Consider the following 57333-nt stretch of genomic DNA (forward strand, 5'->3'; position numbering starts at 1 on the left):
CAGGTTTACGTGGAAACCACGCGGATGCCCAGGCATCAGTCCCATAACGCTGTAGGTCTTTAGGTGCCGACTGGTTAACATCTGGGAAACATCCGTAAGGCGGAACACTCCAGTGGCGGAGGGCGGACATGGCCCGTGGAGAGCATTCCCCAGCTTGCGCGCGGCGCTGGAGGGAGCAGGCCGTGGCCCGGCAGTGGAGCCCATGGCAGACGGCTCAGGCCATCAACAGCTGCTGCGGTGTGAGCCTTCTCAAGGCCCACCGCCTCGCACGCGGGTGGTCGGCGCGCCAGGCGATCGAGGAGCTGGAGCGGCTGTGCGAGACGCACTCCCTCGGGCTGCCCCGCGCCAGCATCGACCTGCTGAACGCCTGGGAGAACAACCGGGCGCGTCCCCGGCCGCAGACGATCGACCAGATCGCCCGGCTCTACTCCGCCAACGCCGTGCGCCTTGGCCTGGCGGCCGACTACTGCGACGACGGTGACAGCCCGAACGTCGTGGTCGTCACCCCGGCCCACGCCGTCCCCGCCGAGGACGCCGCCCCGCACTCCCGCGTCCCCACGCTGGACGCCGACGACGAGGCCGAGCGCCGCGCGCTGTTCCACCACGCCCTGCTGAGCTCGGGCCTCCCCCTCAACGGCCGCCTGCTGGCCGAGGTCGAGCGCACCCGCCAGGACATGGACCGCACGCTGGCCACCGGCACGATCAGCGAGGACCAGCTCGACCGGCTCGACGAGCAGGTACTGCGCTACCGCCGCGAGTACATCAAGAGCGCCCCGCTGCCGATGCTCTACCGGCTGATGCTGGAGATCGCCGACGTGCGCAGGCTCGTGTCGTCCCGGCAGCCCGCCGTCACCCAGCGCCGCCTGCTGAACGCCACGACCATGCTCGCCCTGCTCTCGGCCGACGCGCTGATGAAGCTCGGCGACACCCGCCAGGCCCACGCCTGGTACGGCACCGCGCGGGCGGCCTCCGACGACATGGGAGAGGTCCGGCTGCGCGCCCTCGTACGGGCGCAGGAGGCCATGCTGCCGTACTACTACGGCGACCTCACCGAGACCGTACGGCTGGCGCGCGAGGCCCGGATGCTGGCCGGGAGCGCTCCAAGTTCGCCCGCGGCGCTCGGCGCGGCGGCCGAGGCGCGGGCCCTGGCGCGCATGGGCGAGCACCAGGCCGCCCGCGTCGCGCTGGCCGAGGCCGAGCGCATCTTCTCCCGCATGCCCCGCGAGGGTGCCGACCACCTGGCCTTCCGCTTCTCCGAGAGGCGGCTGCAGTTCTACCGCATGGGCACGCTCATCGAGCTGGGTGAGGCCGAGCAGGTGCAGGAGTGGATCTCCAGGCCCTCCAGCCCCTACACGATCGACCCGGCGCTCGTCCTGCTCGACCAGGCGGCGCACGTCGCCAGGGACGGCGGGTACGAGGAGGCCTGCCGGCTGGCCGAGCAGGCCCTCACGCAGGTGCCGCCGGAGCACCGCACCTCGATCGTGGTCACCCGTGCCCGTGCCCTGCTGTCCATCGTGCCGCGCGGGGAGCGGCGCACGCCCGCCGCGCGACATTTACACGACCTGCTGGCGGAGGCGGGCCCGCAGCTCGCGCTGGAACGTCCATGAGCATGCTGGCGGACGAGGCCGCCGCGATCCTCGTGGAGGTGTGCGAGAGCGTCGGCCTCGACGCCCGGGAGGCGCAGTTGCTCCGCGTGCGGAGCAACGCGGTCTTCAAGCTCCGCGACGAGATCGTGGTCCGCATCGCCACCGCGCCGGACGCCCTCACGCGCCTGCCCGTCGTGCTGGCCGTGGCCCGGTGGCTCGCCGACCAGGGCTTCCCGACGGTCCGCCCGGCCGACGAGCTGTGCGACCAGCCCTTGGTGTACGAGGGGCGGGTGGTGACCTTCTGGCACTACGTTCCCGCGAGCGGGAGGCCGACGACCACGCAGCTCGGCGACATCCTGCGCAGCCTCCACCGGCTGCCGGTGCCGCCGTTCCCGTTGAAGCGGCTCTCTGACCCGCTGGCGGAGGTGCGCGACTCGGTGGAGCACCGCAAGGAGGTGCTGACGCCGTGCCAGCGGGCCTGGCTGCGCGACCGCGTGGCCGAGCTGACCACCCGGTGGGCGGAGCTGGACACGGCCGAGCCTCCGGTGCTGCTGCACGGGGACGCGTGGATCGACAACCTGCTGCGCTGCCAGGACGGCCACGCCGTGCTCTGCGACTGGGACGGCGTCGCCGTGGGCCCCCGTGAGTGGGATCTCGTGCACACCTACCACGGGCAGCGGCGGTTCGGGCTGACAGCGGCGGACGTCGACGACTTCGCCGGGGCCTACGGTTCCGACCTGCGCGCGTGGCACGGCTACCCGACGCTCATGGAGATCAGGGACATGTACGCCGTCGGCATCCACATCCGCAACGCGACCCGGGATCCGTTCTCCCGCAAGGAGCTGCCGCGCCGGCTCGACTCGCTCACGCGCGGTGACGGACAGGCCCGCTGGTACCTCGCGGAACCCGCCTGATCGTAGCCAGGCAAAATAGGTGGTGTCGCCCGTCGACGCCGGTTCCGATCAGGCAGAGAAGGCCTGAGGCGTATCGCGCGAGCGTGTGAGCACGAGGAGTGATCGGTCGGTCGCGGACGAGGGGAGGCGGCGTGGAACTGCGCTACGAGGTGACCGGGCCCGACGACGGCCCGCTGCTGGTGCTCGGGCCTTCGCTCGGCACCACGAGGCACCTGTGGGAGGCCCAGGTGGCCGAGCTGAGCCGTTCGTGGCGGGTGCTCCGCTACGACCTGCCGGGACACGGCGCCTCTCCCGCCGCCAAGGGCGAGTTCTCCATCGAGGACCTGGCGAGGGACGTCCTCGCGCTCGCGGACACCGAGCGGTTCGCGGTGGGCGGGGTGTCCATCGGCGGGGCGGTCGCGATGACGGTCGCGGCGCTGGCCCCCGAGCGGATCTCCGACCTCGTGCTCTGCTGCACCTCGGCGCGGTTCGGGGACCCGGGGCCGTGGCACGAGCGGGCGGCACGCGTACGCGCCGAGGGCATGGCGTGGCTGGCGGGCCTGGTGACCGCCCGGTGGTTCACGCTCGGGGTCGACCCGGAGCTGGCCGAGCCGGTGCAGACGACGCTGCTCGGCGCCGACCCGGAGTCCTACGCGCTCGCCTGCGAGGCGATCGCCGCCTTCGACCTGCGCGACCGGCTGCCGCGGATCACGGCGCGGACCCTGGTGATCGCGGGCGACCAGGACCCGACGACCCCCGTGGAGCACGCCGAGATCCTGGTCGAGGGCATTCCCAGCGCGCGCCTGGTCGTGGTCGCCGAGGCGGCCCACCTGGCCAACCTGGAGCACGCGGACGTCGTGTCCGGGCTGATGTCGCGGTTCCTCGGCCACGGCAGGGGCATCAAGGTGCGGCGCGAGGTGCTCGGCGACGTCCACGTCGAGGGGACCCTGGCCGCCGCCACCGACTTCACGGCCGACTTCCAGGACTTCGTCACCCGGTACGCGTGGGGGGAGATCTGGACGCGGCCCGGCCTCGACCGCAGGACGCGGAGCTGCGTCACGCTCACGGCGCTGGTCGCCCACGGTCACCTGGACGAGCTGGCCATGCACGTGCGGGCGGCGCTGCGCAACGGGCTGACGCCAGACGAGATCAAGGAAGTGCTGCTCCAGACGGCCATCTACTGCGGGGTGCCCGCGGCGAACGCGGCCTTCGCCGTCGCCCAGCGGGTGCTCCGGGAGGACGCCTGAGCACGCCCGGACGCCTCGCGGTTCGATCCCCTCCACGTCACTCTATGTAGTGAAATATCGGTATTTTCTGTGGTCTCCCAGGTGCATATGTGCGAGCGGCGCGCGACACGCGTGATTCGTTTGTGATTCGGCGGGACAGCCGGTAGGGTCGACCGTGTTGCAGTCGTAGTTTCCTCGAACGTCTTTTCCTTAAAAGCGCCCGCGGGAAGTTTCCTGACAGCGGTCGTTCTGCTTCTTCAGCGGTTTCGTGGATGCAGGGTATGGTCCGCTACGCAGCCCCGTTCCGCCGACCTGGCGTTACGGTGAAGGCTCCTAACAAGGAGAAGCAGAGTTGTCTGAAGGCACCGTCAAGTGGTTCAACGCCGAAAAGGGCTTTGGCTTCATCGCTCCGGACGACGGTACTGCCGATGTGTTCGTGCACTACTCGGCGATCACCTCCGGTGGCTACCGCAGCCTGGATGAGAACCAGCGAGTCACCTACGTGACCGTGCAGGGGGCCAAGGGCCCGCAGGCCGAGCAGGTTACCGTCATCTGACGACAGCCTTTCTCATCTGGGCCCGTACCGCATCACCGGTACGGGCCCTAAGCTTTTACCTGACCTCTCGCCCCCGGCTCGGCCGTGGCAGATAGTTTGCCGTCCCTTGGGGTAGAGGCGGGCGGGTGAGACTCACCCATACCTCAGACCTGTGGTGGAAGAACGCCGTCGTCTACTGCCTCGACGTCGAGACCTACGCCGACGGCGACGGCGACGGCATCGGCGACTTCCGCGGCGCCACCGAGCACATCGACCACCTCGAACGGCTCGGAGTGACGTGCGTCTGGCTGATGCCGTTCTTCCCGAGCCCCGACCGTGACGACGGATACGACATCACGGACTTCTACAGCGTGGACCCCCGGCTGGGCACGCTCGGGGAGTTCGTCGAGTTCATGCGCACGGCGCGTGACCGAGGGATCCGCGTCATCGCCGACCTGGTCGTCAACCACACCTCCGACGAGCACCCGTGGTTCAAGGACGCGAGGTCGAGCCGCGACTCGCGCTACCGCGACTGGTACATCTGGTCCGACACCCCCGAGCCGGACGACCCCAAGGGCGTGGTCTTCCCCGACAAGGAGAAGAGCCTCTGGGAGTACGACAAAGGCAGTGAGCAGTACTACTACCACCGCTTCTACCGCTTCCAGCCCGACCTCAACGTCGCCAATCCCGAGGTGCGCGACGAGATCGCGAGGATCCTCGGGTTCTGGATGGAGCTCGGGCTCTCCGGGTTCCGCGTCGACGCCGTCCCGTTCCTGGTGGAGGACGTCTCCAAGAAGGAGGACGCCGCCAAGGGGCGATCGGCGAAGAAGAAGGACGCCGGGAAGGCGGCGAGCCAGGGGCAGGACGGCAAGCTTCCCGACGTACACGAATTCCTGCGTGACATGCGGGCGTTCATGAACCGCAGGGACGGCAGCGCCGTGCTCCTCGGCGAGGTCAACCTCGAATACCCCGACCTGCTGAAGTACTTCGGCAACGATCTCGGCGACGAGGTCACGATGTGCTTCGACTTCATCGGCATGCAGCGCATGTACCTCGCGCTCGCCCGAGGCGAGGCGGGCCCGCTCGCCGACTCCCTCAGGGAACGCCCGGCGCCCCCGAGGGACAGCCACTGGGCCACGTTCGTCCGCAACCACGACGAGCTAACGCTGGACAAGCTGACCGAGGCGGAACGCCAGGAGGTCTTCGCGGCCTTCGGACCCGACAATGACATGCAGCTGTACGGCAGAGGGCTGCGACGCCGGCTCCCGCCCATGCTCGGCGGCGACCAGCGCAGGATCAAGATGGTCTACAGCCTGCTCTTCTCCCTGCCGGGCACGCCCGTGCTCTTCTACGGCGAGGAGATCGGCATGGGGGAGAACCTGAAGGTCGCGGGCCGTGAGGCCGTACGGACGCCGATGCAGTGGACGCCCCACAGGAACGGCGGCTTCTCCACCGCCGACCCGAAGTCGTTCCGCAATCCCCTGGTCGAGGGCAAGTACGGCCCCGAGCGCGTCAACGTCAGCGCCCAGCGCCGTGATCCTGACTCCCTGCTCATGTGGATCACCAAGCTGGTCGAGCAGTACCGGGGGTGCCCGGAGCTGGCCTGGGGGGACTACACGGTGCTGGACACGGGGGAGCCGTCCGTGCTGGCCCATCGCGCGGACCTCGACGGGGAGACCGTGGTCGCCCTGCACAACTTCGCCGGCCAGGAGGTGTCCTTCGAGCTCACCCTCGACGGCCTCGACGACGGCCGGGTGCTGACCGACCTGCTCGTCGACGGGACCGAGAAGATCTCCGCGGACGGCCGGGTGAAGATCGACCTGGACCCGTACGCCTGCCGCTGGCTGCGCGCCTCCGAGCCCGAGCTGGCCCCCGCCGACTCCGCGGACGTGGCCGGGAGCCGGTGAGCGCCGACCGGGTCCGCTCCGGGGTCGTCTCCCCTGGTGAGATGCGCTCGACCCTGATCTGAGGCCGCTTCCGGGCAGGCCGGCGTCGGGGTCGGCTCGGGGGCGCTCCAGGGCTCGATCCGGCCGATCTCCGATGCCTGTGTGTCATGCCGGCCGACAAAGTCACGTGTATGACGAATCGTTTGACGGCCGGCGGGTTCGCAGCCCTCGCGGGGGGCGCCGCTTCCATGGTCGCCCTCCATGTGAGCTCCGACCTGGACCCGCTCCGAGGCATGATCAGCGAGTACGCCTTCCATCCCCACGGGTGGCTGCTGGCGGCCTCGCTGACGCTGTTCGCCGTGGGCTCCGCGCTGTTCGCCATCGAGATGTCGCGGCAGGGGGCCGAGCGCGCCACCGTGGCGCTGGTGGGTGCGTGGGGCTGTTGCATGTTGATGATCGCGGCGTTTCCCACGGACCGGCCGGGGATGTCGCTGTCGATGTCGGGGGGCATCCACAGGTACGCCGCCTTCGCCGCCTTCGTGGCCATGCCCGCCGCGGGGCTGGTGGTGGCCTCCCGCGAGGGCGGGCGGGCCCGCCTGCTGCGATGGCTGAGCCTGGCCGCCACGTGCTTCCTGGTCCTGGTGCTGCTGCCCTATGCCGTGCGGATGTTCGGGGCCGACCCCGGCGCCGTCCCCGCCGGGCTGACGCAGCGGCTGGTGGTGGTCACCGAGGTCGTGATCCTCGCCCTGATCGGGCTGTCGGCCGCCGCGGGCCGCGATGGCGGACGCGGTGCCGCCCCGGGATCGGAGCGGATCCCGGGGCACGGCTCCGATGGCCTCGGCCGTCAGATCAGCCCGAGCTGCCTGACCGCGTCGCGCTCCTCGCCCAGCTCGCCCACCGAGGCGTCGACGCGCTCGCGCGAGAACTGGTTGAGAGAGACGCCCTGGACGATCTCCCAGCGGCCCCCGCGGGAGACGGCGGGGAACGACGAGATCAGGCCCTCGGGCACGCCGTACGAGCCGTCGGACGGGAGCGCCACGGAGGTCCAGTCACCCTCGGGGGTGCCGTTCACCCAGTCGTGGACGTGGTCGATGGCCGCGTTCGCCGCCGAGGCCGCCGAGGACGCGCCGCGCGCCTCGATGATCGCGGCGCCGCGCTTGGCGACCGTGGGGATGAACGTGTCGCGCAGCCATCCCTCGTCGACCTGCTCGGCCGCGATCTTGCCGTTGACCTCGGCGTTGTAGAGGTCGGGGTACTGCGTGGCGGAGTGGTTGCCCCAGATGGTCATCTTGGTGATGGCCGTCACGGGGACGTCCAGCTTGGCGGCGAGCTGCGAGAGCGCGCGGTTGTGGTCGAGCCGGGTCATCGCGGTGAACCGCTCGGCGGGGACGTCGGGCGCGTGCTGCTGCGCGATCAGCGCGTTGGTGTTGGCGGGGTTGCCCACGACCAGGACGCGCACGTCGTCGGCCGCGTGGTCGTTGATCGCCTTGCCCTGCGGCCCGAAGATGCCGCCGTTGGCCTGGAGCAGGTCGCCGCGCTCCATGCCGGCGGTGCGCGGGCGGGCGCCCACCAGGAGCGCGACGTTGGCGCCCTCGAAGGCCGCGTTGGCGTCGTCGCTGATGTCGATGCCCTGGAGCAGCGGGAACGCGCAGTCGTCGAGCTCCATGGCCGTGCCCTCGGCGGCCTTGACGGCCTGCGGGATCTCCAGAAGGCTCAGCCGCACCGGCACGTCCGGGCCGAGCAGGTGGCCTGAGGCGATGCGGAAGAGCAGCGCGTAGCCGATCTGGCCGGCGGCGCCGGTGACGGTGACCTTGACGGGAGCCTGCGTCATGACGTTCCCCTACGTGGGCGGTTGACGGTTTACGAACAGCCGAAGGGTATCCGTTCGATTCATCGCCTTCCGAACGCAGGTCCTCCCTGCGGCCTCGGAGACCGTGCCGGGCGCGGCTCGCAGGCGCCCGGCACGGTCGCTGATCGGGTTACTTGAGGCCCTTGTCGAGGCCGGCCTTGCGGAGGGCCTCCGCGAGCGCGCCGCCGCCGCTCGAACCGCCCCGGTCCTGCCGGGGCTGGCCTCCGCCGCCGCGCTGGCCCGGCCCCGGCTTCTTGCCGCCCCTGCGGTCGGCGTCCCCCGCCTGGGCGTTCCGGCCTCCGGCACGGCCCGCGGGCTGCCCGCCGCCCCGGCCCCCGGCCTGGTCGCCCGTACGGCCCGCGGCCTGGTCGCCCGTACGGCCCGTGGCCTCGTCGTCGAGGCGGAGGGTGAGGGAGATGCGCTTGCGGGGGATGTCGACGTCGAGCACCTTCACCCGCACGATGTCGCCCGGCTTCACGACCTCACGCGGGTCCTTCACGAAGGTCCTGGACATGGCGGACACGTGGACGAGGCCGTCCTGGTGCACGCCGACGTCGACGAAGGCGCCGAAGGCGGCGACGTTGGTGACGACGCCCTCCAGCAGCATGCCGGGCGAAAGGTCGGAGATCTTGTCCACGCCCTCCTTGAAGGTCGCGGCCTTGAAGGCGGGTCGCGGGTCGCGGCCCGGCTTCTCCAGCTCCTTGAGGATGTCGGTGACGGTCGGCAGGCCGAAGGTGTCGTCGGCGAAGTCGGCGGGCCGGAGCGAGCGCAGCACGGCGCCGTTGCCGATCAGGGTCTTCAGGTCGCCGCCGGCCGCGCTGATGATGCGCCGCACCACCGGGTACGCCTCGGGGTGCACGCTGGAGGAGTCGAGGGGGTCGTCCCCGCCGGGGATGCGCAGGAAGCCGGCGCACTGCTCGAACGCCTTCGGGCCGAGCCGGGGCACGTCCTTGAGCGCGCGGCGCGACCGGAAGGGCCCGTTGGCGTCGCGGTGCAGCACGATGTTCTCGGCGAGCCCGGAGCCGATGCCCGAGACGCGGGTCAGCAGCGGCGCGGAGGCGGTGTTGACGTCGACGCCGACGGCGTTCACGCAGTCTTCCACGACGGCGTCGAGCGAGCGTGAGAGCTTGGTCTCCGACAGGTCGTGCTGGTACTGCCCGACGCCGATCGACTTGGGATCGATCTTGACCAGCTCGGCCAGGGGATCCTGGAGCCTGCGGGCGATGGACACCGCGCCGCGCAGCGACACGTCGAGGCCGGGTAGCTCCTGCGAGGCGTAGGCGGAGGCCGAGTAGACCGAGGCCCCGGCCTCCGAGACGACGATCTTGGTGAGCTTGAGGTCGGGCTGCTGCTTGATGAGGTCGCCGGCGAGCTTGTCGGTCTCGCGCGAGGCGGTGCCGTTGCCGATCGCGATCAGCTCGACGTGGTGCTCGCGGGCCAGGCGAGCGAGGACGGCGATCGACTCGTCCCAGCGGCGTCTCGGCTCGTGCGGGTAGATCGTCTCGGTGGCGACGACCTTGCCGGTCGTGTCCACGACGGCGACCTTCACGCCCGTACGGAGGCCGGGGTCGAGGCCCATTGTCGGGCGGGTGCCCGCGGGCGCGGCGAGCAGCAGGTCGCGCAGGTTGGTGGCGAACACGCGCACCGCCTCCTCCTCGGCGGCCTGCCACAGGCGCATGCGCAGGTCGATGCCGAGGTGGACGAGGACGCGGGTGCGCCAGGCCCAGCGCACGGTGTCGAGCAGCCAGCGGTCGGCGGGCCTGCCCCGGTCGGCGACGTCGAAGCGCCGCGCGATGCGCTGCTCGTAGGTGCTCGGGCCGTCCTCGGCGGGCGCCTCCTCGGGCTCCAGCGTGAGGGTGAGGACCTCCTCCTTCTCGCCACGGAACATCGCGAGGATGCGGTGGGAGGGCAGCTTGGTGAAGGGCTCCGCGAAGTCGAAGTAGTCGGAGAACTTGGCGCCCGCCTCCTGCTTGTCGTCCCTGACCCGGGCCACCAGGCGGCCACGCGACCACATCTGCTCGCGCAGGCCGCCGATGAGGTCGGCGTCCTCGGCGAAGCGCTCGATCAGGATGGCCCGCGCGCCCTCCAGCGCGGCGGCGGCGTCCGCGACGCCCTTCTCCGCGTCGACGAAGGCGGCGGCTGCCGCCTGCGGGTCGACCGAGGGGTCGGCGAGCAGCCCGTCGGCCAGCGGCTCCAGCCCCGCCTCACGGGCGATCTGCGCCTTGGTGCGGCGCTTGGGCTTGTAAGGGAGGTAGATGTCCTCCAGGCGCGCCTTGGAGTCGGCGGCCATGATCTGCGCTTCGAGCGCCTCGTCGAGCTTGCCCTGGGAGCGGATCGACTCCAGGATCGCCGTGCGCCGCTCCTCCAGCTCACGCAGGTAGCGCAACCGGTCTTCGAGCGTGCGCAGCTGCGCGTCGTCGAGCATCTCGGTCGCTTCCTTGCGGTAGCGGGCGATGAACGGCACGGTGGCGCCGCCGTCGAGCAGCTCGACGGCGGCCTTCACCTGGCGCTCACGCACGCCGAGCTCCTCGGCGATCTGCTGATGAATGGAGATCGTCACGATCCTGATCCGCCTTCGCTTGAGGTTCGGGGACGATTGTGCATGCTCCGCACACCGATTGTCGCGCGGAGAGGCCCCGGCTAAGGTCGGCGAAGCTGCGAGAATGGGAGCGCGCGAGGGCCCCGAGATCGCAGGGAATGGGAGGTTGGCGTGAAAACCCTGCTGCTGCTCTTCGGGCTGATCATCATCGTCTCCTGCGTGCTCGTGCTGGTGCGCACCTGGACCTGGACCCCGCAGAGGCGTACGGCGGAGCCGCCCGCCGCCGACAATCCCAAGGAGATCCTCAAGCGGCGCTACGCCGCCGGGGAGATCGACGAGGACGAGTACCTCCGGCGCATGTCCGGCATCTCCCAAGACTGGTAGCTAGGCGCGCGTGATCTCCTCGCGCTCGTCCGGCGGCAGGAACGACAGCCGCGAGACCCGCTCGGCGGGATCCGCCACGACCGACCTCAGCACCCTCTCGTAGCGGCGGGCCAGGCGGGCGATGGCCGGGGCGTCGAACAGGTCGGTGTTGTAGGTGAACGCGGCGAACAGGCCCTCGGCGTCACGGGTGACGTCCACCGACAGGTCCATCTTGCTGTACCGGAAGCCCGGGTCGAAGGGCTCCACCTCAAGGCCGCCGAGCGCCAGCCGCCCGTGCCCGGTGTCGGCCTGGTTCTGCTGGATGAACATCGTCTGGAACAGCGGGGTGCGGCTGAGGTCCCGGGGGATCCGCAGCTCCGGCAGCAGCCGCTCGAACGGCACCGCCTGGTGGCCGTAGGCGCCCAGCGCGTCCTTGCGCACCCTGCGCAGGAGGTCGGCGAACGAAGGGTCCCCGTCGAGGTCGGCGCGGAGCACCAGCGTGCTGGAGAAGAACCCGATCACGGGCTCCAGGTCCGGATCGGCGCGGCCGGCGATCGAGGTCCCGACGGCGAAGCCGGCCTGGCCGGTGTGGCGGCAGAGCAGCACCTCGTAGGCGGCGAGCAGGGTCATGAACGGCGTGCAGCGATGCGCGCGTGCGACCCGCTCGACGCCTTCGGCCACCTCAAGGGGTACCCGCAGGACGTGGACGTCGCCACGCGAGGTCCTCACCGCCGGCCGGGGCCGGTCGGCCGGCAGGTCGAGCGTGGGCAGCCCCGCGAGCCGTTCCTTCCAGTACGCCAGACCGGCCGCCTCGTCGTCGCGAGGAGCGCGCACGTGGTCGGCGTACTGGAGGGGGAGTTCCGGCAGCGGCGACGGCAGGCCCTCGCGGAAGGCCTCGTACAGCGTGGCCAGCTCGCGGTAGAGCACGGTGAGCGACCATCCGTCGGCCACGATGTGATGGACGACCAGGCAGAGCACGTGTTCCCGGGCGGACAGGCGGATCAGGGAGACCCGCAGCAGCGGCGCCCGGCCGAGGTCGAAGGGCCGGTTCGTCCGCTCGGCCACCAGTTCCCGCGCCCGCCTCTCGCGGTCGGCGGCGGGGAGGGCCGAGAGGTCGAGGTGCTCGACGGGGAGCGGCGTCGCGGGCATCACCTGCTGCACGGGACGCCCCTCGCCGCGAAAGCGGGTGCGAAGCGTGCCGTGCCGGGCGACGATCGCGTCCAGCGCGCGACCGAGGGCGCCGGTGTCCAGCGGGCCGCGCAGGCGCTCGGTGACGAAGATGTTGAAGGACGCGTCGGAGGGGTCGAACCGCTGGAGGAACCACACCCGTTCCTGGCCCGCCGACAGCGGGAACTCGTCGATCGGCGGCGCGGCGTCCTCCGGGCCCGGGGCGTCCTGCAGGGCCGGCGCGCCCTCCGCGAGGGGCGGCCGGTAGGCGAGCCGTCGTGCGAGCAGGGCCCGGCGGCTGGACGACAGTGAGACGCCGTCCCCGGGGCCCTCGGGCGTCGATGGTGCGGGCATGGTGAACCCGTCTTTCACACGGTCCGGTTCCTCGTCGGTGGAGGCGGCTCGGGGGTCGGCGGATATGCGGCTATATCGCCTCGGCGGCTGCGCGAGGAAACGCGCATATAGCGGTCTGATCAATGGACCGTACGCTATGAACGGGAAATAGGAATTGTCAACCGCCGACGCTTATCCGCGAAGTGTCCGGCCGCGGGACGTCCGGTGCGAGAACCCCGTGCCCACAGGGGTTTCCGCCGAAGCGGCCTTGACAGGGCGGCGGCGGGGGAAGCAATATGGCAGCGCTCCCAGCCAGGTTTCTCCGTGACCCGAAAAGACCGCGTGACGCGGTGCGAGCCTCGGGGTCCCACTGGCCGGGCGCTTCGGGGAGCCAAACGTTTTATCCAGGGGAAACAGTCGTCCTTTGACGCAAGGCGCGTCGGCCCGGGCGCCGCCGTCGTTTCGCACGCGCCCATTCCTCGGAGGTGCACAGTGCGTGCCGCACAACCGGGCTCGGCTCGCGGCCGGTCCGCCACGCTGACGGTTCCGGGCCTGCTGTCCGCTCGCGCCACGGCCGACCCCGGCGCGGTCGCGCTGACCGTCCACGGCGTCGGCTCGCTGACGTTCGGAGAATGGGACCGCCGCTCGGACGCCGCGGCACGGGGACTGCTCGAACGGGGGCTGCGGGCGGGTGACCGGGTCGGCCTGGTCTTCGGCGAGAACGAGTGGATCGACTACGCGATCGCCTACTGCGCCGCGCAGAGGGCCGGCGGCGTCGCCGTGCCGCTGTCCGCCGGCCTGCCTCCCGCCGAGCTCCACCGGCTCCTGTCGCACAGCTCCGCCGTGTGCGCCGTCCACGGCTCCGGCAGGAGCGTGCCGCCCTCGGGGCTCTGGACGGTGACCCTCCCAGACCTGGCCGGGCCGGACGGACCGGTCACGCCCCCGGGTGCCGGCGTGCCCGTCCAGCCGGGCGATCCCGCCCAGATCCTCTACACCTCGGGCACGACCGGGGAGCCGAAGGGCGTGGTGGCGAGCCACGCGAACCTCACCTTCGGCTGCTCGCGCGACGCCCGCCGCCGCCCGCTGGCCCACTCGCGCCACTTCCTCCACGCCTTCCCTATCGGCACCAACGCGGCGCAGACCATGCTGATCAACACGCTGGACGCCCGTCCGGGCGCGCTGACCCTGCCGCGCTTCACGGCCGCCCGCTTCGCCCGCCTCATCGAGTCCTACCGGGCCGGCACCGTGTTCCTCGTGCCGTCCATGGCGATCGAGCTGCTCAACGCGAAGGTCGCCGAGAAGTACGACCTGTCGAGCGTGCTGCTGCTTGGATCGACGGCGGCGGCGCTGGCCCCGTCCGTCGCCGTCGCGCTGACGGAGGCGTTCCCTCGGGCGACGATCGTGAACTACTACACCTCGACCGAGGCCGCCCCCGCCCAGACGACCATGGTCTTCGATCCCGAGCGCCCTCACTCGGTGGGCCGCCCGGCGTCCGGCGGTTCGCTCATGATCTCGGGCGGTGAGGGCCCCGTCCCGCCGGGGACGGCCGGGGAGGTCTGGCTGCGCTCACCGGCCGCGCCGCGTGGCTACCACCGGGACCGCGACGCCCCCGGCGCGGTGTTCCGCGACGGATGGGTGCGCATGGGCGACATCGGCTACCTGGACGACGACGGGTACCTCTATCTGCTCGACAGGGAGAGCGACATCGTCAAGTCCGGCGCGTTCAAGATCTCGACCCTGCGCGTCGAGGCCGCGCTGCACGAGCACCCGGCGGTGGTCGAGGCCGCCGTGTTCGGGGTGCCGCATCCGGTGATGGGTTCGGCCGTCGCGGCGGCCCTCGTCTGCCGCCACGACACCACACCCGTCGAGCTGCGCGCCTTCCTCACGGGCCGGCTCGCCAACCACGAACTGCCGACCCGATGGACGGTTCTCCCGTCCCTGCCCAAGAACACCGCGGGGAAGGTACTCAAGCGCGAGCTGCGTACCCTCCTCGCCACCCCGGAAGGCGACGATGCAGCGGACTCCCCTTGACACCCATCTCCCCGCCTCGCCCGCCCAGCACGGGATCTGGATCACCGAGCGGACGGGCGCGGCCGGCTCCGCGTACCGCATGCCCCTGGTCATGACGTTCGAGGGCGGCCTCGACGTGGCGGCGATGCGCGACGCGTGTGAGGCCGTCCTGGCCCGCCACCCCCTGCTCGGCACCGTGCCGGCCGAGGTGGACGGGGACCTTCGCCTCGTCCCCGCCGAGGTCCCCCCGTCCGTCGTGCTCGCCGGCCAGTCCGGTGAGGCCGTACGTGCGCACGTCGAGCGGCCCTTCGACCTCACGCGGGGGCCCCTGGCGGGCTTCGCGATCATCACGCTGAGCCCGGTGCGTCACCAGGTCGTCTTCACCGCCCACCACCTGGTCTTCGACGGCATGTCCAAGGACGTCCTGGTACGCGACCTCGCCGCCTGCTACCGGGAGCGCGTCACCGGAACGCCCGCCGGGCTGCCCGAGCTCGCGCACTCCTACGGCGAGCACGTCGAGAGCGAGCGCGAGGAGGTCGCCGCGCTCCGCGACGAGGCCGCCGCCTTCTGGCGGCAGCGCTGGACGGACCCGCCGCAGCCGATCCTGCCCGGCCCCGCGCGCGCCGTACGGGCGGCGGAGCCGGGGCAGGTGATCGAGGTCGTCCTGGACGACATCGCCCCCGCCGCCACCTCCCTCGGGGTGACCGGCTTCGAGTTCCTGCTCGCCTGCCTGCACGCGCTGCTGCGCCGGTACGGCAACGAGCAGGTCGTCGTCGCGGTCGACGTGTCCACCCGGACCCCGCAGGCCCGCGACCAGGCGGGCCTGTTCGTGAACGAGCTCCCGGTCGTGACCCGGCCCGCGCTCGACATGTCGTTCGCCGAGTTCGCCCGGTCCGTCCGCGATGAGCTGCGGCAGTTGTACCGGTTCCGCCGGGTGCCCCTCACCCAGGCCGTCGGCGGCCTCTCGCCGCGCGCCGCGCTCGCCCCCGTCTCGCTCAGCTACCGCGAACGCGACCCCGACCCTGTCTTCCCCGGCCTGGACGTCACCATCGACTGGACGGTGTTCAGCGGCGCCGCCCGCAACACGCTGCACCTCCAGGCGGTCGACTCCTCCGGCGGGCTCGCCCTGGGCTTCCAGTTCAGCCCGGACGCCGTCGCCCCCGGCACCGTGGAGGCGCTCGCGGGCCACCTCCGCACCCTCGTCGACGGCGTCACCGCCGACGCCGGCCTGCGCCTGGCCGACCTGCCGATCCTCACCCCGGACGAGTGGCGGGCGCTTCCCGGGTGGAACGCCACGGACCGGCCCGTACCGGACGTCACCGTGACCCGGCTGTTCGAGGAGCGCGCCAAGGCGACCCCGGACGCCGTCGCCGTCGTCTGCGGCGAGCGCGAGGTGACCTACGCCGAGCTGGACGCGGCGGCCGACCGGCTGGCCGGGCTGCTGCGCGAGCGCGGGACGGGTCCCGGCACGCTGGTCGCGATCCACCTGGAACGCTCGCCGGAGATGGTCGCCGCCGTGCTCGCCGTGCTCAAGGCGGGCGGCGCCTACCTCCCGCTCGACCCGGGGTACCCCGAGGAGCGGCTCGCCTTCGTCCTGCGGGACGCGGGGGCCGCGCTGGTCCTCGGGCGCGAGCGGCTCACCGACCCGCCCTGCGTCACCGGGATCCCGGACCTCCCCTGGGGGACGGTCCCGGTGCTGGAGCTCGGCGATCTGGCGTCGTGGCCCGTCGCGGCCGTACGGCCCGAGCCCCCTGCGCCCGGCGACCTCGCGTACGTCATCTACACCTCCGGGTCCACCGGCCGCCCCAAGGGCGTCGAGGTGGAGCACCGCTCGCTGACCAACCTGCTGCTGGCGATGCGCGACGAGCTCGGGGCGGGCGACGGCGACGTGTGGCTCGGGCTGACCACCCTGGCGTTCGACATCTCGGCGCTGGAGCTCCTGCTGCCGCTCATCACGGGCGGGCGGGTCGTCGTCGTGCCGGAGGCGAGCACGAGGGACGGCGCCGCGCTGCGCCGTCTGATCAGGGACCGTTCCGTCTCCCACGTCCAGGCGACCCCGTCGAGCTGGCGGCTCCTGCTGGACGCGGGCCTGGACGAGCCGGGCCTCGTTGCCCTCAGCGGAGGCGAACCCCTGCCGCTGCCGCTGGCACGCGAGCTTCGCGGACGGGTGGGCCGCCTGGTGAACGTGTACGGCCCGACCGAGACCACGGTGTGGTCGGCGATCGCCGAGATCCCCGAGGAGCCGGACGAGGTCACGATCGGCGTCCCGCTCGCCAACACCCGCGTCCACCTCCTCGGCGAGCGGCTGGCGCCCGTACCGGCGGGGGTGCCGGGCGAGATCTGCGTCGGGGGAGCGGGGGTGGCACGCGGGTACCTGGACCGCCCGGCGCTGACGGCCGAGCGTTTCGTCGCCGACCCGTACGGGCCGCCGGGCTCGCGCCTCTACCGCACGGGGGACCTCGGCAGGAGGCGGCCGGACGGGCTCATCGAGTTCCTCGGCAGGGCGGACGGCCAGGTCAAGATCCGCGGGCACCGCGTGGAGTTGGGCGAGATCGAGGCCAGGCTGCTCGCGCATCCGCTCGTCGCCGAGGCCGCCGTGGTCCTGCGCCCCGGCGACCAGCGCCTGGTCGCCTACGTCGTGCCGAAGACCGGGCCGGACGCGGGCGTCCCGCCGGAGACGGCGGCCCTGCGGGAGCATCTGGCGCGGGTCCTTCCGGGCGTCATGGTGCCGGGAGTCTTCGTCCACCTCGACCGCCTGCCGCTGACACCGGCGCGGAAGCTCGACCGCGCGGCCCTCCCCGATCCGCCCTCGCGAACCGAGGAGGCGTCCCCGCCACCGGCCGAGGCCGATCCCCTGGTCGCCGACGTCACCCGCATCTGGGAGGAGGTGCTGAGGATCGACGGCATCCGCCCGGACGAGGACCTGTTCGACCTCGGCGGCCACTCGCTGACCGTGACGCAGATCGCCGGCCGCATCCGCAAGCACCTCGGCGTGGACGTCGATCTGGACGTCTTCTTCGACAGCCCCACCATCGACGGCGTGGTCGAGGCGATCAGGCTTCTCCGAGCGGAGGCGACATGACGGACGTGACGCGGAACGACCCCGGTGGCGACATGACGGGCGTGACGCGGGACGACCCCGGAGGCGACGCGATGAGGCGGCGCGTCGCCGGCATGGTGGCGGCCGCCTCCGACGGGGAGATCACCTCGGAGGAGGTCCTCCGGTCGGGCGGATCGTTCACGGCGCTCGGCGTGACCTCGCTGACGACCCTGCGGCTGCTCGACGCGATCGAGGAGGAGCTCGGCGTGGAGATCGACCTCGGTGGCGACGTGGACTTCCTCGACTCCCTGGATTCCCTGGTGGGCCACATCCTCGGCGTCCTGTCCGCGCGGCCGGTGAGCGGATGAGGATGGAGTTCGCGTTCGAGGGCGAGCGTTCGGGGACCGCCCCGCTCACCTGGGGCCAGCGGTCGATCTGGCTCGCCATGTGCCGCACGATGCCGAGCGACCACTACTTCAACTTCGGCCGGGTCGTCGCGATCTCACCGCGCCCGCCACAGGACGTGCTGGACGCGCTGGCGAAGCTCGTCGCCCGCCACGAGTCCCTGCGTACGAGGCTCCGCGACGTCGGCGGCGAAGTGTGGCAGGACGTGGCGGGCTCCGGGGTCCTCGAAGCCGAGGTCGTGGAGTCCTCCGCGCCGGACCTCAAGCGGGCCGCCGACGACCTGCGCGACCGGCTCGCCGGGCCGACCTTCGACTACCGCGCCGAATGGCCGCTGCGGATCGGGCTTGTGACCTGCGAGGGTGACGTCCGCGCCGTGGTGCTCGTCTTCTGCCACCTGGCCGCCGACGGCCACGGCGCCGACGTCGTCGTACGGGACCTGCGGCTGCTCCTGCGCCGGGGAGCCGTTCCCGGACCGCCGCCGCGCCAGCCGCTCGACCTCGCCCGCGAGCAGCACTCGCCCGCCGGCGCGCGCGTCTCCTCCTCGGCGCTGGCCTTCTGGGACCGGGAGTACCGCCGGATCCCGCCCTCCATGTTCGGCACCCCCGCCGGGCCGCCCCTCGCGCCGAGGTTCTGGCGGGTGGCGATGACGTCCAGCGCCATGGACGCCGCCGTACGGGTCATCTCCGGCCGGCACCGCGTGAGCGGGACGACCGCGCTGCTCGCGGGGGCCGCCGCGATGGTGGGCCAGGTGACCGGGCACGAAACGTGCGCCATGCTGCCCGTCGTCGGCAACCGCTTCCACGTGCGCGACCGGGACGTGGTGACGCCGCTCGCGCAGGACGGCCTGTTCGTCCTCGGCCTCGGCGAGGAGACCTTCGAGGGCCTCCTGCGCTCGGCGTGGGCGTCGTCCCTGCGCGCGTACAAGCACACCAGGTTCGACCCGTTGGAGCTGCGGAAGGTCGTCGAGTCCGCGAGCGGCGACCGGGGGACCACGATCCATCCGTACTGCTGCTTCAACGACCAGCGGTTCGCGGAGCAGCCGCGCATCGTGGCCGTCGAGCACGAGGAGGCCGCGACGCGGGCACTGCTGGACGAGACCACCGTGACCTGGCCCGTCAAGCTCGACCAGCTGAACTGCCGGTTCTGCCTGCACGTGACCGACGAGCCCGCCGGGCTCGGGATCTCCCTCACGGCGGACACGGCCTTCCTCCGGCCCGAGGCCATGGAACGTTACCTGCGCGGCCTTGAGCTCCTGCTCGTGGAGGCGGCCTGCCGGGAGGTCCGGCTCGCGGAGCTGCCCGCCCTGATCGGCAAGGTCTCCATCTGACTCCTCGGACGCCGAAGGCCGGGGAGGCGGGCCCGTGCCCGCGCTCCCCGGCCCCCCGCCGCGCCTAGCCCAGCCCGTTCCTCATCGCGGTGATCAGCTCACCGCCGGTGGTGTCCCCGGTGAGCTCCCAGAAGAAGGAGCCGCCGAGGCCCTGGTTCTTGGCGTAGCTCATCTTCCCCGCGATGGTGCTCGGGGTGTCGTAGCTCCACCACTGGTTGCCGCAGTAGGCGTAGGCCGTGCCCGCCACGGTGCCCGTCGCGGGGCACCTGGTCTTCAGGACCTTGTAGTCCTCGATGCCCGCCTCGTAGGTGCCCGGCGCGGCGCCGGTGGCCGTGCCGCCCGGAGCGCTCTGCGTGACGCCGGTCCACCCTCGGCCGTAGAAGCCGATGCCGAGGAGCAGCTTGCTGGAGGGGACGCCCTTGCTCTTGAGCTTCTGGATGGCCGCGTCGGAGTAGAAGCCCGGGGTCGGGATGCCGGTGTAGGAGTTCAGCGGCGAGTGCGGCGCGGTCGGCCCGGCCGCCGCCCATGCCCCGAAGTAGTCGTACGTCATGACGTTGTACCAGTCGACGTACTGCGAGGCGCCTCCGTAGTCGGCGGCGTCGATCTTCCCGCCCGAGGTGCCGTCGGCCGTGATGGCCGCGGTGACCAGGTTGTTCGACCCGAAGCGCGTGCGCAGCGCCGACATCAGGTTCTTGAACGAGGCCGCCCCGCTGGTGTCGCAGCTCAGGCCGCAGGCGTTGGGGTACTCCCAGTCGATGTCGATGCCGTCGAACACGTCGGCCCAGCGCGGGTCCTCGACCAGGTTGTAGCAGGAGTTGGCGAAGGCCGTCGGGTTGGCCGCGGCCTGGCCGAAGCCGCCGGACCAGGTCCAGCCGCCGAAGGACCAGATCACCTTGAGGCCGGGGTGCTTGGCCTTGAGCTTGCGCAACTGGTTGAAGCTGCCGCGCAGCGCGCCGGCGTCCCACGTGTCGGCGACGCCGTCCACACTCTCGGCGGCGCTGTAGGCACGGTCGTAGTCGGCGTAGCTGTCGCCGATCGCGCACTGGCCGTTGGTCACGTTGCCGAAGGCGTAGTTGATGTAGCCGAGCTTGGAGGCCGAGCCGCTCGTCTCGATGTTCTTGACGTGGTAGTTGCGCCCGTAGATGCCCCACTCGACGAAGTAGCCGAGCAGCTTGTTCCCGCCGCCACCGCCTCCGCCGCTCTGGGTGGTGGCGCTGATCTGGTTGCTGTTGGCCGACAGGTTCCCGGCCGCGTCGCGCGCGCGGACGGTGTAGGTGTAGGCGGTGCTCGCCGCCAGGCCGCCGTCTTCGTAGGTGGTGCCGGTGACGGTGGTCACCAGGGTGCCGCCCCGGTAGACGTTGTAGCCGGTGACGCCCACGTTGTCGGTGGAGGCGTTCCACGCCAGCGAGACGCTGGAGGACGTGGTGCCGGTGGACCGCAGGTTGCCGGGCGTGCTGGGCGCCGTCGTGTCGCCGCCTCCGCTGCCCGGGGTGGTGACGCTGAGCGTGTTGCTGGCCGCCGAGAGGTTGCCCGCGGCGTCGCGCGCCTTCACCGTGTACGAGTACGCCGTGTTCGCCGTGAGGCCGCCGTCGGTGTAGGTGGTGCCGGTGACGGTGGTGACCAGGGTGGTGCCCCGGTAGACGTTGTAGCCGGTGACGCCCACGTTGTCGGTGGAGGCGTTCCACGCCAGCGAGACGCTGGTGGAGGTGGTCGCCGTGGACCGCAGGTTGCCGGGCGCGCTCGGAGCGGTGGTGTCACCGCCGCCGGTCACCGGCGTCCAGAGCGCCGGCACGTTCGGCGGCTCCCAGCCGACCAGGGAGGTGTGGCTCTGGACGCACCGGTAGTCCACGCCGTTGTAGGAGACCAGGGTGCCCACGGTGTAGGCCGTGTTCGGAGCCCACGCCGGGGCCGCGAGGGCGACGCGGCTCGTGGTGGTGACCGTGGCCGAGGCGCTGGGGCCGAACGCCACCGCTGTGCTGAGCGGGAGTAGCAGTGCGCCCGCTGCTATCAAGACTTTGGCGAACCTGTGTTTCATGTGTGTGTGCTCCACGTCCATCGGGCGGATGCGAAAGGGGGGTCGATCTGGACGTATCTACTGAGCCGGCGTGCCTCGCGGAAGCGAGGGGCGGCGGTGCCGGCCGATCGCCGGGAGTTTCCTGCCGGGGCGGTCACGAGGGGGGTGGTGGGGATCGCGACACGTCGGCGACCTTCCTACCTCGAAGTTGCGACGTTACTTTTAGGAAGCTTTCCTTTTAATTAGCTAGGAACCTACCCGCAGGTGCTTGCCCCGTCAATGACTTCTGACCAACCGAGTCGAGTCCCGCACGCCCGCCGCCGGCGGCCCCCCGGGACCCGCCGCGCGGACTCTCGGCCGGCGCGGACGCCGCCGCGCCCTCCGGGCGGTCACGGCCCGCCGCACTCCCTCCGGCACGGCCCCGGCAGGAGAAAAGGTCGCGGGGAATCGCGACCGGCCAGTGCCGCGACGGCCACTGTGTACGTAAAGTGAGATCCCACTTTCTGGGGTGCAAAAACGAATCTTGGGTAGTAATGTCAAAAATATCAGTCGATCTGGACGCCTCATGATCGACTGTTTCGGCACGCACGTGGAGCCCTCACCTCTGCGTCGTACGCCTGCGGCGTGACAGCCTCATCGCATGCAAAGGTGTTTCCACGATTCGAAGCTCGCTCGCGGATATTTCCCGGCCCCGAAGCAGAACGGTAAAGGCATGAGGATCTCTGGAGACAGCACCCCAATACTTCCCTCGAAGATCAAGGATCTACAAGATATCCCTCTGGCCGAGGTGGCCGGACTCGAAGCGGTCACGTTGAGGGTCCTGGCAGCGTCGACGGACCTGCGGCGGGTCTCTGTCGCGGCTTTCAACTCCTCTGTCTGATCGGCCGGCCGAGGGATTCTAGGGAGCCCGTCGTGCCGTTCCGGCAGTTCGTGCTCAAGGTTTCGAGCAGGTGTGACCTCGCGTGTGATCATTGCTATGTATATGAACACGCGGACCAGAGCTGGCGCCGCCGCCCCAAAATCATCTCTCGGGAGACCCTGGCGGCGGCGACCGCTCGCATCGCGGAGCACGCGCGGGCACACGCGTTACCCGCCGTCCACGTGGTCCTGCACGGTGGAGAGCCCCTTCTGGCGGGCCACGCTTTTCTCGAAGAAGCGATCATCGGCATTCGCCGTGCGATGCGCGGAATTTGTGAAGTCGATCTGCGCGTCCACACGAACGGCGTGACACTCGACGAGGAGTTCTGCGAGATCTTCGCCGCGAACGACGTCCGTGTGGGCGTCTCCCTGGACGGTGATCGCCCGGCCAACGACCTGCACCGTCGTTACGCCGACGGCCGTGGAAGCTACGACCGGGTGGTGCGCGCGGTCAACCTGCTGCGCGGAAAGTACCGGGGCATCTACGCGGGACTGCTCTGCACGATCGACGTCAGGAACGACCCGGTGGCGGTCTACGAGGCGCTCGTCGCCCTCCAGCCGCCGATGGTCGACTTCCTGCTGCCGCAGGCGACCTGGGACCACCCTCCGATGCGCCCGGATGGGGACGCCACCTCCTACGCCGACTGGCTGATCGGCATCTTCGATCGGTGGGTCAAGGACGGTCAACCGGTTCGTATGCGCATCTTCGAGTCCATCGTCCGTACGAGCCAGGGGGGGAACAGCCTCACGGAGGCCCTGGGGGTGGACGAGTGCGATCTCGTCGTCATCGAGACCGACGGGGAGTACGAGCAGGCCGACTCGCTCAAGACCGCCTTCGACGGGGCTCCGTCCACCGGACGCGACGTCTTCGGCCACAGTCTCGACGAGGCGGCCCGCTCTCCCAGGATGTCGGGCCACCTGGGAGGGCTGGAAGGGCTCTGTGACACCTGCCGGGCGTGCCCCGTGGTCGAGAGCTGCGGCGGCGGCCTGTACGCCCACCGCTACCGGACCGGCAGCGGGTTCCTCAATCCGAGCGTGTACTGCGCGGACCTCATGAAGCTCATCACGCACGTCCGTTCCCGCACCCGGGTGCGGGACGAAGCGGGCGGCGCTCCCGCGACGCACGCGATCCCGCTCGCCGACCTGGACGCCCTGGCGTCGGGCTACGGCGGTGGCGACGCGCTCGCGGTCCTCGCCGAATCGCAGAAGAGCCTCCGCCGCGCGCTGGTCGCGTCGGTGAACGAGATGGCCGGTCCCGCCGTGTCGGAGGCGTGGAAGCTGCTCACCGTGCTCGACCGCGAGCACCCCGGTACGGTCCAGGAGGTGCTGGACCACCCCTATGTACGCGTCTGGTCCGTCGGATGCCTCGAACAGGGCCGCCGGGCGACGGCCGAAACGGGATATCTGGCCAACATCGCCGCGGCCGCCGCCGTCCGGGCGGGTGTGACCACGCGGCTGACGGTCTCGGTACCCGGCGACGCGCTTTACCTGCCGACGCTGGGCTCCGTGGCGACCGGCCAGGTGGGAGAGGCGATCGTCGAGACCCGGCCCGGCGCGTTCACCGTCACGTCCGGCGACCGGCACTGGGACATCCGTCCCGGCGAGCCCGTCGCGACGTACGGGTGGCATCCGCATCGCCTGCTGACCGCCGGCGGGATGGCCGTGGTGCTGGACGACGTCGACCCCTTCAGGGACTGCTACGACCTGCGGGTCTCGTCACGCCTTTCCGCAGGGCGCCTGGCCGGGTGGCGGGAGATGTTCGCCGGCGCCTGGGAGCTGATCCAGCGGGACCACCCCGCCTATCTGCCCGCGCTGACCGCGGGACTGCGGGTGCTGACCCCGCTGGAGGCCTCGCGCGACGGCAGCCAGGTCAGCGCGACCGCGAGGCAGGCTTTCGGCGCGATCGGCGTCGCGCTGCCCGCCGGTCCCGAGCAACTCGCCCTGCTGATGATCCACGAATTCCAGCACGTCAAGCTCGGGGCGATTTTCGATCTTCTTGATCTGTACGACGAGAACGACGTCACGCTCTATCGAGCGGCCTGGCGAAAGGATCCACGGCCGCTCGACGGTCTCTTGCAGGGGGCCTACGCGCATATGGCCGTCACCGATTTCTGGAGGGTGCGCAGACATGCCCTGACCGGGGCTTCCGCCGAGTCGGCGACGGCGCGATTCCTGCACTGGCGCGAGGCCACGGCGGACGCCATCCAAACGCTCGCCACGTCGGGATCTTTGACCGCCCTGGGCGAGCGATTCGTCGGGGGAATGCGAGCTACGGTGCAATTGTGGGCTGGTGACTGATTCAGATGATCACCCAGGCCCGTGTGATTCCCGGCTCATGCTGCGCGGCCACGCTGAACTGTTTATCGTGGCCTACACATGAGCACTTCCGCGCCCGGCTTCCTATGATGTGGGGTGGACCGCCGCGAGGGTCTGGAGAGCCCTATGTCAGACGGATCGTTGTCCGGTGACGGAGCCGACGGGCCGTACTTCTTCCTGAGCTACCGTCATATCGGCCACATCGGGATGGAGACGCCCGATCGCTACGTCGTCGAGTTCTACCATGATCTATGCAGCCACATCATGCAGTTGACAGATCATCCCGATGGGGTGGCGGTCGGCTTCATGGACCGTGAAATACGGGGTGGCAACCGCTGGAACGACGACATCATGCGAGCACTCGCCACCTGTCGCGTCTTCGTACCGCTCTACCAGCCGAAATATTTCAAGAGTGACTTCTGCGGCAAGGAATGGGATGCGTTCTCCCGCCGCGAGGAGCTTCACCGGTCGAGAAGTTACAGCCCGTTCACCGCCATCCTGCCCGTGCTCTGGGCTCCCGTGGATCTGCAGCGGATCCCCAAAGTCGCCAGCGAGCTTCAGGTGCGACACCCTCCTCCGAGCAAGGACGCCATGAAGGACTGCCTCTACTGGCTGGCCGTCATGAAGGACTTCCACAACGGTTACATCAGCGCCACTCTGGAAATAGCGGCAGCCATCGTCGACATCGCGACCAGCACGCGATTGGAGCCCTGCGAACCGACCGTTTTCGTCGATCTTAGGAACGTCTTCGATGAGTGATCTTGGGCAGCGCGAGAGCGGGCGGGAATCGGCGCCGGGAGCCGACGGCCGGAACCCGTATTTCTTCCTCAGCTATGAGCCCACACCGAAGTACGGCCCCGACGACATGGGCGACCCGGACATGTGGGTGGTGTCGTTCTTCGAGAAGCTCTGCGCGGTGGTGAGCGAGTCGGTCGGTCTTCCGCTCGCCGCAGTCGGTCACCTCGACAGGGAGCGTCCGCGCACCGGCTGGTCGGCCCGCACGGCCACGGCCCTTGAGACCTGCAAGGTCTTCGTCCCGCTCTACACCCCGCGCTATTTCGCCAGCGAGCGGTGCGGCCGGGAGTGGTCGGTGTTCGCACGGAGGATCGAGCGGTCGGTCGGCGAGTTCGAGCCGATGAACGCGATCGTTCCCGTCTTGTGGGTCCCGACCCCGCTGCCGAAGCTGCCCACCGCCACGGAGCCGGTGAAGTTCGAGTCCTCGGCGCTCGGAGAGACCTACCAGAGGCTCGGCCTCTACGGGATCATGCGGACCGGTCTGCGCGACGAGTACGAGATCTCCCTCCGCAGGCTGGCGCAGCGCATCGTCGAGGTGGCGGAATCGGCGCGGGTCCTGCCCGGGAGCGAGGCGAACTACCACTTGGCGCAGAACGCGTTCACGGGATACCCCCGCCGTAAGCTCCAGATCATCCTGGCGCCCGCACCGGCCTCGTCGCCCGATGACCGGAGCGACGCGTATTACGGCGGTGGGGACAGCGAATGGAATCCGTATTATCCCCACACCAGTACCTCGCTTGCGGAGTACGCGACCGATCTGGTCCGGAACCTTGAGTACGCGCCCGAAGTCCTCACATTTCGCGAAAGCTCTGACCAGGTGCTCGGCACGGTCGTTCCCACGGCTCCGGCGGTGCTGATTGTCGATCCCTGGGCGGCGGGGGATCCCGAACTGCTCGACCAGCTCCGGCAGCTCGATGACCTGGAAAAACCGTGGATCGACGTCATCGTCCCCTGGAATCGCGACGATGAGCGAACAAATGATGCGGAAGCGGAGCTGGTGGGAAAACTGGAGAATGTTCTGCGCCGCAGGCTTCTCGAAGGGCGGATGAGCTCTAGGATCTCCGCACGGGACACCTCCACGATCGAGGAGTTCGGGCGAACCCTGCGTGCCGTGGTGCATCGCGTCGGCAATCAGTATCTGAAGCATGCGACCGCCCATCCCCCCGCTGGTCTCCATGCCAAGCGTCTGAGGTTGAGGGGTCCCGATGGAGCGGACGATCTGATAAATGGTGAGGATTGAGATGAGTGGCGTCCAAGAGGGACAAATCATCACCTTCTACTCTTACAAGGGTGGAACCGGACGCACTATGGCGCTGGCGAACACCGCCTGGATCCTCGCGAGCACCGGACGGAAAGTCCTGACCATCGACTGGGACCTGGAGTCTCCGGGTCTGCACAAGTTCTTCCACCCCTTCCTGACCGCCGGCATCAGCGACATGCCGGGGGTCATCGAGATGATCCAGGAATACGCCTGGGCCGCCGTGCTGGACGAGCCGCGATCCGACGACTGGCACAAGGAATACGCCCAGGTCTCGCCTTACGTCACCACGCTCAAATGGAGCGAGTTCCCCGGTGAGGGCCGGCTTGATTTCATGTCGGCCGGGCGCCAGAACCGTGACTACTCATCCCTGATCGGCTCGTTCGACTGGGACCACTTCTGGGAGCAGCTCGGCGGGGGCCTGTTCTTCAACGCCCTCCGCGCCGACGTGAAACAGAATTACGACTACGTCCTCATCGACAGCCGCACCGGCCTCAGCGACATCGCCGAGATCTGCACGATGCACCTGCCCGACGCGCTGGTCGACTGTTTCACGCTGAGCGACCAGAGCATCGAGGGAGCCGCCAACGTCGCCCGTGACGTGAGCAGGGCGGACACCAGGAACATCGAGATCTTCCCTGTGCCCATGCGGATCGAGGAGGGGGAGAAGGAGAAACTCGACGCGGGGCGGGCGTACGCATGGAGCAAGTTCGACAAGTTCCTCTCCGGCGCCGGCAAGCCGATCCTGATCGCTACTGGGCGGCCGTGGAGATCCCCTACAAGCAGTTCTACGCCTTCGAGGAGACCCTCGCCGCCTTCGGCGACCTTCCCGGATCGCCGCGGTCGATGCTCAAGGCCTACGAGAGCCTCACGGAAGTCGTCACCAAGAGCAAGATCAGTGCTTCGCCGATCGACGAGAAGCTCCGATCGCGCTACAGAGGTCTGTTCACCCGGGTCAGGCCGGTCGCCCCCGGTGACGTCGTCCTGAGCTACGTGCCCGAAGACCGCTTGTGGGCCGACTGGTTGCACTCGCTGCTCACCCGGGCGGAGTTCCGGGTCCACATGCGGCCGGAGACGGCCGTGGAGCCGTCCGGCTCCGGTCCGGACCCGAGACCGTCGACCACTTCGTCGCGGTCGTCTCACCCGCCTACGTACGCGCGCCGCACATCCGCGAGCTGTGGAGAAGCCTGTCGAGCGGGCACAACCCCGGTCCGCATCCCATCATCGTGCCGGTGCGGGTCGCGGACATCCCGCACCTGGCGTCTCCCTTCAGCGACCCGCCCTCTGTCGACCTCGTGCGCGCCGACGAGGACCAGGCGACCATGGCGCTCATGCGGATCCTCGGCCAGTCGCGGCGGGACGTCCAGAGCCTCACCGCGACCTCGGCCGCAGGGCCGCGCTTCCCGAGGACCAAGCCGGTGACGACCAACCTGCCGGCCCGCAATCCCCTGTTCACGGGACGGGGGTCGCTGCTGGAGAAGCTGCGTGACCAGCTGATCGGAGGGAGCACCACCGCGGTTCTGCCTCAGGCGCTCCACGGGCTGGGAGGCATCGGCAAGAGCCAGGTCGCGCTTGAGTACGCTCACCGTTTCCTGGCCGACTACGACGTGGTGTGGTACGTCCCGTCCGCCCAGCCGGCTCTGGCCATTCCCGCCCTGGTCGAGCTGGCCAAGGAGCTCCACATTCCGGTGGGAGAGAACCTCGACGACGTGCTGCAGGCGCTACGCCGCCAGCTGCGGCGGAGCGAGACCCAGCTGCGCTGGCTCCTGATCTTCGACAACGCCCACGAGCCGGCGGACATCGAGAACCTCATCCCCGGCGGCTCGGGGCACGTCATCGTCACGTCCAGGAGCCAGGTGTGGTCACAGGTCGCCACGCCCCTGGAGGTGGACATCTTCACCCGCGAGGAAAGCGTGCAGCATCTCATCCAGCGGGTGCGCAAGCTGAGTCGTGAGGACGCGGACACGGTGGCCGAGTCCCTGGGCGATCTTCCGCTCGCGATCGAGCAGGCGGCCGCCTGGCTGCAGGAGACGGGGATGTCCCCTGCCGAGTACGTCGCGCAGCTCAAGACCAAGATGTCGCAGGTGCTGTCGCTCAACAAGCCGGCCAACTACCCCACGCCCGTCGCGGCGGCCTGGGAGGTGTCCTTCGAGGAGCTGCGGCAACGCTCCCGGGCGGGGACCAGGCTCCTGCAGCTGTGCGCGTTCTTCGCGCCGGAGGCCATCTCCATCGACATGCTGTACAGCGACGAGACGGTGCGCGCGCTGGTGCCCTACGACCCGGCGCTTCGCGAGAAGCTCGTCATGGGCCGGGTCATCCAGGAGGTCAGCCGGTTCGGGCTGGCCCGGCTCGACCAGGCCACCAAGTCCGTGGTGGTCCACCGGCTCGTCCAGGGCATGGTCCGCCACCGGATGACCGACCTGGAGAAGATCGAGGCGTCCCGGGAGATCCACAACATCCTCGTGGGCGCGCGCCCCCGGCCCGCGGAGGTCGACGACCCCGAGAAGTGGCACCAGTACGACGCGATCTGGCCCCACCTCGACCCTTCGGGGGCGATCGAGTGGGGAGAGGAGGCGACCCGCAACCTGCTGATCGAGCGCGTCCGCTACCTCTGGCTCCGTGGCCAGTTCGAAGCGGCCATCGAGCTGGGCATGAAGCTCGAATCGGTGTGGACCGAGCGGTTCCCGGCTCTGCGGGACCGATTGAACGGCAGGGCCACCTCGTCCGACGACCTCGAGTTGGAGACGGTGGAGCGGCAGATTCTCCACCTGCGCTTCCAGATGGCGAACGTCCTGCGGTCCCAGGGAAGCTACCTTGAGGCGCGGCGAATCGACACCGAGGTCCTGGCGCGGCAGCGGGCCGTGCTCGGGGAGAACCACCCCCACACGCTGATGACCGCGGGCGGGCTTGGCGCCGACCTTCGCGCCCTCGGGGAGTATCCCGCCGCGCTGGAGATGGCGAGGGACACCTTCGACCGCCTGAAGGAGTGGTTCGGGGAGGACCACCCGCGCACCCTGTCGGCGGCCAACAACATGGCCGTGTCGTTGCGGCTGGTGGGCCGGTTCGCCGACGCGAGCGACATGGACGACGACACCTACGAGCGCCGTGTCACCGTCCTAGGGCAGAAGCATCCGAACACGCTGTTCTCCGGAGCGAACCTCGGCGGTGACCTGCGCGACGCCGGCCAGTTCGCCAAGTCGGTAGAAATGCTGAAAGAGATGTACGAGCAGCACCGTACGGTTCTCGGCGAGGACTATCCGTACACGCTCCGCGCCGCCAAGAGCCTCGGCGTCTCGCTGCGGAAGGCCGGGATGTACCAGGAAGCCTTCCAGGTCACGCAGCAGACCAGCAAGCTGTTCGAGAAGGTGTACGGGCCGGACAGCCCGGACACCCTGGTGTGCCTTGTCAATCTGGCGTCCGACGTGGCCGCGCTCGGCGACAAGGCCAGGGCCCGGGAGATCGTCAAGAACGTGTGGCAGGAGTTCCGGCAACTGCTCGGAGTCGACCACCCTTACACGCTGGTCGCCGCGAACAACCTGTCGATCTACGTCCGGGAGGCCGACTCACCGGCGGAGGCCGCGGAACTGGCCTCGGCCACGTTCCGTCGCATGAGCGTCAAGCTGGGCGAGACCCATCCCTACACCCTGTGCTGCGCGATCAACCAGGCGAACTGCATGGCGGACCTTGAGGACTGGCAGGGAGCGCTCGACCTGGAGCGCTCGACGCTCGACAAGCTGCGCGAGACCCTGGGTGAATCGCATCCGGACACCCTCGCCTGCTCGGCGAACCTCGCGGCGACGTTGTTCTCGATCGGGCTGGGGAAGGAAGCTCAGCAGGTACGCGCGGACACGCTGAAAGCCTTCCGTGAGGTTCTCGGCGAAAGCCATCCGCTCCTGGGCTTCCTTGAGAGCGGCCGGAGGATGACCCTGGACCTGGAGGCTCTGCCCGTCTGATTCAGCGGCCGTCAGATTCAGTCGCCCTATGATTCAGCGGCCGTCAGATTCAGAGGAAAGAGGCCCTGTCCGCGGTCAACCAGGCGAGAATGCTCGGCAACGCATAGAGAGCCGAGAAATGTCCCACGGCGGGTTGGATGAGGGCCTCTGCCTTGGGTATCCGCTTGGCCAGCCACTCCGTATGCCGCACGGGAGAGAAGACGTCTTCTTCCCCGTGCCAGAGCCGGACGGGGATCGAGATGTCCGCAGGGTCGAATCCCCACGCCGACCGGAATGCGACTCCGTCGTCGATCCACCCACCTGCCGAGATCTTCAGTGCCTCCACGTAGCCCTCGGACAGCGATTTGCGGACCACCGAGTTCGCGACGATGCGCCGATCGGACTGCGGCAGCTCATGGAAGAAGCCGCGGATCAGGCGGGTGGGTAGCTGCTCAAGCTCCTCGGTGACCGGTTCGAGATAGTCGGCCAGGTGTGACGCCCCCAACTCGGCGGCTTTGTACTCCTGGATATTGGACTCCGCCATATCGCCGAACCAGTCGAGGTCTTCAGCGTCCGGCGGGGCCAGCGTCACCAGGGCGGCGGCCCTCGTGACCCGATCTGGCAGCAGCGCGGCACACGCCAGCGCGTGCGGCCCCCCGCCCGACCTGCCCACGACGGCGAAACGCTTGAGCCCCAGTTCGTCGGCGACCGCCTTGACCTGGAACGCGCCATCACTCACGCGGCGGTCCTCGGCGCGGCTGGAGTCGCCGTACCCCGGCCTGTCGAAGCAGATCAAGCGGATCCGCTGGCGGAACAGTGACGCCGTCTTGGGCAATGGGCCGATGCGGCATCCGGGAGTGCCGTGGAGAAAGAAGACGGGTGTGCCTGACGGATCGCCCAGCTGCGTCACCGCCAGCTTGCCACCACGCGAGTCGTCGATGAGAGTCGTTGGCACACCGTGCCGCGTCGGCACACTGCCCATCGTGGGCATCTTGTGCGTGGTCGGCACGTCTCTCCCTAACTGAAAGCGTTGTCACGCCGAGAGAACCGCACACGGTCGGTGAGAACTCACCGAGGCGCTTCCCGGCATGTAACCGCACAACGCACGTGGTCTGATGCAGGCGTGGCACGACAATAGAACGTGCCACATGGGCCTGTTCGGCACCGTGAGGACGTTCTGGTGACGACCCCGCTGAACTACAAAGCAAAGGTCCCCTCGACCTTACGCGGCCTGGGTAACGGTTACGATACCGCCCGCGCGGTCAAGGGGACCCCTATTCAAGTTCCCACTTCTCCTCATGGTCGCTTTGGGGGACAGTGCGTGAGGATTTTCCGTTCAGGCGTTCCCATAGCGGAGTGGATCCGATTCCGTCTCCGCCACCTCTCCACTGTTTCACGTGACCGCTGAAGTGTCCGTATCTGGAGTGCCAGGCTCTGGTGACCCGGGCATTCCCGTTCGGTATCGCGGGCGCGGGCGATCAGGCGGCGTCGTCATCGTCACCGGAGGGCAGGCGGGCGGTCTACGCTCGCGGGTATGAGCGTGGAGATCGAAGGTCGCTGGTCGCACGAAGACCACTGCTCGGCGTTTGAGGCCGAGCTCGGCCGGTTCGCCGGTGTCGTGGAGAACGCCGACCCGGCGGCGAAGGTGCCCACCTGTCCGGGCTGGACCATCGCCAAACTCCTCAAGCATGTCGGGATCACGCACCGATGGGCCGAGCACCTCGTGCGTCATCCTGTCCACGAGCCGTTGCCGACCCGGGACGTGCCGGTCACCCTGCCGGACGACGACACGGGCTATCCGGGCTGGCTGGCGGCGGGGGGCGCGTCCCTGGTGCGCACGCTGCGGGAGGCCGATGGCGACACCCCGGTCTGGGCGTGGGGAATCGACCAGCACGTCCGCTTCTGGTCCAGGCGGATGCTGCACGAGGGCACCGTCCACAGGGCCGACGTCGAGATCGCCCTCGGGCGCGAGCCTGCGATCGATTCCAGGGTCGCCACGGACGGCGTGGACGAGCTCCTCGGTAACCTGTCTGTGGCCACGTGGGTGGCCGCCAGCCTGAAGGAACTGGGGGGAGACGGCGAGGTCCTGCACTTCCACGCCACGGACACCGCTGACGGGGAGTGGATGGTCACGCTGGGACCCGAGGGCTTCTCCGCCCGGCACGGTCACGGCAAGGGCGACGTCGCCGTGCGCGGAACCGCGAGTGACCTGCTGCTTCTCCTCTACGGCCGCCTCGCGCCCGAAGGCGGCCGCTTCGAGGTGTTCGGCGACCGGGAGCTGCTCGGCCGCTGGCTGGAGAAGACGGCCCTCTGATCGTGCAGCTCGTGATCTACGCGCCGGGGCGGGCCGTGGGCGGCTGTGCGCGGGACGGTTGACCATGGCTCCCGGACCCTTCCCCGCGGCGGCCGGGGAGCCGCCCGAGTCCTTCCTCGCCGTGGCCGGGGAACTGCTCGCCGTGCCCTCGACCGCCGACCGTCCCGACGAGCTGCGCCGCGCGCTCGACCTCGTGATCGACTTCGTCGGACCGGGTTTCACGGTGGAGCGGTTCGAGTCCAATGGCAAGCCCAGCGCGCTGCTGTACCCGGGCACGGCACGACAGCGCTTCAGGGTCATCCTCAACGCCCACCTCGACGTCGTGCCCGCTCCGCCGCACCAGTTCCTGCCCCGCCGCGAGGGCACCCGCCTTTACGCCAGGGGCGCCCAGGACATGAAGGTGTCGGCGCTGGTGGAGGCACAGGTCTTCCGCGACCTCGCCGGCGGCCTGCCGTACCCGATCGCGTTGCAACTGGTCACCGACGAGGAGGTCGGCGGGCGCGACGGCACGCGGTACCAGCTGGAACAGGGCGTCACCGGCGACTTCGTGGTCATCGGTGAGGGCAGCGGACTGCGCATCGTCACCGACTCGAAAGGGATGCTGGCCGTGAACCTCACGGCCGTCGGCCTGAACGCCCACGGCGCCTACCCCTGGCTCGGCGACAACGCCCTGATCAAGCTGCACCGGAGCCTGGACAACCTGCTGACCCGGTATCCCGTCGCGACCGAGGAGATCTGGCGTACGACCGTCAACGTCGCCGCGATCGAGACGCCGGGCGCGGTCCGCAACCAGGTGCCGGCCCTGGCGGAGGCGTGCCTGGACATCCGCTTCCCTCCGGAGGACGCCGACCTGAACGGCAGGAGCGTCCAGGAGATCACCGCGTACCTGGCGACCTTCTGCGAGCCCGGCGTCACACCCGTCGTCGACCACGTCGACGTGCCCCACCACGCCGATCGTGACCGCCCGGAGGTGCGCATGCTCCAGCGGGCCACGCTGGAGCAGGACCACCAAGCCGAGCTTCTCCGCAAGCACGGCGCCGCCGACGGCCGCTTCTACTACCAGCGGGGCATCGACGCGGTCATCTTCGGCGCGGGCGGCGACGGCCAGCACGGCCCGGAGGAGTACGCCGACCTCACCACGATCACGCCGTACTACCGGGCGCTGGTGCGATTCCTCCGGGGTTTAGAGGGCATCGGGTGAAGCGATGATGCGCTTCCAGCCGGGCCCGAGGGCGCCGGCGTACGCCGCGCGCTCGTGGGCGAGCTCGGCCCAGCTCTCCGGTCTCTCGGCGACCGCCAGGCAGTCGCTGCCATGCAGGCCCCACACCTCCGCCTCCACCCAGCACAGCCGTCTGTACTTGCGCGGGGACACGACCTGTGAGCCGAAGTCCCATCCAACGGCCGAGACCGGCCTTCCGGAGAACTGCCTCGCGGCCCGGTCGACGTACGCCTGCCGGGTTACCGTCTCCGGATGCAGGAACGAGAGGTCGAACCCGTTGAGACCGAGGCCGAAGGCGGCCAGGCCGTAGAGGAAGGTCGAGCGTATGCCCCTTTTCGCGCAGAAGGCGGCGATCCTCTCCGCTCCTCCCATGGTCCCGGCGTACGACAGGACGTACAGCCGTTTCAGCGTGTGGGACTCCAGGTAGCGGCCGACCGCCGCGACGACCGTCGCCCCGGAGGCGACGGTGTCTCCGATCAGCAGCGTCTGCGCGGGCGCCTCGATCTGGGCGTAGGAGACCTCGACCCGTGCGGACTCCGCGGACACGGCCACGCGCGAGGTGGCGACCAGGTTCAGCGGCAGGTTGTGACCGCACTGCTGGGCCACGGCGTCGCCGAGCTGGTAGACCAGCCCCTTGCTCAGGATCATCAGCTCGGCCGTGTCGTCAGGGTGATACTCGTCGGCCAGATGGCGGACGAATTGGCGGCTCGACTCCAGGCACGCCCGCCGGAAGTCCGTTCCGACGAGGTTCCGGTCGAAGAGCATGCGTTCCAGAGCGCTGTTGCGCACCACGTACAACCGGGACGCGTCCGTTCCCGCCTTGATGAGCTCCGCGGTGCTGTCCTCAGCATCGAGGATCACCTGGTCCTCCTTATCCGGTCATCCAGGGATTCGGTCGAGCTGTCGCAACGCCTCCAGCATGGGGATGTCGGCTCCGAGGACGTTGTCGCGATATTCGTCGATCGCCCTTCCGAGCCAGCCGGGCACGTGCGCCAGCCGGGGGAGGGCGTTGGCGTCCACGATGCGCGCCAGCTCCTCGCCGGCGGCGAGGAAGTCGTCGGCGATGGCCGCGGAGAGGGCGGCGACATGCGGATGGACGTAGTCGTGAACCGTGACCCCGCGGTATTCGAGCGTGTCGGCCCGGTATTTGGAGTTCGGCGGCGCCACGACGATGACGGGCGTGCCGAAGGTGCCGGCCGCCGCCATCTCGACGCCGATGCCGAGGCCGCGCCTCTCGCGCGCGTCCACGATGACCGCCGTCGCGACCATGACCTGGTACATGTCTCGACCAAACTGCCCAAGGGTGTTGTTCGGGTCGGTGATGGGGTCGTCGGGATTCAGGAAGACGACCTCGTGGGGTGCGGCTCCTTTGGCGACCTCCGTCCTCTCCGTGTCGGACCAGGTGAGCTTCCTGCTGTCGGAAGCCCCCTTCGCGATGGACCCGGAGCAGTACACCGAAAGCTTCATTGGTGTTCCCTCGCCGTTCGTTCCGCCCGCGACGGACCTCGCGCGGGGTGAGCGGAACGGTCAGCCGGGCATTCGGGCCAGCTGGTCGGCCACGACCGCCACGTTGGACAGTGCGTCCCCACAGGTGACGGCCGGACCGAAGTGTCGAGACCTACTGGCGCCGATGATCGCGAGCCTGAATGCGTTCGCCGAGCCGCTCCCATACAGCAACGACGTAATCATGCCGAACTCGGCGCTGGATCTCAGAAGAACGAGCTCCTTCCAGCTTGCCCCACGGTGAACGAAGTGATCGACGCGCAGCCAGTGCAGCGCGAGGTCGAGGCGGCGGGACGACAGGACCCGCCCCTTCATGTCCTCCATCGAGTCGTCCAGCTCACACGAGAGCCGCCCGATCGGCAGGTCGGTGAGGATCGCGGTGTCCAGGTCGCGTACGTAGGAGCGCAGGTAGGCGGCCGACAGGAACAGGCCGAGGAGGCTGTCGGCGTCGTCCGGCACCGGTCCGGGCAGCGTCCGCTCGACGAAGCGCTTGACGAACGCCTGCCCTTCCAGCCGCTCGGGTGACTTGGCCATGATGCGTGCCACGCGCCCGTACGGGCGGTGCCACGCGCGCGCGACCGCGTGGACGACACCCGACAGACCGCCCTCCGGGGCCAGCGCCGCGCTCCACTGGTCGGCGATGCCCGCGGACGTCGGTTTCCCGAAGTGCGGGTACCACGCCAGATCGGGCTCGATGTGGACCCGGTGCGACGTCGAATAGGGATTCCTCTCGTCCCGGCGATACTCCCGGACTTTTGTGTCCTGGTACGCCGTCAGTTCCGGGGTGCGGGATGTATGGCGTATCAGGCCCTCGTGGATCAGCGGTTCTATACCGGCGAGGAAAACGTCGAACCACGGCAGCTCGAACATGTACGACGAGGGGAAAATGAGATAGGCGTCCGTCAGGAGCACCGCCAGCCGGGTGGCCCTCAGCGCCTGTGTCAGAATTTGGCCGACGTCGCCTCTGGTCACGTCCTTTCCGTAACAGGCGAGGATCTCGGGGTTGACGTACTGGATGAACAGCGACCGCTCCCGCCGGTAGGAGCCCTCGTCGGCCGTGGCCGGCCTGTCCATCAGGATGTTCACCGACAGGTCGCGCGCCGCGGTGAAGGCGTCGCGCCGTGCCAGGACGCGCTGGACCACCTGTCCGGGGGGCTCCCGCTCAACCTTCATCGTCGTCGTCCACCTCCGGGAAGACGACGTGCTGGTCGCGGCCGGCGGTGTAGGAGTCGCGGCCCGCGGTGATGTGCTGCACCACGTTGAAGGAGTCCCGTGCGGTGAGTTGCCGCACGTCACGGACGAACTCATGCAGTTCGGGGGCGGCTTCTCCGTGCTGGGAGAGGAAGGCGGCCAGGAGCGTCGCCCAGCGCCGGCGCTCCTCGTCGACGGCCGGCTCCAGCGGGCCGGAGGACGATCGCAGGCGCTGCGCCGTCTCGTCGAGCTCGCGTGCCAGCTCCGCCTGGTCGACTTCACCGTGGCGGCTGAAGATCATTGAGAAGCGCGCCTTGACCGCTTCCCAGGTGTCCTTGGTCATGGCCTGGACCAGTGCTGTGCCCGCGGCGGCGGCGAGGCTGACCAGGGCGGGGTCCATCGCGGATACTCCTTCGTTGCGATGCGTTCCCCACCGGACGGCTTGATTGTCAGGCTAGTATGCCGCGCTCCGTGACGCTTTTCCAGGCCTTTGTAAACCGCGTTTGTCAGCGCCACGGCAACGACGCCCGCACCAACGACCTCCCAGCATGAGGCATCGCAGAAGATCTTCCAGGAGCGCAAGGAACTGATCCCTCGCGTCTTCCAGAAGGTGCTGCACGTCACCCGGTACCCGGCAGTCAGTGGTCCGGGTGGGTGGTGCGGGTGAGGAGGAGGGCCACGTCGTCGTACTGCTTGGGGAGGGCGGCGATGATGGCGTCACAGGTGGACTCCAGCGTGTCGCGGGGGGAGCTTAGCGCCTCCTTCAGGGCCGCGATGCCGCTGTCGATGTCCTGCTCGCGGCTCTCCACGAGCCCGTCGGTGTAGAGAGCGAGCGTGCTCCCGACGGGGATCCGCACCTCCGTCGTGGTGAAGGCCCGGGAGAACGTGGGGTCGCCGAGGCCGAGGGCCAGCCCCGACGGCAGGGCGAGCACGGAGGCGGTGCCGTCGGGATGGACCAGGATCGGCGGCGGATGGCCGGCGCGCGAGAGGGCGCAGGTGCGGGTGGCGAGGTCGACGGTGGCGTAGAGGCAGGTGGCGCACTGGATGGAGTCCATGTCCTCGGCCATGCGGTCGAGTCGGCGCAGCACCTGGTCGGGCGGCAGGTCGAAGCCGGCGAACGCCCGTACGGCCGCGCGGAGCTGGCCCATCGCGCCGGCGGCCACCGCGCCGTGTCCCATGGCGTCCCCGATCACCAGGGCGATGCGGGTCTCGGACAGCGAGATCACGTCGTACCAGTCGCCGCCCACCGTCATGGCGCTCGCGGGCAGGTAGCGGTGGGCGACCTCCAGGCCGGGCGGGACGGTGAGCGTGCGGGGCGCCAGGTCCTGCTGGATCGCCTGCCCGGTGCGGCGCTCGCGGCAGTAGAGCCGGGCGTTGTCGATGCAGATGGCCGCCCGGGTGGCGAGGTCCTCGGCCAGGGTCCTGTCGTGGTCGTCGAAGCGGGGACGGTCGGCGGTGCGGCTGAAGGCGATGAAGCCCAGCACGATGCCCCGGGCCGTCAGCGGCGCCGCGAGGAACGAGGTCTTCTCAAGAACGCTGATCGCCGGCCCGCCCAGCATGCCCGTGATCCGGTCGAGCTCCTTGATCTCCAGATCGGCCATGGTGTAGACGATGGCGGTGTCGCCGATCATGCACCGGTTGGCCGGGTGCCGCGCGCCGTAGTGGACGATCTCGTTGGCCGGGAAGACGGCACGCCAGTCGCACTCGCCGGAGAGGGCCTCGCCGCCGCGGCCGGGGCCGAGGCGGATGGCCAGCCGCCGGACCCTGACCGACCCGTCGGCCGCGAGGTCGGGGTAGAGCTCGTCCCTCAGCAGGCCCTCGACGATGTAGAGGCTGGCCGCGTCGGCGAACCTGGGCACGGCGATGTCCATGAAGTCCTCGGCGGCCTGCCGAGGTTCGAGCGAGGCGCCGACGTGGGCGCTCAGCTCGTTCAGCAGGGCGAGGCGGTCACCGGCCGCGTCGCCGGCGTCGGAGCGCGGGGAGGTGTCCATGGCGGTGACCATCACCGCGCCCCACGCGCCGGGACGGGCCAGCGGCTCCCAGCTGAACGCCACGTCGTGGACCCGGCCGTCGGCGCACGCGACGGAGAGGATCTCGCTCCACCGCGCGCCGGCGCCCACCTGGGCGAGGACCCGCCTGACGGTGTCACGACGGGTGGCACCGAGCAGCAGATCGCAGATGTCATGGCCCAAGGCCCTCGCGGGAGCGTGGCCGAACAGCCGGGTGGCGCCGCCGCCCCACTCGGTGACGCACCCCCGCCCGTCGAGAACCAGAGCGGCGAACCCCGCCAGCTGCGCCATGCCGGGGCGTGAACCCCACGGGTCGTCGACCGGCGACCCCGATCTCGCCGCACCCGCCACCAGACCCCCCTGGGAAAAAGATGGACATCACGTCCGGGCCGCTTGAAGGCGGGGGCTCCTTCCCCAGCCAGGTCTGCGCCCATCTGCGGCTACCGTCAGTAAAGTAGCATCTACTCTTAGCTGTCCTTCGCGAAAACTCCTCAAAGCCGGCCGCCGGGCGCCCCGGCGACGGTCTCCGCGCCGGAGAAAGGCCTCCGCGCGTCCCGAACCGGGCGGTGGTCCTGATCGCACGTCCGATCGGCATGGTGAGAACGCGAGCCGCCGTTGCCCTCCGCGTGACGCTTGCCCGCCTTTGGCCTGGTCATTGCCCGGCCGACCGGTCGATCAGCGGGCGTCGCCGCCGTCTCTGAAGCGGAAATCCTCCTTCGTCGGCGGTCCCGCCAACCGGATATTTCGGATATAACCTACCTGTGATACATGTTTCTCGCCTGCGCAAGGTCTACAGCACCGGAGTCGTCGCGATCGACGAGGTCGATCTCGACGTACGGGATGGTGAGGTCTTCGGTGTGCTCGGGCAGAGCGGCGCCGGCAAGAGCACGCTCCTGCGCTGCGTCAACCTGCTGGAACGTCCGACGAACGGCACCGTGACGGTCGCGGGCCAGGAGCTCACCTCGCTCGATCTCGCAGGGCTCCGCCGCGCCAGGCAGCGGATCGGCATGATCCACCAGCACTTCGCCCTGCTGTCCTCACGCACGGTCGCGGGCAACGTCGCGTTCCCGCTGGAGGTCGCCGGAGTGCCGCGCAGGGAGCGTGGCACGCGGGTGGCCGAGCTCCTGGAGCTGGTGGGGCTCCAGGGCAAGGCCTCGGCCTACCCCGCCCAGCTCTCCGGCGGCCAGAAGCAGCGCGTCGGCATAGCCCGCGCCCTCGCCGCGCGTCCCAAGGTGCTCCTGTCGGACGAGGCGACCAGCGCGCTGGACCCGGGGACCACGCAGTCGATCCTCGCCCTGCTCAAGCGCCTCAACGCGGAGCTCGGCCTGACGATCCTGCTCATCACCCACGAGATGCAGGTCATCAAGAGCGTCTGCGACTCGGTGGCGATCATGCGCGACGGCCGAGTCGAGGAGTCCGGCACGGTAGCGGAGCTGATCGCGCGGCCGGGGTCGCTCCTCACCCGCGAGATCTTCCCGCTGCCCGAGCCGGCCCCGCCCGGCAGCGTCACGGTGACCTTCGCCGGGCAGGCGGGCGAGCCGGTCGTGTCGAGCCTGGTACGGAGGTTCGACGTGGACGTCGACATCCTCGGCGGCTCGCTGGAAGAACTCGGAGGCGTGCCGGTCGGGCGCCTGCGGGTCAGGCTCGAAGGAAGGAACAGCGCCGACGCCCTGGCCTACCTGCGCGAACGCGGCCTGGTCATGGAGGAGGCCCGATGATCGGCGACGATCTGGCACAGGCGCTCGCGCAGGCCACCGGCGAGACGGCGCAGATGGTGTTCTGGTCGGCGCTGCTCACGCTGGTGCTCGGCCTGCCGCTCGGCGTGCTGCTGGTCGCCACCGACCGAGGCGGCCTCGTCCCCGCCCCCGCCGTCAAGGCCGTGCTCGGGGCGGTCGTCAACGTGGGGCGCTCGCTGCCGTTCATCGTGCTGATGGTCGCGATCCTCCCGTTCACGCGCCTGGTCACGGGCACCACGATCGGGACGGTCGCCGCGATCGTCCCTCTGACGCTCGGAGCCGTCCCCTTCTACGCCCGGCTGGTGGAGACCGCGCTGCGCGGGGTGGAGCGCGAGGTCGTCGAGGCGGCCCAGGCGATGGGCGCGAGCCGTACGAGGGTGGTGGCCAGGGTCCTGCTCCCCGAGGCCCTGCCCGGGCTCGTCGCCGGGCTGACCGTGACGATCGTGGCGCTGATCGGCTACTCGGCGATGGCCGGGGCGATCGGTGGCGGTGGCCTCGGCGACCTCGCGATCAGGTACGGCTACCAGCGCTTCGACACCACGGTGATGATCGTCACGGTCGTGCTGCTCATCGTGGTCGTGCAACTCGTGCAGAGCCTCGGCGACCTCGCCGCTCGCAGGCTCTCCCACAGGTAGCCGCTGACCCCCTATGAGATTTCCCAGTAACAGCAATAGGCGAATAGAAGGAGATATAACGCGCGTAAGTTGATCAGCGCCGTGGCCGTGGCCACGCTGGCACTGGTGCTCGCCGGCTGCGGAGGCTCGGGTTCGGAGCCGGCCGCCGCCAAGGACGACGTGCTGAAGGTCGGTGTCAGCCCGGTGCCGCACGGGGAGATCCTGAAGTTCGTCAAGGACAAGCTGGCGCCCGCCGCCGGGCTCGAACTGGACATCGTCGAGTTCACCGACTACGTGCAGCCCAACGTCCAGCTTCAGGAAGGCCAGCTCGGCGCGAACTACTTCCAGCACCGCCCCTACCTGGCGGACTTCCTCAAGTCCAAGGGAGGCAAGGAGATGACCTTCGTCCAGGCGGTCCACCTTGAGCCCCTTGGCCTGTATTCGAAGAAGGTCAAGAGCGTCGGCGAGCTGGCCGACGGCGCGACCGTGGCCGTGCCGAACGACGCCACCAACCTCGGACGCGGCCTGAAGCTGCTGGAGGACAACGGCGTGATCAAGCTCAAGCCGGGCGTCGGCACCGCCGCCACCGAGCGCGACGTGGCGGAGAACCCCAAGAACCTCCAGTTCAAGCCGCTGGAGGCCGCCCAGCTCCCGCGCTCGCTGGAAGACGTGGACGCCGCGGTCATCAACGGCAACTACGCGCTGGAGGCCGAGCTCAAGCCCGCCTCCGACGCCCTGGTGCTGGAGAAGGCCGCGGACAACCCCTACGCCAACGGCCTGGTGGTGCTCAAGGGCCAGGAGGGCGACCCCCGGGTCAAGAAGCTGGCCGAACTGCTGGCCGGGCCCGAGGTGAAGAAGTTCATCGAGGACACCTACCAGGGCTCCGTGATCTCCGCGACGTCCTAGCCGGTCTCGCCTTCGGAGGTCTGCCGGCGGAGGCCGTCGAAGGCGATCTTGCAGACGGTGTCCGCGAGGGCGTCTGCCCCCATGCCGCCGCGCGGCCGGTACCACTCGGTCAGCGAGTTGACCAGCCCGAACACCAGGCGGCTCGCGACGGCGGGATCCACGTCGGGCCGTACGTCCCCCTCGGCCTCGGCCCGCTGGACCAGCTCGGCCACCAGGTGGTCGAACCGGCGCCGGCGGGCCAGGGCCTGGCGCTCCACCTTGGTGTTGCCGCGCACCCGCAGCAGGAGCGTGACGAAGGGGAGCCGCTCGACCAGCACGTGCACGCTGCGCCGTACGAGATGCTCCAGCTTGTCGATCGCGCGGCCGTCCATCGCGGCGACCTCGTCCGCCGCCTCGAACAGGCCGTCGAGGGCACGGTCGACGGCCAGGCGGAGCAGCTCGTCCTTGCTCGCGATGTGGTGGTAGATCGCCGACTTGGTGATGCCGAGCCTGCGGGAGAGGTCCTCCATGCTGGTGGCCTCGTATCCCCGCTCGTTGAACACCTTGACCGCGACGGCCAGCAGCGACTCCAGGTCGTAGCCGGGGCGGCCTCGTCGCGGAGGGGTGACACTCACCGCTGATGTCCCCATCGGTGTCACCGCCTTGCATACTGACCGAATGGACGGTTAGAAATGATTTGTCGTCAGTTAAGGGTTGTGGTTCCGCCGCTGTCAAGGGACCCCTCGAAGCTGGGGAGAACGGGTAGGAGCGGAGTGGCGCCCGATGGCGCCTGTCCGATCTTTACGGCCGACTTGATGGGGAGGTCAGCATGGCCCCGCTCAGCAGCTATGTCACCGGTTCCTGGCATGTCCCGGGTGACGAGGGAGCCCCGCTGCACGACGCGGTCACGGGGGAGGAGGTCGCCAGGATCTCCTCCGCGGGGGTCGACTTCAGGGCGGCGCTCGCGTACGGGCGCCGCGCCGGCGGGGCCGAGCTCCGCGCCCTCACCTTCCCGCAGCGGGCCGGGCTGCTGAAGGCGCTGGCCTCCCACCTGCGTGAGCACCGCGAGGAGCTGTACGAGCTGTCGCTGCGCACGGGGGCCACGCTGGGCGACTCGAAGTTCGACGTCGACGGCGGCATCGGGGTGCTGTTCTCGTACTCCAGCAAGGGCAGGCGCGAGCTGCCCGGCGACACGGTCTACCTCGACGGCGGCGTGGAGCCGCTCGGTAGGGGCGGGTCGTTCGCCGGCCGGCACCTCTACACGTCCATGCGCGGCGTCGCCGTGCAGATCAACGCGTTCAACTTCCCCGTCTGGGGTCCGCTGGAGAAGCTCGCGCCCGCGTTCCTGGCCGGGATGCCGTCGCTGGTCAAGCCGGCGGGCCAGACCGCCTACGTGACCGCGCGGCTCGTCGAGCTGATCATCGCCTCCGGCATCCTGCCGGAGGGCACCCTGCAACTGGTCTGCGGGAGCGCGGGCGACCTGTTCGAGCACCTGACCGAGCAGGATCTCGTGGCGTTCACCGGCTCGGCGTCCACGGCCCAGAAGCTCCGCACCCATCCCGTCGTCGTGGGACGCTCGGTGCGCTTCAACGCCGAGGCCGACTCGCTGAACTGCTCCATCCTCGGCCCGGACGCCGTTCCCGGCACCCCGGAGTTCGAGCTGTTCGTCAAGCAGCTCGTGACCGAGATGACGGTCAAGGCGGGGCAGAAGTGCACGGCGATCCGGCGCGCGTTCGTCCCGGCCGGCCTGCTCGGCGAGGTGGCCGAGGCCGCCGCCGCCCGGCTGGCGAAGGTCACCGTCGGCCACCCGGCCGACCCGTCCGTACGGATGGGGGCGCTGGCCGGGCTCGGGCAGCGCGAGGAGGTCCGCCGCGCGCTGAAGGCCCTGATCCCGGCGGGCTCGGTGGTGTACGGAGACCCGGACCGGGTCGAGGTCGTCGGGGCCGACGCCGAGCGGGGGGCGTTCATCTCGCCGGTGCTCCTGCGCGTGGACGACCCCGATCGGCCGGAGCCGCACGAGGTGGAGGCGTTCGGCCCGTTCAGCGCGCTCATGCCGTACACCTCGGCCGAGCAGGTGATCGGGCTGGCCGCCCGGGGCCAGGGCAGCCTGGTCGGGTCGGTCGTGACAGGGGACGCCGCCTTCGCCCGTGAGGTGGTGCTCGGAACCGCTCCCTGGCACGGCCGCCTGCTGGTGCTGGACGCGGAGGCCGCCAAGGAGTCCACCGGGCACGGCTCCCCGCTGCCCGTGCTCGTGCACGGAGGTCCGGGGCGGGCAGGGGGCGGGGAGGAGATGGGCGGCATCCGGGGCGTGCTGCACCACATGAACCGCACCGCCGTCCAGGGGAGTCCGGCGATGCTCTCGGCGATCACCGGCCAGTGGGTTCCGGGCAGCGAGCGCACGGTGACCGAGGTCCATCCCTTCCGCAAGCACCTGGAGGACCTCAGGCCCGGCGACACCGTGATCGCCGGCCCCCGGCGGGTCGGTCTGGAGGACATCGAGCACTTCGCGGAGTTCACCGGCGACACCTTCTACGCCCACATGGACGAGGAGGCGGCCAGGGCCAACCCGTTCTTCGACGGCAGGGTGGCCCACGGCTACCTGATCGTCTCGCTGGCGGCGGGGCTGTTCGTCGACCCCGACCCGGGGCCGGTGCTGGCCAACTACGGGCTGGAGAACCTCCGCTTCCTCACGCCGGTCTACCCGGGGGACGAGCTGACGGTCACGCTCACCGCCAAGCAGATCGACCCGCGTGAGGGCGCCCCGTACGGGGAGGTTCGCTGGGACGCCGACGTGACCAAGCAGGACGGGTCCTCGGTGGCGAAGTACGACGTGCTGACCCTGGTGGCCAGGCGCGAAACCTGAGTTCAGGCGGCCTGTACAGCCCTGCGGGCTTGCGTTGCGGACGGTCGCTGAGCGAGACTAATAACTGACCGAATGTTCGGTAAAGGGTGGCGGAGTATGGCTGACCTCGAAGGGCACTTCGACCGCACGATCGAGAGGGACCAGCGCGTCGAGCCGCGCGACTGGATGCCCGACGGCTACCGCGCGACGATGGTGCGGCAGATCGCCCAGCACGCCCACTCGGAGATCATCGGGATGCAGCCCGAGGGCGAGTGGATCACCAGGGCGCCCTCGCTGCGCCGCAAGGCGATCCTGCTCGCCAAGGTGCAGGACGAGGCCGGGCACGGGCTCTACCTCTACTCCGCCGCCGAGACGCTGGGCGCCGACCGCGCCGAGCTGACCACGATGCTCATCGAGGGGCGGCAGAAGTACTCGTCGATCTTCAACTACCCGACCCTGACGTACGCCGACGTGGGCGTGATCGGCTGGCTGGTCGACGGCGCCGCCATCTGCAACCAGGTGCCGCTCTGCCGCAGCTCCTACGGGCCGTACGCGCGCGCGATGATCCGCATCTGCAAGGAGGAGTCCTTCCACCAGCGGCAGGGGTACGAGCTGCTGATGACCATGATGAGGGGCACCGAGGCGCAGCGCGCGATGGTGCAGGACGCCGTGGACCGCTGGTGGTGGCCGTCGCTCATGATGTTCGGCCCGCCCGACGACGCCTCGCCGAACACCGCCCGGTCGATGGCGTGGAAGATCAAGCGGCACACCAACGACGAGCTGCGGCAGCGGTTCGTCGACATGAGCGTGCCCCAGGCCGAGGCGCTCGGCGTGACGCTTCCCGATCCCGGCCTGCGCTGGAACGCCGAGCGTGGTCACCACGACTTCGGCGAGATCGACTGGTCGGAGCTGAAGCGGGTGATCAGCGGTGACGGTCCCTGCAACGCCCGGCGGATCGCCGTACGCCGGGCCGCGCACGACAACGGCGACTGGGTCCGTGAGGCGGCGTCCGCCCACGCGCGCAAGGCCGCGCACCGTGACGCGGGCACCGTCGCGGCGGGCGCGGGGGCGGGAGGGGCCGCATGAGCGCCTGGCCGCTGTACGAGGTGTTCGTCCGGAGCAAGCGGGGGCTCAACCACGTTCACGTGGGCTCGCTCCACGCCGCCGACGACGAGACGGCGCTGCGTCACGCCCGCGACCTCTACACGCGCCGCAACGAGGGCGTGAGCATCTGGGTGGTGCGCTCCGACCAGATCGCCGCCACCAGCCCCGACGAGAAGGACGCGTTCTTCGCGCCCAGCGGCGACAAGGTCTACCGGCACCCGACCTTCTACTCCATCCCCGACGACGTCCCGCACATGTGAGGCCGCGATGCCTTCCACGGACGACCTTCACGAGCCGGACTCGGGGAATCCTCACGAGCCGGACTCGGGCAACGCTTACGAGGCGCTCAACGAGGCCGACGACCCCCGCTGGGCCTACGGCACCGGGTTCGCCGACCCACTGGACGGGGTCGGCACGCGGCTGCCCGACGGCGTGGACGGCGCCGACCTGGCGGCGTACTGCCTGATGCTCGGCGACGACGCGCTGATCATGTCCCACCGCCTGCAGGAGTGGTGCACGCGCGCGCCGGAGCTGGAGGAGGAGGTCGCGCTGGCCAACATCGCGCTCGACCTGCTCGGGCAGGCGCGGCTGCTGCTCTCGCGCGCGGGGGCGGCGGAGGGGACGGGCCGCGACGAGGACGCCCTCGCGTTCCTCCGCGAGGAGGGCGAGTTCCGCAACGTACGGCTGGCCGAGGCCGAGAACGGCGACTTCGGCCAGGCCGTGGCCCGCCTGCTGATCTTCTCGACCTGGCGGCTGGCGCTGCTCGACAGGCTGACAGGGTCACGTGACCCGGTGCTGGCCGCGGTGGCGGTCAAGGGCCTGAAGGAGGTCGCCTACCACCGCGACTACGCCGCCGGATGGGTCGTACGGCTCGGCGACGGGACGCCGTACTCGCGCGAGCGCGTGGTCGCGGGGCTGGAGTCGGTGTGGCCGCTCGTGGCGGAGCTGTTCACCCCGCACGAGGTGGAGCTGCGGCTGGCGGCGGCGGGCGCCGGGGTCGACCCGGCCGATCTCCGGGAGGAGTTCGACGCCGTCCTCGACCAGGTCCTGTCCGCCGCCACCCTCGCCCGCCCACCGGACCCCGCTGAGCCAACTGACCTCGCTGGGTCGCCGGATCTCGCTGGGCCGCCGGACCCCGCTCGGTCCCGAGACGCCGTGGCACCGGCGGCCGGGGGGAGGTCCGGCGTTCACACCGGCGCGCTGACCGGGTTGCTGGCCGAGATGCAGAGCGTCGCCCGCGCGCACCCGGAGGCGACATGGTGAGCGCGCGCGAGGTCGCGGAGCGGGTGGCGGATCCCGAGCTGCCCATGCTGACCCTCGCCGACCTGGGCATCCTGCGTGACGTCTCGGAGGTCGCGGGGGGAGGCGTGATCGTCACGATCACCCCCACCTACAGCGGGTGCCCGGCGATGGCGGCCATCCGCGCCGACCTGTCCACGGCCCTTCGCTCGGCCGGATACGCCGACGTGCGGGTCCGTACCGTCCTGTCGCCGGCGTGGACGACCGACTGGATCAGCGAGAAGGGCCGGCGGAAGCTGGCCGAGGCGGGCATCGCCCCGCCGGGCGCGGCTCCCGTACGGGCGCGCGGGCCGGTGCCTGTGACGCTCGGCCCGAGCCGCAGGCGGCTGAGCTGCCCGCGCTGCGGGTCGGACGACACCGAGGAGACGTCCCGGTTCGGCCCCACCGCGTGCAGGGCCCTGTGGCGCTGCCGCGCCTGCCGCGAACCGTTCGAGCACGTCAAGGAGCTGTGACACGCCATGGGCGAAGGCGGGAGGTCGTGGTCATGACCGTGGCCGGGGTACGGGCGCGGCGGCGTGCCCGGTTCGCCACGCTGCGCGTGGCGCGGGTGGACCGGCTGTGCGAGGACGCCACCGCGATCACCTTCGAGGTGCCGGACGAGCTGGCGGAGGAGTTCGCCTTCCTGCCCGGCCAGTCGCTCACGCTCCGGGCGATCGTGGACGGCCGCGACGAGCGGCGGTCCTATTCCATCTGCGCTCCGGCGGGCGGACCCCTGCGCATCGGGGTCCGCGAGATCCCAGGAGGCATGTTCTCGACGTGGCTGGTCCACCAGCTGAGGCCCGGGGACCGCGTCGCGGTGCTGCCGCCCAGCGGGACCTTCACCGCCGACCTCGGCACGCCCGCCCACCACGTGTTCGTCGCGGCCGGATCGGGCATCACCCCCGTCCTGTCGATCGCCTCCTCGGTGCTCGCGGCGACCCCGGGAAGCGGCGTGACGCTGTTCTACGGCAACCGCGGCGCCCGCACCATCATGTTCGCCGAGGAACTGGCCGACCTGAAGGACACCGCGCCCGCCCGCGTCGAGCTGGTCCACGTGCTCTCCAGGGAACCGCGGGAACCCGAGCTGTTCACCGGCCGGCTCGACGCGGCCAAGCTGCGCGTGCTGCTCCCCGCCCTGACGTCCGTGCCCGATGTCGGCCACTGGTGGCTGTGCGGGCCGCACGGGATGGTGCTGGACGCGCGCAAGGTGCTCGCCGAGCTGGGGGTGCCGGAGGAGCGCGTCCACCACGAGCTGTTCTACGTGGACGAGCCGCCGCCCGAGCCCGTTCGCCGTGAGGAGGGGCCCGGGGAGGGCGCCACCGCCGAGGTGACGGTGATCCTCGACGGCCGGGCCACCTCCACCGTGCTCTCGCGCGCGGTCACCGTCCTTGAGGGCGCGCAGCGCGTACGGCCCGACCTGCCCTTCGCCTGCAAGGGCGGGGTCTGCGGCACCTGCCGCGCGCGTGTGGTCGATGGGGAGGTGCGGATGCGGCGCAACTTCGCCCTGGAACCCGCCGAGGTGAGCGCCGGATACGTGCTGACCTGCCAGTCGGTGCCGGTCTCCGGCCACGTCACCGTCGACTTCGACACGTGAGGCATGCGGCCGATCGCCCCAGGTCAGGTGAGGGCTTGGGCCGCACGGCTCACGTGTCCGGCTGTGGGCCGACCGCTCAGATCGAGATGCGCTCACCCGCCAGGAGCGCGCCGAGCCGCTCGACCGTCGGGCGGGACTCGATGTGGAGGCGCGCGACGTCGAGCCCCTCGTCGGCCAGCACCACGAGCAGGGCCTCCTGCCCCACGGCGTACACGACGATGTAGCCGCCGCGGCAGCGGATCACGACCTCGCGCAACTCGCCCATGCCCACTTCGTGGCCCGTACGCTTGCCGAGGCCCAGAGCCGCCGCGGAGAGGGCGGCGAGCACCTCCGGTCGCGCGCCCTCGGTGTCCGCACTGACGAGCAACCCGTCGACCGAGGCGACGGCGGTCTCCAACACCCCCGTCGTCCGCTCGCGAAGTGCCCGCAATTCCGCCAGCACAGCTTCATGGCTCATGGTCTGACCTTTCCTGGTTACGTCACTGCAGGTCCTACGTCCTCGCCGCCCGCCTAGTCCTCTTCGCCTGCCATGGGTTCTTGGACGTTCCGGATGCCGAGCAATCGCCGGGGCAGGGACGGCCTGCTCGCCGCCGTGGCCGGCGGCACTTCGCTGACCTTGTTCGTCCCGCGATGGCGCTGGGGGAGTGACGCGGCCTTCGAGCTGTCCCCGCTCGCGTCCTGCCGCGTGGCCCGCCGGCCGGCAGGGGGGCCCGCGGAGCCCGGCGCGTCCACTTCGAGCAGTCCCTCGCCGGCCATGCGGGCGATCTCGCTCATGATCGCGAAGACTCCGCGCCCGAGAGAGAAGGCGATGTCCCGTGGTGTGCGGCGACCGTTGGCCTTGAGCAGGACGGCGTGGCGCGACTCCTCCGCCTGGAGCAGAGGCGGCGTGGACGGTGGTACGGCCAGCGGCCGGGTACGGGTGGACACTCCGAGGTCCAGCCAGGCGGTGGCGGCGGCCAGTCTGCGGGCCGTCTCGCGGGCCAGCCGCTCCGGGGGGATGCCCGGCGTCACGGGAAGCGAGGGAAGGAGGTCGTCGGGGCGGGCGGGTTCGGTCTCGCACGCCTCGACGCCGCACAGGGCCATGGCGAACACCGCGTCGAAGACGGCCGTCAGGCAGACCGTCTCCAGCCCGGCGACGCCGATGATCCCGCGCTCGACCAGCTCGGCGGCGAGCCGTCCCGAGGGGGCGCCCGCGGCGTAGGCCGTCGTCCAGTCGGCCTCGCTCACCCGGCCCGAGCGGAGCAGCAGGGATTCCGGCCCGGGGGACGCCGCTGTGGTCGCGGCGATCACCAGGCCCTGCCGGAGACAGATGGTGCCGCCCGGACTGCCTTCGACCCGAAGCAGCCCCGAGAACCTCTCCTGCCCGCAGCGGAGCAGCGCCGGGCCGATCGGGTCCGCGCCCGCCGTCGGCGCCGGTCCGGTGGGGGTGGGTCCAGAGGAGTCGAGGTTCTGCCCGTTCACGTGATCCCGTCCGGTACGAGGCGGCTGCCCGCTGGGTCACATGCGTCGACGAAAGGATGGGGTGCCGCAGGTCCCGTCGGTCGCCGGAAGGCGGTGATTATGTCCGAAACTCCACTTTTCACCGTCAGGCCGGTCATGCCTTCGGTCATGAGGGAGGGGCTGTCGGTGTGCGCCTGTATGGATCGAACATTCAGGCCGGCCACCGGGATTCCCTTCACTATGGGGGGATCGTAAGGGTACTTTTAGGCTGCAACAATCACAAACGGGTGAGTCTAGGCACGCCTGGGTCATCAATCCGGTTGACCGGAAATGCGGAGTCACTCGCCGATCCGAAAGAAGTCCATGAACATCGAAACCGCCCTCAAAGAAGCCTTGGCCATCGACGGGGCGCTCGGCGCGGCACTCGTGGACTACGAGAGCGGCATGTGCCTCGGCACGATCGGAGGAGGTCGTGACCTCGACATGGAGGTCGCGGCGGCGGGGAACACCGAGGTCGTCCGGGCCAAGGTCCGCACCCTGGCCTCGCTCGGGATCGACGACTCGGTCGAGGACATTCTGATCACGCTGAACCAGCAGTACCACATCATCCGGCTGGTGAACGGCAGCGGAATCAACATGTTCATGTACGTCGCCCTCGACCGGGAGCGTGCCAACCTGGCGCTCGCGCGGCACAACCTCAAGCGCATCGAGCGCGACCTCGCCCTCTGAGCGCGACCGGGGTGCGCCGGAGGCCGGTGGCCTGAGCCCGCGCCTGTGCCCTCGGTCCATCGCGGAGCGGCGGGTCAGCGAAGCGGGGACAGGCGGAGACGCCGGCTCCGGCCCCGCGCGGTCAGCGAGACGTGGGAGAGAGGCTCCGCGTCGATCTTCCAGAACGTCTCCGGCGGAGCGCCAAGGACACCGACCACGGCCGCCCTGAGCACGGCCGGGTGGGTGACGGCCACCCGCGCGCCTCCCGCTTCGTCCTGTGACCCGAGCCACGCGGCGACGCGATCGACAAGGCCGAGCACCGACTCGCCGCCATGCGGGGCGGCGGCGGGGTCGGTGAGCCATGCCCGCACGCCCTCAGGGTCCTCCGCGCCGACCTCCGCCAGGGTACGGCCCGCCCACCGGCCGAAGTCGCAGTCTCGAAGGCCGTCGTCGGTCTCGGCCGTCAGACCCAGCCCGGCCGCGGTCTGGCGGCAGCGCAGCGACGGCCCGCAGACGACCCTTCCCGCACCCATCGCACCGCTTTCGGCGTGCTCCGTGGCCGGAATCGTCGTCGAGAACACGGGGGCCGCCTCGGCGGCCTGCCGCAGGCCCCGCGCGTCCAGTCCCTCGTCAAGGGGAAACGCGGACCGCTGGAGTGCTTCGGTAGAACCATGACATATCAGGATAATTCGGACGGTCATCCGTGCCCCTTTGGGAGATGGGAGGGGCAATTGTCTCCCCTCGACCCCATTGACGCATCCGAGGTGCGCACCGTAACGTCCAAGCGACATTGTTGACGGTGTGGGGAATCCAGCGAGACTCTGGTACGGCCGCGCCACTGTGACCGGTTCCTTCGGGCCCGGGAGTCAGACCCTCCGTCGTCACCGCCACCCACCATGGGACGCGTGATCCCGAGGAGGCAACACCCATGGCCCAAGCCGCCGTTCCCCATTCCCAGCCCGCTCCCATCAGCATTCCCGTTCGCGAACTGCTGCCCTGGGCGGTGTTCGCCGGCGTTCTGGCTCTCATCCTCGTCTACTTCGTGGGTGCGGAGCAGGGCGCCACCTCGCTGATCTCCGGGAACCTCGTGCACGAGTTCGTGCACGACGGACGTCACCTGCTCGGCTTCCCCTGCCACTGAGCCGGGGGACTGTCACAGCATGGTGAGAAACCTGCTGGTCCGCGGCATGCTCGCGGGCCTCGTCGCCGCCGCCCTCGCCCTGGTGTTCGCCTGGATCTTCGGCGAGCCCCAGGTGGGAGCGGCCATCACGCTCGAAGAACACGCCGGGCACGCGGCACACGCCACAGAGGCCGTCGCGGAGGCCGCCGCGGCGGAACCCGAGCCGGTCAGCCGCGGCGTGCAGTCGACCGTGGGCCTCGCCACGGCCCTGGGCGTCTACGGCGTCGCGGTCGGCGGCGTCTTCGCGCTCGTGTTCGCCTTCGCCTACGGGCGGCTCGGAGCCTTCGGGGCACGGGCCACCTCGGGCCTGATCGCCCTGGGCGCGTTCGTCACGGTCGAACTGGTGCCGTTCCTGAAGTACCCGGCCAACCCGCCCGCGGTGGGCGACCCCGGCACCATCAGCCGCCGGACGGTCCTGTACTTCGCGTTCGTCCTGATCTCGGTCCTCCTCGCGGTCGCGGCGGTGTACGCCGGCCGCCGGCTCGCCCCCCGTTACGGGAACTGGAACGCGACGTCGCTCGCGATCGCCGGGTTCCTCGTCGCGGTGGTCGTGGTGTGCCTGCTGATGCCCACGGTCGACGAGGTGCCTCCCGGCTTCCCCGCCGCACTGCTGTGGAAGTTCAGGCTCGCCTCACTGGGCACACAGGCCGCCGTGTGGAGCGGCATCGGGCTGACGTTCGGCGCGCTGGCGGGGCGTGCGCTGTCCCCGTACCGCGCACCGGTGTCCTCATCCGCCATCTGAGCAGGTCACCCGTGGTCACGAGCCACGGCGAAAGGACATCGCGACATGCTTGACCGGCCTTCGAGGGCCGCACGCCACTACCCGTTCACCGCCGTCGTGGGGCTCGACAGCCTCAAGCTGGCGCTGATACTCAACGCGGTCTCCCCGCGCACCGGTGGCGTGCTCATCCGCGGGGAGAAGGGCACGGCGAAGTCGACGGTCGTCCGGGCGCTGGCGGCGCTGCTGCCGCCGGTCGCCGTCGTCCCCGGATGCCGGTTCTCCTGCGATCCGGCCGCTCCCGATCCCGGATGCCCCGATGGGCCGCACGGCGCGGAACCCCTCGCGGCCGTACGGCCGGCGAGGCTGGCCGAACTGCCCGTCGGAGCGTCCGAGGACCGGCTGACCGGCTCGCTGGACCTGGAACGCGCGCTGACCGAGGGGGTGAGGGCCTTCGACCCCGGCCTGCTCGCCGCCGCGCACCGGGGCGTGCTGTACGTGGACGAGGTCAACCTGCTGCACGACCACCTCGTGGACCTGCTGCTCGACGCCGCCGCGCTCGGCATGTGCTACGTCGAGCGCGACGCCGTGTCCGTGCGGCACGCGGCGCGGTTCATCCTGGTCGGCACGATGAACCCCGAGGAGGGCGAGCTGCGGCCCCAGTTGCTCGACCGCTTCGGCCTGACCGTGGAGGTCACGGCCTCGCGCGACCCCGAGGAGCGTGCCGAGGTGGTACGCCGGAGGTTGTCCTTCGAGGACGACCCCGAGGGGTTCGCCGACCGCTGGGCGGGCGAGGAGAAGGATCTCGCCGCCCGCGTCGCCGAGGCGCGCGGGCGCCTGCGCGAGGTGACCCTGTCCGACGCCGCGCTGCGGAAGATCGCCACGGTCTGCGCCGCGTTCGGGGTGGACGGGATGCGCGCGGACCTCATCACCGCGCACGCCGCCGTGGCGCACGCCGCCTGGCGGGGCGGTGATGAGGTCACGGCCGAGGACATCCGCGCGGCCGTACGGCTCGCCCTGCCGCACCGCCGCAGGCGTGACCCCTTCGACGCGCCCGGCCTGGACGAGTCCGAACTCGACGACCTTCTCGGCGGCCAGGACACCGACCCCGATCCCGACGGCGACGGTGACGGCGGCCCGGACCCAGACCCCGACGGCGATCCCGGCGGCGGCCCTGACCAAGACCCGGGCCCCGGCTCTGCCCCGGATACCGGTTCCGGCGCGGATGCCGGTTCCGGCCCGGATCACGGTGCCGGCCCGGAGCACGATTCCGGTGGGGGAAGCCGGCTGGCGGGTCCGGGGGCGTCGGCCGGGAAGCGGCCGGCACAGCCGGGCGAGCCCTACCGGGTGCGCACGCTGGCCGTACCCGGCCTCGGCACGGGAAGTCCGGGACGGCGGTCGCGCGCCCGCACGTCGTACGGCCGGATCTCGGGCTCGCGGGTGCCGCTCGGGCGGCTCACCTCGCCCCACCTGACGGCCACGCTCCGCGCGGCGGCCTCGTACCAGCGGGAACGCGGCAGGACCGGGCCCGGTCTGGTCGTACGGGCCGGCGACCTGCGCGAGGCCGTACGCGAGGGGCGGGAGGGCAACCTCGTCCTGTTCGTCGTCGACGCGAGCGGCTCCATGGCGGCACGGCAGCGCATGGGCGCGGTGAAGGGCGCCGTGCTGAGCCTGCTCCTCGACGCCTACCAGCGCCGTGACAAGGTCGGCCTGGTCACCTTCCGGGGCGCCGGCGCGGAGCTCGTGCTTCCGCCGACCTCGTCGGTGGAGGCCGGGGCGGCGCGGCTGCGGGCCCTGCCCACGGGCGGGCGCACCCCTCTCGCCCAGGGGCTGCGGCGGGCGGCCGAGGTGGTGCGCGTGGAACGGCTCCGCGACCCCTCCCGCAGGCCGCTGCTGGTCGTGGTCACCGACGGGCACGCCACCTCGGGCACGGACGCCGACGTGCTCAGGGCCGCCGCGCTGCTCAGGGACGTCGCCGCCGTGGTGGTCGACTGCGAGAACGGTCCGGTGCGGCTCGGCCTCGCCGTACGCCTGGCGGCCCGTCTTGGCGGCGAGGCCGTACGGCTGGACCGGCTGGCCGCCGGCGGCCTCCGCGACCTGGTCCGCGAACGCGGAAAGGCGGCCTAGACGTGCCTCGGGAAACGGACATCGTTCAGGAAATGGGAAGGGCGGTCTAGACGTGCCTCAGGGGAAGCCGGCGGAGGTGCCGGACGACGGCCTGACCACCCGGCAGCGGCGTACCCGGCCTCTGGTGCTCGTCCACACCGGGCCGGGCAAGGGCAAGTCCACCGCCGCGTTCGGGCTGGCCCTGCGGGCGTGGAACCAGGGCTGGCCGATCGGGGTGTTCCAGTTCGTCAAGTCGGCCAAATGGCGCGTGGGCGAGGAACGGGCCCTGGCGGTGCTCGGGGAGTCCGGCGAGGGCGGCGCGGTGACCTGGCACAAGATGGGCGAGGGCTGGTCCTGGATCAAGAAGCAGGGGACCGAGGACGACCACGCGGCCGATGCCCGCGAGGGCTGGGAGCAGATCAGGCGCGACCTCGCGGCGGAGACCTACCGGCTGTACGTGCTGGACGAGTTCACCTATCCCCTCAAGTGGGGGTGGATCGACGTCGAGGACGTGGTCGCGGCCCTCGCCGCCCGTCCGGGCACGCAGCACGTCGTGATCACCGGCAGGGACGCCCACCCGCGCCTGCTGGAGGCCGCGGACCTGGTCACCGAGATGACCAAGGTCAGGCACCCCATGGACACGGGCCAGAAGGGCCAGAAAGGCATCGAATGGTGATCGCCCACGACTCGTGGCCAGGCGGGGCGGGCGACCGGTGAGTGAGATCTCGCGCCTGGTCATCGCGGCCCCCTCCTCGGGCTCGGGCAAGACCACGGTGGCCACCGGGCTCATGGCGGCGCTGACCGCCAAGGGCTTCGTCGTGTCCCCGCACAAGGTCGGCCCCGACTACATCGACCCGGGCTACCACGCGCTCGCCTCCGGCCGTCCAGGACGCAACCTCGATCCCTGGCTGGTCGGGGACGATCTGATCGTCCCCCTGCTCGCCCACGGAGCCGCCGGGGCCGACATCGCCGTCATCGAGGGAGTGATGGGCCTCTTCGACGGCGCCGCCTCCCCGCACGGTTCATCCGGCGCGGGGGATTCCCGTGGTGGCGACCTCGCTTCGACCGCTCATGTCGCCCGGCTGCTGGACGCTCCGGTCGTCCTGGTCGTCGACGTCTCGGGTCAGGGGAGATCGGTCGCGGCGCTGGTCCACGGGTTCATGTCGTACGACACTCGCGTGCGCGTCGGCGGGGTGATCCTCAACCGGGTGGGCTCTCCGCGACACGAGCGGATCTGCCGCGAGGCGCTCGACGAGATGGGGATCGCCGTGTTCGGCGCCATCCCGCGCAGCGAGGTGGCCGCGACGCCGTCCCGCCACCTCGGCCTGATCCCGCCCGCGGAGCGCGGCGCGCGAGCGGTGGACGCGGTGGCCGGGATGGGAGAACTGGTGGCCGCCACCTGTGACCTGGAGTCCCTCGTCCGGCTGGCCCGCAGCGCGTCCACCCTCCCCGGTCGAACCTGGACGGCCCGTGAGGCGGTCGGCGATCTCACCGGGGCAGGCGCCGGTACGGACGTCGTGGTGGCGGTCGCCGGGGGAAAGGCGTTCACCTTCGGCTACGCGGAGCAGGCGGAGCTGATCGAGGCGGCGGGCGGCACGGTGGCCCTCTTCGACCCGTTGAGCGAGCAGAGCCTGCCCGCCGGGACGCGTGCCCTGGTGCTCCCCGGAGGCTTCCCCGAGGTGTACGCGGCGGAGCTGTCGGCCAACGAACCCCTCCGCCGGCAGGTCGCGGCCTTCGGCGGCCCCATCGTCGCCGAATGCGCGGGCCTGCTCTACCTGTGCCGGGAGCTGGACGGACGTCCGATGTGCGGGGTCGTCGCCGCGACCGCCGCGATGACCGGCACGCTCACACTCGGCTACCGGAGCGCCGTGGCCGTACGCGACTCGGTGCTGACCCGCGAGGGAGAGCGGTACCACGGGCACGAGTTCCACCGCACGCGCGTCACTCCGTCCGGCGACGCCGAGCCGCTCTACCGCTGGCGCGGCGGCGCCGACGGATACGGCGGACCGTCGCTCGCCGCGTCGTACCTGCACCTCCACTGGGCCGGTGCTCCCCACCTGGCCGCGAGGCTGGTGTCCCGTGCCCGGCACTAGCGGCCCCGGGCGCGCGTTCCCGGCACGGCCGGACACGAGCGGGCCGGTTGTCGTCGTCGGGGTGGGCGCCGACGGCTGGGACGGGCTGTCCGCCTCCGCGCGGCGGGAGATCGGCGCCGCCGAGGTGCTCATGGGCGGTTCCCGGCAGCTCGCCCTGGTGCCGGACACGGGCGCCGAACGGGTCGCGTGGCCCTCGCCGATGATCCCTGCCCTCCCCGGCCTCCTCGCCGAACGCGCGGACAGGGCCGTATGCGTCCTGGCCAGCGGCGACCCCATGTTCCACGGCATCGGAACGACGCTCGTCAGGCTTCTCGGCCCGGGCCGGGTCCGCGTGCTGCCGCATCCGTCGTCGGTCTCGCTGGCCTGCGCCCGGATGGGCTGGCCGGTCGAGGACACGACCGTCGTCA

General features: G+C 70.5%; 47 protein-coding genes, 1 pseudogene and 1 riboswitch (1 of these 49 running past the window's edge). Of the genes and pseudogenes, 34 read left to right on the plus strand and 14 right to left on the minus strand.

Annotated elements, in window-relative coordinates; translation table 11 throughout:
• The first annotated feature begins 182 nt into the window (after nucleotides 1-182).
• From ACGFIV_RS08860 to ACGFIV_RS08885, 6 genes and pseudogenes are all read left to right on the plus strand, one after another.
• Nucleotides 183-1607 carry a helix-turn-helix transcriptional regulator gene (locus ACGFIV_RS08860; RefSeq protein ID WP_358560982.1) on the plus strand — a complete coding sequence of 475 codons (1425 nt, stop codon included), beginning with the start codon at nucleotides 183-185 and terminating at the stop codon, nucleotides 1605-1607.
• Nucleotides 1604-2500, plus strand: a complete 897-nt coding sequence (locus ACGFIV_RS08865) for a phosphotransferase enzyme family protein (protein ID WP_392833301.1) — start codon at nucleotides 1604-1606, stop codon at nucleotides 2498-2500. Before ACGFIV_RS08860 ends, ACGFIV_RS08865 begins: the two co-directional genes overlap by 4 nt.
• A 131-nt stretch (nucleotides 2501-2631) precedes the next feature.
• Entirely contained in the window at nucleotides 2632-3726 is a 1095-nt protein-coding gene (gene pcaC, locus ACGFIV_RS08870) for a 4-carboxymuconolactone decarboxylase (protein WP_358548952.1), read from the plus strand.
• A gap of 331 nt (nucleotides 3727-4057) precedes the next feature.
• Entirely contained in the window at nucleotides 4058-4261 is a 204-nt protein-coding gene (locus ACGFIV_RS08875) for a cold-shock protein (RefSeq protein WP_358548954.1), read from the plus strand.
• Between the two features lie 125 nt (nucleotides 4262-4386).
• A complete protein-coding gene (locus ACGFIV_RS08880; protein ID WP_392833306.1) occupies nucleotides 4387-6147 on the plus strand; it encodes an alpha-amylase family protein in 1761 nt (586 codons plus the stop codon).
• A gap of 170 nt (nucleotides 6148-6317) precedes the next feature.
• Nucleotides 6318-6872, plus strand: a pseudogene (locus tag ACGFIV_RS08885) (DUF998 domain-containing protein); the annotation flags it as partial.
• Nucleotides 6873-6970: 98 nt separating this feature from the next.
• Here ACGFIV_RS08885 and ACGFIV_RS08890 read toward each other — a convergent pair.
• A complete protein-coding gene (locus ACGFIV_RS08890; RefSeq protein ID WP_358548958.1) occupies nucleotides 6971-7957 on the minus strand; it encodes a malate dehydrogenase in 987 nt (328 codons plus the stop codon).
• A gap of 148 nt (nucleotides 7958-8105) precedes the next feature.
• Nucleotides 8106-10535: a Tex family protein gene (locus ACGFIV_RS08895; RefSeq protein WP_358548960.1), complete on the minus strand. Its 2430-nt coding sequence runs from the start codon at nucleotides 10533-10535 to the stop codon at nucleotides 8106-8108.
• Nucleotides 10536-10685: 150 nt separating this feature from the next.
• Here ACGFIV_RS08895 and ACGFIV_RS08900 point away from each other — a divergent pair, with 150 nt between their 5' ends.
• Complete coding sequence (locus tag ACGFIV_RS08900; RefSeq protein WP_358548963.1) at nucleotides 10686-10898, plus strand: SHOCT domain-containing protein; 213 nt, start codon at nucleotides 10686-10688, stop codon at nucleotides 10896-10898.
• Here the strand turns inward: ACGFIV_RS08900 and ACGFIV_RS08905 are convergent, their stop codons facing one another.
• Complete coding sequence (locus tag ACGFIV_RS08905) at nucleotides 10899-12416, minus strand: condensation domain-containing protein (RefSeq protein ID WP_392833311.1); 1518 nt, start codon at nucleotides 12414-12416, stop codon at nucleotides 10899-10901.
• Nucleotides 12417-12869: 453 nt separating this feature from the next.
• On the opposite strand from ACGFIV_RS08905, the gene ACGFIV_RS08910 reads away from it, so the two are divergent.
• The 4 genes from ACGFIV_RS08910 to ACGFIV_RS08925 are packed head-to-tail and all read left to right on the plus strand — an operon-like array spanning nucleotide 12870 to nucleotide 19159.
• The gene (locus ACGFIV_RS08910; protein WP_392833314.1) at nucleotides 12870-14408 is read left to right on the plus strand and encodes a class I adenylate-forming enzyme family protein; all 1539 of its coding nucleotides are present in this window, start codon (nucleotides 12870-12872) and stop codon (nucleotides 14406-14408) included.
• Entirely contained in the window at nucleotides 14389-17469 is a 3081-nt protein-coding gene (locus ACGFIV_RS08915; protein WP_392833317.1) for an amino acid adenylation domain-containing protein, read from the plus strand. Before ACGFIV_RS08910 ends, ACGFIV_RS08915 begins: the two co-directional genes overlap by 20 nt.
• Complete coding sequence (locus ACGFIV_RS08920; RefSeq protein ID WP_392833320.1) at nucleotides 17466-17795, plus strand: phosphopantetheine-binding protein; 330 nt, start codon at nucleotides 17466-17468, stop codon at nucleotides 17793-17795. Before ACGFIV_RS08915 ends, ACGFIV_RS08920 begins: the two co-directional genes overlap by 4 nt.
• Complete coding sequence (locus ACGFIV_RS08925; protein WP_392833323.1) at nucleotides 17792-19159, plus strand: condensation domain-containing protein; 1368 nt, start codon at nucleotides 17792-17794, stop codon at nucleotides 19157-19159. The genes ACGFIV_RS08920 and ACGFIV_RS08925 overlap by 4 nt, the downstream gene beginning before the upstream one ends.
• A 64-nt stretch (nucleotides 19160-19223) precedes the next feature.
• Here ACGFIV_RS08925 and ACGFIV_RS08930 read toward each other — a convergent pair whose 3' ends face one another.
• Nucleotides 19224-21194 carry a glycosyl hydrolase family 18 protein gene (locus ACGFIV_RS08930; protein WP_358548978.1) on the minus strand — a complete coding sequence of 657 codons (1971 nt, stop codon included), beginning with the start codon at nucleotides 21192-21194 and terminating at the stop codon, nucleotides 19224-19226.
• A gap of 909 nt (nucleotides 21195-22103) precedes the next feature.
• Between ACGFIV_RS08930 and ACGFIV_RS08935 the strand changes: the two genes are divergently transcribed.
• The 5 genes from ACGFIV_RS08935 (at nucleotide 22104) to fxsT (ending at nucleotide 30413) form a co-directional block, all read left to right on the plus strand.
• Complete coding sequence (locus ACGFIV_RS08935) at nucleotides 22104-24389, plus strand: FxsB family cyclophane-forming radical SAM/SPASM peptide maturase (protein ID WP_392833519.1); 2286 nt, start codon at nucleotides 22104-22106, stop codon at nucleotides 24387-24389.
• A 144-nt stretch (nucleotides 24390-24533) separates the two neighbouring features.
• On the plus strand, nucleotides 24534-25166 hold the full coding sequence (locus ACGFIV_RS08940) for a TIR-like protein FxsC (protein WP_358548981.1): 633 nt from the start codon (nucleotides 24534-24536) through the stop codon (nucleotides 25164-25166).
• Complete coding sequence (locus tag ACGFIV_RS08945) at nucleotides 25159-26442, plus strand: TIR-like protein FxsC (RefSeq protein WP_358548984.1); 1284 nt, start codon at nucleotides 25159-25161, stop codon at nucleotides 26440-26442. Before ACGFIV_RS08940 ends, ACGFIV_RS08945 begins: the two co-directional genes overlap by 8 nt.
• 1 nt (nucleotide 26443) lies before the next feature.
• On the plus strand, nucleotides 26444-27448 hold the full coding sequence (locus ACGFIV_RS08950; protein WP_358548987.1) for a KGGVGR-motif variant AAA ATPase: 1005 nt from the start codon (nucleotides 26444-26446) through the stop codon (nucleotides 27446-27448).
• A gap of 22 nt (nucleotides 27449-27470) precedes the next feature.
• Entirely contained in the window at nucleotides 27471-30413 is a 2943-nt protein-coding gene (gene fxsT / locus ACGFIV_RS08955; protein WP_358548989.1) for an FxSxx-COOH system tetratricopeptide repeat protein, read from the plus strand.
• Between the two features lie 49 nt (nucleotides 30414-30462).
• On the opposite strand, the gene ACGFIV_RS08960 is transcribed toward fxsT, so the two are convergent.
• Nucleotides 30463-31401 (minus strand): alpha/beta hydrolase, encoded by a 939-nt coding sequence (locus ACGFIV_RS08960; RefSeq protein WP_358548992.1) that lies wholly within the window; start codon nucleotides 31399-31401, stop codon nucleotides 30463-30465.
• A 525-nt stretch (nucleotides 31402-31926) separates the two neighbouring features.
• Between ACGFIV_RS08960 and ACGFIV_RS08965 the strand changes: the two genes are divergently transcribed.
• Entirely contained in the window at nucleotides 31927-32706 is a 780-nt protein-coding gene (locus tag ACGFIV_RS08965; protein WP_358548994.1) for a maleylpyruvate isomerase family mycothiol-dependent enzyme, read from the plus strand.
• A gap of 64 nt (nucleotides 32707-32770) precedes the next feature.
• A complete protein-coding gene (locus ACGFIV_RS08970; protein WP_392833330.1) occupies nucleotides 32771-33907 on the plus strand; it encodes a M20 family metallopeptidase in 1137 nt (378 codons plus the stop codon).
• On the opposite strand, the gene ACGFIV_RS08975 is transcribed toward ACGFIV_RS08970, so the two are convergent.
• The 5 genes from ACGFIV_RS08975 to ACGFIV_RS08995 form a co-directional block, all read right to left on the minus strand.
• Complete coding sequence (locus ACGFIV_RS08975) at nucleotides 33890-34786, minus strand: hypothetical protein (RefSeq protein WP_392833333.1); 897 nt, start codon at nucleotides 34784-34786, stop codon at nucleotides 33890-33892. The genes ACGFIV_RS08970 and ACGFIV_RS08975 overlap by 18 nt on opposite strands.
• An 18-nt stretch (nucleotides 34787-34804) precedes the next feature.
• Nucleotides 34805-35392 (minus strand): hypothetical protein, encoded by a 588-nt coding sequence (locus tag ACGFIV_RS08980; RefSeq protein WP_358549002.1) that lies wholly within the window; start codon nucleotides 35390-35392, stop codon nucleotides 34805-34807.
• A gap of 60 nt (nucleotides 35393-35452) precedes the next feature.
• Nucleotides 35453-36601 (minus strand): hypothetical protein, encoded by a 1149-nt coding sequence (locus ACGFIV_RS08985; protein WP_392833336.1) that lies wholly within the window; start codon nucleotides 36599-36601, stop codon nucleotides 35453-35455.
• Nucleotides 36591-37019 (minus strand): hypothetical protein, encoded by a 429-nt coding sequence (locus tag ACGFIV_RS08990; RefSeq protein WP_358549007.1) that lies wholly within the window; start codon nucleotides 37017-37019, stop codon nucleotides 36591-36593. The genes ACGFIV_RS08985 and ACGFIV_RS08990 overlap by 11 nt, the downstream gene beginning before the upstream one ends.
• Nucleotides 37020-37257: 238 nt before the next feature.
• The gene (locus tag ACGFIV_RS08995) at nucleotides 37258-38919 is read right to left on the minus strand and encodes a SpoIIE family protein phosphatase (protein ID WP_358549010.1); all 1662 of its coding nucleotides are present in this window, start codon (nucleotides 38917-38919) and stop codon (nucleotides 37258-37260) included.
• A 470-nt stretch (nucleotides 38920-39389) separates the two neighbouring features.
• On the opposite strand from ACGFIV_RS08995, the gene ACGFIV_RS09000 reads away from it, so the two are divergent.
• The 3 genes from ACGFIV_RS09000 to ACGFIV_RS09010 all read left to right on the plus strand — a co-directional run bounded on the left by ACGFIV_RS09000 (nucleotide 39390) and on the right by ACGFIV_RS09010 (nucleotide 41884).
• The gene (locus ACGFIV_RS09000; protein ID WP_392833341.1) at nucleotides 39390-40346 is read left to right on the plus strand and encodes a methionine ABC transporter ATP-binding protein; all 957 of its coding nucleotides are present in this window, start codon (nucleotides 39390-39392) and stop codon (nucleotides 40344-40346) included.
• Nucleotides 40343-40999 (plus strand): methionine ABC transporter permease, encoded by a 657-nt coding sequence (locus ACGFIV_RS09005; protein ID WP_392833344.1) that lies wholly within the window; start codon nucleotides 40343-40345, stop codon nucleotides 40997-40999. The genes ACGFIV_RS09000 and ACGFIV_RS09005 overlap by 4 nt, the downstream gene beginning before the upstream one ends.
• A gap of 69 nt (nucleotides 41000-41068) precedes the next feature.
• On the plus strand, nucleotides 41069-41884 hold the full coding sequence (locus tag ACGFIV_RS09010; protein ID WP_392833347.1) for a MetQ/NlpA family ABC transporter substrate-binding protein: 816 nt from the start codon (nucleotides 41069-41071) through the stop codon (nucleotides 41882-41884).
• Here ACGFIV_RS09010 and ACGFIV_RS09015 read toward each other — a convergent pair.
• On the minus strand, nucleotides 41881-42513 hold the full coding sequence (locus ACGFIV_RS09015) for a TetR family transcriptional regulator (protein ID WP_392833349.1): 633 nt from the start codon (nucleotides 42511-42513) through the stop codon (nucleotides 41881-41883). The two genes, ACGFIV_RS09010 and ACGFIV_RS09015, sit on opposite strands and share 4 nt — an antisense overlap.
• A 179-nt stretch (nucleotides 42514-42692) precedes the next feature.
• On the opposite strand from ACGFIV_RS09015, the gene paaZ reads away from it, so the two are divergent.
• From paaZ to paaE, 6 genes are all read left to right on the plus strand, one after another.
• Complete coding sequence (paaZ, locus tag ACGFIV_RS09020) at nucleotides 42693-44726, plus strand: phenylacetic acid degradation bifunctional protein PaaZ (protein ID WP_358549019.1); 2034 nt, start codon at nucleotides 42693-42695, stop codon at nucleotides 44724-44726.
• A gap of 96 nt (nucleotides 44727-44822) precedes the next feature.
• Nucleotides 44823-45791, plus strand: a complete 969-nt coding sequence (paaA, locus tag ACGFIV_RS09025) for a 1,2-phenylacetyl-CoA epoxidase subunit PaaA (RefSeq protein WP_392833354.1) — start codon at nucleotides 44823-44825, stop codon at nucleotides 45789-45791.
• Nucleotides 45788-46069, plus strand: a complete 282-nt coding sequence (paaB, locus tag ACGFIV_RS09030; protein ID WP_358549025.1) for a 1,2-phenylacetyl-CoA epoxidase subunit PaaB — start codon at nucleotides 45788-45790, stop codon at nucleotides 46067-46069. The genes paaA and paaB overlap by 4 nt, the downstream gene beginning before the upstream one ends.
• A 7-nt stretch (nucleotides 46070-46076) precedes the next feature.
• Entirely contained in the window at nucleotides 46077-47072 is a 996-nt protein-coding gene (gene paaC / locus ACGFIV_RS09035; RefSeq protein ID WP_358549028.1) for a 1,2-phenylacetyl-CoA epoxidase subunit PaaC, read from the plus strand.
• Nucleotides 47066-47560, plus strand: a complete 495-nt coding sequence (paaD, locus tag ACGFIV_RS09040) for a 1,2-phenylacetyl-CoA epoxidase subunit PaaD (RefSeq protein ID WP_358549031.1) — start codon at nucleotides 47066-47068, stop codon at nucleotides 47558-47560. Before paaC ends, paaD begins: the two co-directional genes overlap by 7 nt.
• Nucleotides 47561-47592: 32 nt before the next feature.
• Complete coding sequence (gene paaE, locus ACGFIV_RS09045) at nucleotides 47593-48681, plus strand: 1,2-phenylacetyl-CoA epoxidase subunit PaaE (protein ID WP_358549089.1); 1089 nt, start codon at nucleotides 47593-47595, stop codon at nucleotides 48679-48681.
• 76 nt (nucleotides 48682-48757) lie between these two features.
• Here paaE and ACGFIV_RS09050 read toward each other — a convergent pair whose 3' ends face one another.
• The gene (locus tag ACGFIV_RS09050; protein ID WP_358549035.1) at nucleotides 48758-49138 is read right to left on the minus strand and encodes a roadblock/LC7 domain-containing protein; all 381 of its coding nucleotides are present in this window, start codon (nucleotides 49136-49138) and stop codon (nucleotides 48758-48760) included.
• Between the two features lie 53 nt (nucleotides 49139-49191).
• Nucleotides 49192-50142: a hypothetical protein gene (locus ACGFIV_RS09055; RefSeq protein WP_392833360.1), complete on the minus strand. Its 951-nt coding sequence runs from the start codon at nucleotides 50140-50142 to the stop codon at nucleotides 49192-49194.
• Between the two features lie 342 nt (nucleotides 50143-50484).
• Between ACGFIV_RS09055 and ACGFIV_RS09060 the strand changes: the two genes are divergently transcribed.
• Nucleotides 50485-50850 (plus strand): hypothetical protein, encoded by a 366-nt coding sequence (locus tag ACGFIV_RS09060; RefSeq protein ID WP_358549041.1) that lies wholly within the window; start codon nucleotides 50485-50487, stop codon nucleotides 50848-50850.
• A 74-nt stretch (nucleotides 50851-50924) separates the two neighbouring features.
• Here the strand turns inward: ACGFIV_RS09060 and ACGFIV_RS09065 are convergent, their stop codons facing one another.
• Entirely contained in the window at nucleotides 50925-51530 is a 606-nt protein-coding gene (locus ACGFIV_RS09065) for a histidine phosphatase family protein (RefSeq protein ID WP_358549044.1), read from the minus strand.
• Nucleotides 51531-51609: 79 nt separating this feature from the next.
• A riboswitch (cobalamin riboswitch) is annotated at nucleotides 51610-51724 on the plus strand.
• A 33-nt stretch (nucleotides 51725-51757) separates the two neighbouring features.
• Here ACGFIV_RS09065 and ACGFIV_RS09070 point away from each other — a divergent pair.
• The 6 genes in view from ACGFIV_RS09070 to cbiE are tightly spaced (at most 52 nt apart) and all read left to right on the plus strand, a layout consistent with a single transcriptional unit that may run on beyond the window.
• Nucleotides 51758-51970, plus strand: coding sequence for a CbtB domain-containing protein (locus tag ACGFIV_RS09070; protein ID WP_358549047.1), 213 nt, complete (start codon nucleotides 51758-51760; stop codon nucleotides 51968-51970).
• A 19-nt stretch (nucleotides 51971-51989) separates the two neighbouring features.
• On the plus strand, nucleotides 51990-52751 hold the full coding sequence (locus tag ACGFIV_RS09075; protein WP_392833364.1) for a CbtA family protein: 762 nt from the start codon (nucleotides 51990-51992) through the stop codon (nucleotides 52749-52751).
• A 45-nt stretch (nucleotides 52752-52796) separates the two neighbouring features.
• Nucleotides 52797-54854 (plus strand): magnesium chelatase subunit D family protein, encoded by a 2058-nt coding sequence (locus ACGFIV_RS09080; RefSeq protein ID WP_392833367.1) that lies wholly within the window; start codon nucleotides 52797-52799, stop codon nucleotides 54852-54854.
• Between the two features lie 52 nt (nucleotides 54855-54906).
• Nucleotides 54907-55509 carry a cob(I)yrinic acid a,c-diamide adenosyltransferase gene (gene cobO, locus ACGFIV_RS09085; protein WP_392833370.1) on the plus strand — a complete coding sequence of 201 codons (603 nt, stop codon included), beginning with the start codon at nucleotides 54907-54909 and terminating at the stop codon, nucleotides 55507-55509.
• 37 nt (nucleotides 55510-55546) lie between these two features.
• Nucleotides 55547-56926, plus strand: a complete 1380-nt coding sequence (locus tag ACGFIV_RS09090; RefSeq protein WP_392833374.1) for a cobyrinate a,c-diamide synthase — start codon at nucleotides 55547-55549, stop codon at nucleotides 56924-56926.
• A protein-coding gene (gene cbiE / locus ACGFIV_RS09095) for a precorrin-6y C5,15-methyltransferase (decarboxylating) subunit CbiE (RefSeq protein WP_392833377.1) crosses the window boundary here: on the plus strand, nucleotides 56913-57333 show its beginning. 833 nt of this gene lie beyond the right edge of the window; only the first 421 of its 1254 coding nucleotides appear in the window; its start codon is at nucleotides 56913-56915; its stop codon lies beyond the right edge, outside the window. Before ACGFIV_RS09090 ends, cbiE begins: the two co-directional genes overlap by 14 nt.

Origin of the sequence: Sphaerisporangium sp. NPDC049003, assembly GCF_043197795.1 — a bacterium.
Lineage (GTDB): Bacteria > Actinomycetota > Actinomycetes > Streptosporangiales > Streptosporangiaceae > Sphaerisporangium.

Bases quoted from the DNA above. Each gene is read 5' to 3' on its own strand.
- paaZ (WP_358549019.1), top strand. From the start codon at position 42,693: ATGGCCCCGCTCAGCAGCTATGTCACCGGTTCCTGGCATGTCCCGGGT.
- paaE (WP_358549089.1), top strand. From the start codon at position 47,593: ATGACCGTGGCCGGGGTACGGGCGCGGCGGCGTGCCCGGTTCGCCACG.
- ACGFIV_RS08970 (WP_392833330.1), top strand. From the start codon at position 32,771: ATGGCTCCCGGACCCTTCCCCGCGGCGGCCGGGGAGCCGCCCGAGTCC.
- paaC (WP_358549028.1), top strand. From the start codon at position 46,077: ATGCCTTCCACGGACGACCTTCACGAGCCGGACTCGGGGAATCCTCAC.
- ACGFIV_RS08930 (WP_358548978.1), bottom strand. From the start codon at position 21,194: ATGAAACACAGGTTCGCCAAAGTCTTGATAGCAGCGGGCGCACTGCTA.
- ACGFIV_RS08940 (WP_358548981.1), top strand. From the start codon at position 24,534: ATGTCAGACGGATCGTTGTCCGGTGACGGAGCCGACGGGCCGTACTTC.
- ACGFIV_RS08915 (WP_392833317.1), top strand. From the start codon at position 14,389: ATGCAGCGGACTCCCCTTGACACCCATCTCCCCGCCTCGCCCGCCCAG.
- ACGFIV_RS08950 (WP_358548987.1), top strand. From the start codon at position 26,444: ATGAGTGGCGTCCAAGAGGGACAAATCATCACCTTCTACTCTTACAAG.
- ACGFIV_RS09015 (WP_392833349.1), bottom strand. From the start codon at position 42,513: ATGGGGACATCAGCGGTGAGTGTCACCCCTCCGCGACGAGGCCGCCCC.
- ACGFIV_RS09060 (WP_358549041.1), top strand. From the start codon at position 50,485: ATGAACATCGAAACCGCCCTCAAAGAAGCCTTGGCCATCGACGGGGCG.
- ACGFIV_RS09065 (WP_358549044.1), bottom strand. From the start codon at position 51,530: ATGACCGTCCGAATTATCCTGATATGTCATGGTTCTACCGAAGCACTC.
- ACGFIV_RS08920 (WP_392833320.1), top strand. From the start codon at position 17,466: ATGACGGACGTGACGCGGAACGACCCCGGTGGCGACATGACGGGCGTG.
- ACGFIV_RS08995 (WP_358549010.1), bottom strand. From the start codon at position 38,919: ATGGCGCAGCTGGCGGGGTTCGCCGCTCTGGTTCTCGACGGGCGGGGG.
- ACGFIV_RS09070 (WP_358549047.1), top strand. From the start codon at position 51,758: ATGGCCCAAGCCGCCGTTCCCCATTCCCAGCCCGCTCCCATCAGCATT.
- ACGFIV_RS09050 (WP_358549035.1), bottom strand. From the start codon at position 49,138: ATGAGCCATGAAGCTGTGCTGGCGGAATTGCGGGCACTTCGCGAGCGG.
- ACGFIV_RS08945 (WP_358548984.1), top strand. From the start codon at position 25,159: ATGAGTGATCTTGGGCAGCGCGAGAGCGGGCGGGAATCGGCGCCGGGA.
- ACGFIV_RS08865 (WP_392833301.1), top strand. From the start codon at position 1,604: ATGAGCATGCTGGCGGACGAGGCCGCCGCGATCCTCGTGGAGGTGTGC.
- paaB (WP_358549025.1), top strand. From the start codon at position 45,788: ATGAGCGCCTGGCCGCTGTACGAGGTGTTCGTCCGGAGCAAGCGGGGG.
- ACGFIV_RS08925 (WP_392833323.1), top strand. From the start codon at position 17,792: ATGAGGATGGAGTTCGCGTTCGAGGGCGAGCGTTCGGGGACCGCCCCG.
- ACGFIV_RS09080 (WP_392833367.1), top strand. From the start codon at position 52,797: ATGCTTGACCGGCCTTCGAGGGCCGCACGCCACTACCCGTTCACCGCC.
- paaD (WP_358549031.1), top strand. From the start codon at position 47,066: ATGGTGAGCGCGCGCGAGGTCGCGGAGCGGGTGGCGGATCCCGAGCTG.
- ACGFIV_RS08985 (WP_392833336.1), bottom strand. From the start codon at position 36,601: ATGAAGGTTGAGCGGGAGCCCCCCGGACAGGTGGTCCAGCGCGTCCTG.
- ACGFIV_RS09075 (WP_392833364.1), top strand. From the start codon at position 51,990: ATGGTGAGAAACCTGCTGGTCCGCGGCATGCTCGCGGGCCTCGTCGCC.
- ACGFIV_RS08980 (WP_358549002.1), bottom strand. From the start codon at position 35,392: ATGAAGCTTTCGGTGTACTGCTCCGGGTCCATCGCGAAGGGGGCTTCC.
- ACGFIV_RS08890 (WP_358548958.1), bottom strand. From the start codon at position 7,957: ATGACGCAGGCTCCCGTCAAGGTCACCGTCACCGGCGCCGCCGGCCAG.
- paaA (WP_392833354.1), top strand. From the start codon at position 44,823: ATGGCTGACCTCGAAGGGCACTTCGACCGCACGATCGAGAGGGACCAG.
- ACGFIV_RS09005 (WP_392833344.1), top strand. From the start codon at position 40,343: ATGATCGGCGACGATCTGGCACAGGCGCTCGCGCAGGCCACCGGCGAG.
- ACGFIV_RS08990 (WP_358549007.1), bottom strand. From the start codon at position 37,019: ATGGACCCCGCCCTGGTCAGCCTCGCCGCCGCCGCGGGCACAGCACTG.
- ACGFIV_RS08965 (WP_358548994.1), top strand. From the start codon at position 31,927: ATGAGCGTGGAGATCGAAGGTCGCTGGTCGCACGAAGACCACTGCTCG.